A 55,017-nucleotide genomic window follows, 5' to 3' on the forward strand; every position below is an offset into this window, starting at 1 on the left:
GGAATCGACACCACAGGCCATCGGGGGACTTTCATGGAGTTTCGGGAGACGCCGCAGACCCCTGCGCTGCGCTTCCAAGTCCTCGGTCCGGTCCAGGCCTGGCTCGACGGCAAGCCCCTTTCCCTCGGATCTCCCCAGCAACAGGCAGTTCTGACCACCCTTCTGCTGCATTCCGGACGCCCGGTCACCACGCAGGACCTGGTCGACGCACTCTGGGGCGAGCGGCACCCGGCCCAGGCGGTGGCGGCACTGCGCACCTACGTCTCCCGCCTGCGCTCCGTCATCGAGCCCCGGCGGGAGGTGCGCCGGCCCTCCGAACTGCTGATCTCGGTCGCCGACGGCTACGCGCTGCGCATCCCCGGCGAGGCCCTCGACCTGACGGTCTTCGAACGGCTCTGCGCCGAGGCCGCGTCCGCCCGGGCCTCGGGCGACAAGCACGAGGCGCACCGGCTGCTGGCGCGGGCGCTGGACCTGTTCAGCGGCCGGCCGCTCACCGGCATCCCCGGCCCCTACGCCGACACCCAGCGGCTGCGGCTCGCCGAACGGCAGGTGGCCGCCGCCGAGGAGCTGTGCGCCGTCGCCCTCGACATCGGCCTGCACGCCGAGATCGTCGGCGAGCTGAACGGCCTGACGGCCGAACACCCGCTGCGCGAGCGCCTGAGCGAGCTGCTGATGCTGGCGCTGTACCGCTGCGGGCGCCAGGCCGAGGCGCTCGGCGTCTACACCGACACCCGCAAGCTGCTGATCGAGGAGCTCGGGGTCGAACCCGGAGCCGGCCTGTCCGCGATGCACGCCCGCATCCTGGCGGCGGACCCGACACTCGCCCTCCCGGCCGTACCCACCCCGGCGAGCCGTGAGGACGGTCCGGCCGCTCCCCCGGCGCCCGCCCAACTCCCGGCCGACGTATCGGACTTCAGCGGCCGAACCGACCTGGTGAGCGACCTCTCGACGGTCCTGATGAACGCCACCGGCCAGGCCGTGGTGGTGACTTCGCTGGCCGGTATCGGCGGGGTCGGGAAGACCACCCTCGCCGTCCACGTCGCCCACCGCGTCCGCGGCGAGTTCCCGGACGGGCAGTTGTACGTCGACCTGCGCGGCGCCGGCACCTCGCCGGCCGACCCGGTGGCCGTCCTGGGCGACTTCCTGCACGCGCTCGGCGTCACCGACAGCCCCGACTCGCTCGAACAGCGCGCCGCCCTCTACCGGTCGCTGCTCGCCAGCCGGCGGATGCTCATCCTGCTCGACAACGCGCGCGACGCCGAGCAGATCCGACCGCTGATCCCCGGCGTCTCCGGCTGCGCCGTGCTCGCCACCAGCCGCTCCCGGCTGGCCGGCATCCCGGGTGCACAGTTGTTCGACGTCGAGGAGCTGACCCCGAACGAAGCGCTGGCACTGTTCTCGGCCATCGTCGGCGAGCAGCGGGTCGCCGCCGAACCGGAGGCGGCCATGCAGGTGGTCACCGCCTGCGGGTTCCTGCCGCTCGCCGTCCGCATCGCCGCCGCCCGGCTGGCCAGCCGTCCGCGCTGGAGCGTCTCCGACCTGGCCAGACGGTTAGCCGACCAGCGGCGGCGACTGGACGAACTCCAGCTCGGCAACCTCGCCGTGGAGACCACCATCGGACTCGGCTACGGGCAGCTCTCGACGGACGAGGCCCGTGCCTTTCGGCTGCTCGCCCTGATCGACTCCCCGGACATCCCGCTGCCCGCCGCCGCGGCGCTGCTCGGCGCGAACGAGTACACCGCCGAGGACCTCGCCGAGGCGCTGGTCGAGGCGAACATGCTGGAGTGCTTCACCCCCGGCCGCTACCGCTACCACGACCTGCTCCGGCTCTACGCCCAGCGGCAGAACGAGCGGATCGGGGACACCACGGAGCAGGAGCGGGCGGTGCTGCGCCTGCTCGACCTGCTGATCCCGACCGTCCGCAACGCGGCCCAGGTGATCGAGCCCGACGACCAGCTCCCGGAACCGCTCAACCCCCTGGGCTCGTCAGGCCTGGATCTGCCGACGAGCCGGGACGCCCGGCAGTGGCTGCGGACGGAGATCACCTTCCTGCTCAGCGCCGTCGAGGCGGCCGTGCGAGGACCGGACTTCGTGCTGCGCCCGGCCGTCGACCTGCTGATCGTCCTGAACAGCCTGGTCAGGGATCCCACGCACGGCTCGCGGATGCGCCGGTTCCTGGTGACCGCCGAGCGCAACGCCGCCGCCTACGGAGACGCTGCCGCCCTGGCCCGGGTGCACTTCGCCTTCGGCACGCTGCAGTCGATCACCAATGACTTCCAGGGCGCCGAACAGTCGCTCCGCAAGAGCCTGACCCTCCAGCGCTCCGACGACATGACGATCCTGCGGTCGGCGGCGAGCAACGACCTGGGGATCATCCTCAGCCTGACGAACCGCCCCGCCGAAGCCATCCCGCTCTTCGAGCAGGCCCTCGGCATCAGCCGGGTGGTCCGCGTTCCGATCAACGAGGCCCGGCTGCTCGGCAACATGGCGCGGGCACAGCTCAAGCTGGGCGACACCGAGACCGCTGTCCGCTCGGTCATCGAGGCGGTGGCGACGGCCCGGACGTCGAGGAACGGTCCCTGCCTCGCCGACACCCTGTACCAGACCGGTGTGGTGCTCGCCGCCACCGACGAGCCGAGGGCGGCGGTGGGCTACCTGCGAGAGGCTCACCAGCTGTTCCAGGCCCAGCAGAATCCGCTCTGGGAGGGCTACACCCTCGCCCGCCTGGCCTCCGCCCTGCTCGCCGCCGGACAGCACACCGAGGCGGCCGAAGCGGCCGACGAGTCGCTCGTGATCGCCCAGGAACTGGACTCCGCCTACTGCCAGGGCCTCGCGAACGCCACCCTCGGCGAGTCGCTGCTCGCCCTGGCCCAGCCGGCCCGCGGACTCGCCTGCCTGCGCGAGGCGCACGCGATCTTCACGCGGCTCGGTGTGCCGGAGGCCTCCCCCGTGGCGGACCTCATCTCCCAACAGCACACCGAGCCTCCCCCATCTTCCCCAGCGCCGTAGGTCTCCGCCCCCCGGCAGAGCCCCTACCCCCGTTGTGCGCGTCGGCGCCCCCGCAGCCCCCCGGCTGCGGGAGCGCCCTCAACGCTTCCCCGGCGCTGGACTCCACTCTGCACCCCGGCGATTGACGTTCGATAAACGCCCGACGGCCGGCCCTCGCCCCGGCGAAACCGCAGGTCAGCCGTTCCACCACGGCGCGCCATGCGGCGCGCGGAGCCCGCGCGCACCACCCCCGCCCGCACCGTCGTGCTTCCGCAACCCCGTCCACACCGGCCCAAGCATGACGAGTTGGCTGGAAAGGGACCCCATGGCGCAGAGATCACGCATATTCTCAGATGCCAGTACACACACGAGTGTCTGCCGGCAACGTGTGGGCCGGCGAGGCAGGACGGGCGCCGGGGCGGACGGCATCCCGCTCCCGTGCGGCCGCGTGCAGCCGGCCGGAGGCCACGGGTGGAAGGGTGCCTCTCAATCGTGACGACCGGACAGATATCCGACTCGTTCCCCGTCGACGAGGACGCGGGAGACGACGGGCCCGACGTGCGGCGGCGCCGGGCGGCGCGTGCCCTGCAAGCCGTCGCCTTCGACACCATCGGCGCCGGGTACGGCGAGGCGTTCCCGGCCAAGGACGGGCAGCTGGCCTGCGGACGGCAGCTGCTGGCCGAGCTCGAACCCGGCGCGCGGGTGCTGGACGTGGGCTGCGGCACCGGGGACCCGACGGTCCGGCAGCTGGTCGCGGGCGGGCTGCGGGTGACCGGGATAGACCTCTCGGACGTGATGCTCTCGCTGGCCCGGCAGGCCCGGTTCCCGGGCGAACACCCGCCGGAGTTCCATCGGATCGACCTGTTCGATCTGGCCACCGAGCGCGCCGGGCAGGTCTGGAACGCCCCCGGGCTGGGGCCGCTGGGCAAGGACGGGTTCGCCGCCGTCACCGCGTTCTTCTCCCTGATCCTGCTGCCGCAGGACGAGATCCCGACCGTGCTCGCGCGGCTGCGCGAACTCCTCCGGCCGGGCGGACTGCTGGCGCTCGGTATGGTCGAGGCGGATCTGGATCACGTTCCGCTTCCGTTCCTTGGCAGAGAGCTGCGGATCAGTGGGTATCTGAGGGAGGATCTGGAGCGGGTTCTCGTCACGGCGGGCTTCGCCGTCGAGGAGTGCTCGGGGCATCCGTACGCGCCGGCCAGCACCACGCTGCCGCCGGAGGAACAGCTGTTCCTGTGCTGTCGACGCGTCGGCTGACCCACCGCACGGCAGCAGGGCCCGCCAGCAGGACACCGCAGACCACCACAGAGACCACACCGAATCCAGGACAGGCAGCCGTGCGCGACCAGCTCAAGACCGAGGCCGGACAGCCGGCTGCCGTCCCGGGCCAGCGCGGCCTGCCCCTGGCACCGGCACCGGCACCGGCACACCAACCGACCGCGCGCCCGGAGCGCGAGGACGTGGCGGGCCGGCTCGGCTACCTCGACCTGGCCACCCGGCGGATCAACAGCGCGCTCGACCTGTCCGCGACGCTGCGCAACATCGGCCGGGTACTCGTTCCCACGCTGGCCGACGCCGCCGTGGTCCACCTGCGCGATCCGCTGCCCAACGTCGAGCGCGAGCCCGGCTTCCCGGACGAGCTGCGGATCCACCACAGCACCGGCACCCGGATCGGGCGACGCGGCCGACCGAGCGGCGCGGACGACCGGCACCGCTCCCGGTACGGCTCCCGCTCCACCGCCGACACCGGCCCCGCCACCCCGGTGACCCGCGGCGGGGCGCTCGCGCACGCCCTGCTGAGCCGCCGCCCCGCCGAGTCCGCGGTGCTCGGCACGCCCGGCGCCGAACGCACCGAGGCGCTGCTGCGCGAGCTGTACGGCACCCGCGGGCTGGCCCGCCTGGCCGCGGGCACGTCGGTGCTGGCCCTGCCGCTGCGCGGCCGCAAGGCCGTGCTCGGCCTGCTGGTGCTGATCCGCCGCCCTCCTGAACGCACCGGCCGGCCCGCCTTCGACGCCGCCGACACCGCGACCGCCGCGCACCTCGCCACCCAGGCGGGGCTGGCGGTGGACACCGCCCTGCGGTACGCCCGCGAGTGGGAGATAGCCAACGAACTCCAGCGCAGCATGCTGCCGTTGCGCCTGCCGCAGCCGCACGGCGTCCGCCTCGCCCAGCGCTACCTGCCGGGCGAGCGCGGCGCGCAGGTCGGCGGCGACTGGTACGACGCCGTGCCGCTGCCCGGCAACCGGGTCGCCCTGATCGTCGGCGACGTGATGGGCCACTCGCTCACCTCGGCCGCCATCATGGGCCAACTGCGCACCAGCGCCCAGACCTTGGCCGCCCTCGACCTTCCGCCGCACGAGGTGCTCTACCACCTGGACGAGCAGGCCCAACGGCTCGGCCGCGAACAGCACCTGGCGACCTGCGTGTACGCGGTGTACGACCCGATCGCCAACCGGGTGGTGCTGGCCAACGCCGGGCACGTCCCGCCCGTCCTGGTCCGGCCGGACGGCACCGCCGAGTTGGTGGAGCTGGACTCCGGGGCCCCGATCGGGGTCGGCGGGGTGGACTTCAACTCGGTCGAACTTCCCGCCCCGCCCGGCTCGGCCCTGCTGCTGTTCACCGACGGCCTGGTGGAGACCCGCAGCCGCCCGATCAGCGACGGCCTGGAGGTCCTCCGCGCCCGGATCGCCGCCGCCCGCTGGCAGTCCCCCGAGCAGCTGTGCCAGGAGGCGCTGCGGATCCTGCCGCCCGGCGACCGCGGCGACGACATCGCCCTGCTGGGCGCGTGCTTCGACGGCATCCCGGCCGGGGACGTCGCGCACTGGTACCTCCAGCCGCGCAACGAGACGCCCGGCCGGGCCCGCCGGCTGGCCGCCCACACGCTGCGCCGCTGGGGGCTCGGCGAGCTCAGCGAGGCGACCGAGCTGATGATCAGCGAGCTGGTGACCAACGCCGTCCAGCACGCGACCCGCCCGGTCACCCTGAGCCTGGTGCGCACCACTCGGCTGCGCTGCGAGGTCGGCGACGACAGCCCGCTGCTGCCGCGGCCGCGCCGTACCGGGCTGGAGGACGAACGCGGTCGCGGCCTGCAGATAGTGGCCCGGTGCGCGGACCGCTGGGGCGCCACCCGGCTGGGCACCGGCAAGGTGGTCTGGTTCGAGCAGCGACTGCCCCAACCGCCCGTCGAGCAGCGGCTACCGTAACCACCCGTAACCACCCGCAGCCGCCCGTCGAGCAGCGGCTGCCGCGGCGCGCGGGCGCCCGACGGGAGCGGCCCGCCGAGCGCCCGGGAGCGGTTCAGACCCCGGCCGGCTCCTTCACCGGATGCTGCTCCAGCCGCGCGATCAGCTGCTCGCCCTCCATGTCGACCCGCGGCACGACCTTCTCCAGCCTCTTCGGGAACCACCAGGCGGCCTTGCCGAACAGCGCCATCGCGGCCGGCACCAGCGCCATCCGCACCACGAAGGCGTCCACCAGCACGCCCACCGCGAGGGCGAAGCCGATCGGCTGCACGATCGGGTCGTGGCCGAAGACGAACGAGCCGAACACCGACACCATGATCAGCGCCGCCGCCGTGACCACCCGGGCGCCGCTGCGCACCCCGGCCACCACGGCGTCCCGCGGCGCCTTCCCGTGGACGTACTGCTCCTTCATCCCGGAGACCAGGAACAGCTCGTAGTCCATCGCCAGCCCGAACAGCACGCCGATCAGCAGGATCGGCACGAAGCTCACCACCGGCCCGACCTTCGGCACGTCGATCAGGCCGTCCAGCCAGCCCCACTGGTAGACCGCGACCACCGCGCCGAGCGAGGCGGTGATGCTGAGCAGGAAGCCGGCCACCGCCTTGAGCGGGACGAGCACCGAGCGGAACGCCAGCGCCAGCAGCACCACCGCGATGCCGACGATCACCGCGAGGAACGGCGGCAGTGCCTGGCCGAGCTTGGTGGAGACGTCGATGTTGGCGGCGGTGGTACCGGTGACGGCGATGTCCGCGCCGGTCGAGGTCTTGAGCGGCGCGCGCTGGTCGCGGATCTCGTTGACCAGTGTCCTGGTGCCGGCGTCGTCCGGTCCGGTCTGCGGGATGACGGTGAGCAGGGCGGTGCGCCCGGCCTGGTCGACTGCCGGGGGCAGCAGTGTCCGCACGCCCGGCAGGGTCTGCAGCCTGGCCGCCACCCCCTGCACCGCCTGCTCCGGCTGCGGCACGCCCCCGGCGTCCACGACGACCACCAGTGGCGCGTTGAAGCCCGGCCCGAAGCTCTCGCCGACCAGGTCGTAGGCCTTGCGCGCATCGGTGCCGGCGGCCTGCGAGCCGCCGCCCGGCAGGCCGAGCCGGAGGCTCGCAGCGGGCACCGCGAGCAGGCCCAGTCCGGCCAGTCCGACGAGCAGCACGGCCAGCGGGCGGCGGACCACGAACCGGCCCCAGCGCTCGCCCAGGGTGGTGCGGCTGCCGGTGCGCAGCGCCCGCTTCCAGACCGGCAGCCGGTCGATGGCGCGGCCGGCGAAGCCGAGCAGTGCGGGCAGCAGCGTGATCGCGACCAGGACGGCCACCACGACGGCGCCGGAGGCGGCCAGGCCCATCACGGTCAGGAAGGGGACGCCGGCGACGGCGAGCCCGGCGAGCGCCACGACCACGGTGAGGCCGGCGAAGACGACGGCGCTGCCGGCGGTGGCGGTGGCGCGGGCGGCGGCCTCGTCCGGCTCCAGGCCCTCGTCCAGGTGGCGGCGGTGCCGGGAGAGGATGAACAGCGCGTAGTCGATGCCGACGGCGAGACCGACCATCAGGGCCAGCACCGGCGCGGTGGTGATGATCTCGAACGAGCCGGACAGCGCCATGATCGCGGCCATCGCCACACCGACCCCGACCAGCGCGGTCAGCAGCGGCAGCCCGGCGGCGACCAACGAGCCGAGGGTGATCACCAGGACCACCCCGGCGACGGCCAGACCGATCGCCTCGCCGCCGTCGACCTGCGCCATCCGGTTGTACGCGTCACCGCCGAAGGCGACGTCCAGCCCGGCCGCGCGGGCCGGTTCGGCGGCGGCCTTGACGGCCTCGCGCTGCTGGTCGGTGACGTCGGCGAGCTTGTGGTCGAAGGAGACCAGGGCGATCGCGACCCGGCCGTCCGGTGAGACGGCGTGGGTGGCGTACGGGTCGGGCACGGCGGCCACGCCGGGGACGGCGGTGATCCGGGCGACCGCCTCGCTGACCGCCCTGCCCGCCTCGGGCGTGGTGGCGCCGCCGGGCGCGGGGGCCGCGAAGACGACCTGGGCGGAGCCGTGGCCCTGCTCCGGGAAGGTGTCCTTGATCCGGTCCAGGGTGGTCTGCGCCTCGGTGCCCGGCACCTTGAACTCGTCGCTGGTCTTGCCGGCGAAGGCACCCGCGGCCCCGCCGATCGCGATCAGCACCGCGATCCAGACCGCCAGCACCGCCCGCCGTCTCCGGAAGCAGTAGCGGCCCAGTCGGTAGAGGTGCGTGGCCATGGGTGACCCCTCGGTCAGGTCGTCGGGCAGGCAGGTGCCTGAACAGGTCGCGGTCCACCGTACGCGCAATATTGTCAGGCGACAAAGTTGGTCGACAGAATCAAGTGACGGAATCATTCGACGCAGTTATCCGACCATGGCGATACCCTGGCTGGATGGCTCATGTCCCCGCCTCCGAACGCCGACCGCAACTGGTCCAGGCCGCCCTCGACCTGATGACCCGGGAGGGGGTCGCCGCCGGCAGCACCCGGGCGATCGCGGCCGAGCTGGGCGTGGCGCAGGCGACGGTGCACTACACCTTCGGCACCAAGAAGGACCTCTACCGGGCCGTCGTCGAGCAGCTGACCGCCGAGTTCATCGGCCACGTCCGCGCCGCCTACCCGGGCGACGGCTCCTTCGGCGAACAGGTCGCCACGCTGGTCCACGCGCTCTGGGAGAGCTCGACCGGCGCGGACGGGCGCTGCGCGCTGCTGGGCGAGTTCGCGGCGCTGGCGATGCGCGACCCGGACCTACAGGAGATCATGCGGGCGCTCCAGCACGGGATCGAACGCACCGCGGCGGAGATGCTCACGACCCTCGCCGAGGCGCACGGCCTCGAACTGGCCATGCCCGCCGAGGAGATCGCCGTCCACTTCCTCACCGGCTTCGACGGTCTCACCGACCGCTACCTGGCCCTGCGCGCGCCCGGCGAGCAGCCCGACCACGGCACCCTGCGGGCCCTGGACCTGCTGGTGGCCACCACGGTCGGGCTCTGCCTCGGCGCCCCGGCGAAGCCGTGAGGCCGTAGGACCGCAGGCCGCTAGGAGGCGATCCGGACCGGGAGTTCGGCCAGCACCTCGCGCAGCGCGGCCGCGAAGCGCTCGTACTCGGTGCTGCGGGCCGAGCCCGGGCGGGTGGCCAGCCCGATCCGGCGGCCGGGGGCCGGGGCGGCGAAGCGGACGGCGGCCAGCCGGTCGGTGCGGCCGGCCTCGACGTCCAGCGCGGTGGCGGGCAGCAGCGTCACCCCGAGGCCGCCGGCGACCAGTTGGACCAGGGTGGACAGGCCGGCCGCGCGGGTGGTGGAGCCCCCGGGATCGGCACCGACCTCACGGCAGATGTCGAGGGCCTGGTCGCGCAGGCAGTGGCCCTCCTCCAGCAGCAGCACGTCCAGGTCGAGCAGCACGTCGCGCGGGACGTCGATCCGCCCGGCGAGCGGGTGCTCGGGCGGGGTGACCAGGACGAAGTCCTCGTCGAACAGCGGGATGTCGCGGGTCGGCGAGGTACCGCCGGCCGGGAGCGCGAGCAGCAGGACGTCCAGCCGCCCGGCGGCCAGCCCCTCCAGCAGCGCGGGGGTGCGCTCCTCGTGGACGTGCAGCTCCAGCTCCGGGAAGCGGTCGCGGACCAGCCGCAGCACGGTGGGCAGCAGGTAGGGCGCGACGGTCGGGATGACGCCGAGGTGCAGCGGCCCGGTGAACGGGCGGCGGGCGGCCTCGACCTCCTCGGTGAGGGCTTGCAGCGAGGCGAGCACCCGGCGTGCGTGCTCGCGCACGCGCTCACCCAGGGGGGTGATAATCACCCTGCGCGTCGTACGCTCGACCAGCTGCGCGCCCAGCGACTCCTCCAGTGCCGCGACCGCCCCGGACAGGGCCGGCTGGCTGGTCCCGGTGGCGGCGGCGGCCTCCCGGAAGTGCCGGTGCTCGGCGACCGCGAGGAAGGCCTTGAGCTGGGCGACGGTCGGCGCCCGGGGGCTGCGGACTGTGGCGCTCGCCACAGCGGCCTCGGGTTTGGCGGCGGCGACCCTGCGGGGGCGGGGCCGCGACGTGGGCGGTTCGGTACTGATAGCCATCTCCGATCAGACACATCAAGTGTAGCTATTTCCCTGATCAGTCCACGATGTGGAAACGTAGGGCGTGTCCGGAATCCGGACAAAACTCCCCTCAGTCTCACTTCAGGAGAAGCGAACGTGCTCACGATCGGTGACAAGTTCCCCGAGTTCGAACTCAACGCCTGCGTCGACCTGGACGCCGCGAACGCCTTCGCCGAGATCAACCACAAGTCCTACGAGGGCAAGTGGAAGATCGTCTTCTTCTGGCCGATGGACTTCACCTTCGTCTGCCCGACCGAGATCGCCGCGTTCGGCAAGCTGAACGACGAGTTCGCGGACCGCGACGCCCAGATCCTCGGCGTCTCCGGCGACTCCGAGTTCGTGCACCACGCCTGGCGCAAGGACCACAAGGACCTGCGCGACCTGCCCTTCCCGATGCTGGCCGACGTCAAGCACGACCTGATGCGCGCCTGCGGCGTCGAGGGCGCCGACGGCACCGCCCAGCGCGCGGTGTTCATCGTCGACCCGAACAACGAGATCCAGTTCGTCATGGTGACCGCCGGCTCCGTCGGCCGTAACCCCAAGGAGGTCCTGCGGGTGCTGGACGCCCTGCAGACCGACGAGCTGTGCCCGTGCAACTGGACCAAGGGCGAGGACACCCTCGACGCCCAGGCCCTGCTGGCGGGCTGACCCATGGCCCTCGACGACCTGAAGGCCGCCCTCCCGGACTACGCCAAGGACCTCAAGCTCAACCTGGGCTCGGTCATCGGCAACTCCGACCTCCCCGCCCAGCAGCTCTGGGGCACCGTGCTGTCCTGCGCGATGGCCACCCGCAGCGCCGCCGTGCTGCGTGAGCTGGAGCCCGAGGCCAAGGCCAACCTCTCCCCGGAGGCGTACACCGCCGCCAAGGGCGCGGCCGCGATCATGGGGATGAACAACGTCTACTACCGGACGCTGCACCTGCTCTCCGACAAGGAGTACAGCACGATGCGGGCCGGTCTGCGGATGAACATCATCGGCACCCCGGGCGTCGAGAAGGTCGACTTCGAGCTCTGGTGCTTCGCCGTCTCGGCCATCAACGGCTGCGGCCAGTGCCTCGACTCGCACGAGGCCGTGCTGCGCAAGGCCGGCGTCGAGCGCGAGGTCGTCCAGGCCTCGATGAAGATCGCCGCCGTCCTCCAGGCCGTGGCGGGCGTCCTCGACTCCGAGGCCGCCCTCGCCGCCGCCGGCGCCTGACGGACCCCGCACCAACGCCGACGGGCCCTCCCGGACACCACGTCCGGGAGGGCCCGTCGGCGTTGCGCTTCGGCCTCAGCCGTCCCCGGCCGGGGCGGCGGAGGTCCGGCCCGCGGCCTCGCGGGCGGCCTCCATGGCGGTGAAGACGGCCTGGCCGGCCTCGTTGCGGCGGCGCAGGTGGGTGATCACGGTGTTGGTGACGGCGATCAGCGGGACGGCCACCACCGCACCGCCGATGCCGCCGATGATGCCGCCGGCCGCGACGCCGAGGACGACGCCCAGCGGGTGCACCCGGACGGCCCGGCCGAGGATCAGCGGCTGCAGGATGTGGCTCTCGATCTGCATCACCGCGACCAGCACGATCAGCACCATCAGCGCCGTCCACGGCCCCTCGGTGACCAGGGCGATCAGCATCGCGACCGTGCCGGTGACGAGTGCGCCGACCAGCGGGACGAAGGCGCCCAGGAAGATGATCACGGCCAACGGCATCGCCATCGGCACGCCCAACAGGTCGATGCCGATGCCGATGCAGACCGCGTCGATGAAGGCCACGCAGACGGTGCCGCGCACGTACGCGGTGAGCGTCGCCCAGGCCTTCGGGCCGGCTCCGGCCATGGCGAAGCGGGAGTGCCGGGGCAGTCCGCGCAACGCCCAGTTCCAGATCCGCGCGCCGTCGTAGAGGAAGAAGAAGGTGGTGAAGAAGGCCAGCGCCACGGCGGTCAGCACCTCGACGGCGATCTGCGCGCCGGTCAGGCTGGCCGAGGTGATCTGGTCGGTGTTGGTGGTGATCGCCTTGCCGATCTGGTCGGCGTAGTCGTTGATCTGCTGCTGGGTCAGGTGCAGCGGCCCGGTGCTCAGCCAGTCCCGCAGTTGGTCGACGCCGTCCTTCACCTTGCTGGTGACCGTCGACAGGTTGGTGGACACCTGCCAGACCACGAACCAGCCGACCAGCCCGATTCCGGCCAGACCGCTCAGGAACACCCCGCCCGCCGCCAGCGAGCGCGGCACCCCGTGCCGGCGCAGCCAGGAGACCGTCGGCTCCAGCAGCGCGGAGATCAGCAGCGAGGCCAGCACCGCGAAGGCGACCAGCCGCAGCATGTCGACGATGTAGAAGACGACGTAGAGCGCGCCGCCGAGCAGCAGCAGCCGCCAGGTCGACTCGGCGGCCACCCGCAGCCCCCAGGGCACGGCCTCGGCCGGGGTGGCCGGCCGGCCGGGGTGGTACTCCCGCGCCAGGCCGGGCGGTGCGGCCGGCGCGGGGGCCGCCGGGGCGGCGGCCGGTACAGCGGCGGGTTCGACCCGCGGGGCCGGCACCGGATCGGGCGCCTCGGCCAGTGCGGGGACGGCGAGCTCGTGCGGGTCGGCCGCCATCGCGGCACGCCGGCGCCGTTCGATCACGGCGGCCGCGCTCGCCACCACGGCCATGCCCTTGGCCACGGCCTTGAAGGCCTTTCCGCCCCGCGCCATCCTCGCTACCACCGCTCCCCTGCTGAGCCGCCGTGCCCGGCGGTACGCCGTGGGTCCCGCCACGGCCGTCAGGGATGACGCTACCCGGCGGCGGCCCGGCGAGTCCGGCCCCCGCCGGGTTCGGCTCGAACAACCTCGCCATCAAACCGGGGCAAACCGTCAGGTTTCAGATGGTTTCGGACCGGGATCGCTGGGGAGGAGTCGAAACGAGGCCCCCGGGGAGAGCGAGGTCTCGGACCACGGACCAACTGTCGGCGGACCGGCCGGTGCGGGAAGCGACCAGGACCCCTTCCCGCGCCCCGCGTCCGCACCGGGTCCGCACCGCCCGCAGGCGCACTGGTCAGCGCAGCCCGGGCGGCGCGGCCCGACCCGGCTCCCGGTGGGCGGGAACGCGACGGCCCCCGGTCGCTCGTCGGGCGGGACGAGCGGCCGGGGGCCGTACGGGAGAGTCCACCGCCGGGCGGTGGCGGCTCCTAGTACCAGTTGTGGGACTGCCAGAACGACCAGGCGCCACAGGGGCTGCCGTAGCGGCTGTTCATGTAGCCCAGACCCCACTTGATCTGGGTGGCCGGGTTGGTGCGCCAGTCGGCACCGGCCGAGGCCATCTTGGTGCCGGGCAGCGCCTGGACCAGGCCGTACGCGCCGGAACTCCGGTTGGTCGCGGTGTAGTCCCAGCCGCTCTCGCGCTTCACGATCTGACTGAAGCACTGGAACTGGGCGTCGTCACCGACGACCTGCCGGGCGATGTCCTGGACGGATCCGGGGCTGACCGAGACCGGCGGGGCGCTGTTGTCGGTGGCGGCCATCGCCGAACGCGCCTTGGAACGGTTGGCAGCGGCCTCGTCGGCCTTGCGCTTGTCCTCGGCGGCCTTGGCAGCCTTGTCCGCGTCGGCCTTGGCCTGGGCATCGGCCTTCGCCTGGGCGTCCGCGGCGGCCTTCTGGCGCGCGGCCTCCTCGGCGGCCTTCTGCTCGGCGGCGGCCTTGGCCGCGGCGTCGGCGGAGGCCTGCTGGGCGGATGCCTGCTGGCCGATGTTGTCACTGATGGTCTGCGCCTGGGCGCCAGAGGGGACTTCGGCAAGCAGGGTCGCGCCCGCGACGTCGACCGTCTGCGTCGTCTTGCCCTCGCTGCCCGAGGCCACACCCACGACGGCACCGACAGCGGTGACGGCGGTGGCGGAGGCCACAGCGACTCCCCGGACCGAGATCCGAGTCACATGGATTCCTTCCAGCATCGCCCACGCGTGACCGTGCGGGCGCAACATGCCCCTTGGCACTAACCTCCGCAGGTGCTCTGGTCACGGGAGGTGCTGGCCCGGCGTCCGGCCGAGGTGAGGCGACCGGGCGTTGGAATCGGGCGGCGTACGGCTCATCGGTCTTCAATTGTGCGTCCACCGACCGGAGTTGGTGGACCATCCGGGCCCGGACTCGTGGAGTCCGGAAGCCCTGCCACGCCGTACGCGGGGCCTGACAGAACCCTCACCATGCCGCACCGGACGCTGTCGACGCAATTCCCGTTCGCGTGGCGCACGTCACATTCACCGCACGGGAGTTCCCCGGGCGGAAAGCACTCGATGTGATGAAAGGGGTGAGGGCCCGCCCCGTCAGGAGCGGGCCCCACACCAAGAGTTGACCGTATTGTCCGACTATGTCCCGGTCAGGGGCGAATCACGGGTGGATGTCCTCCAGCATCTCCGTGACCAGCGCCGCGATCGGCGAACGCTCCGAGCGGGTGAGCGTGATGTGCGCGAAGAGCGGATGCCCCTTCAGCTTCTCCACCACCGCCACCACGCCGTCGTACCGGCCCACCCGGAGGTTGTCGCGCTGCGCCACGTCGTGGGTGAGCACCACCCGCGAACCCTGGCCGATCCGGGACAGCACCGTCAGCAGGACGTTCCGCTCCAGCGACTGGGCCTCGTCCACGATCACGAAGGCGTCGTGCAGCGAGCGGCCCCGGATGTGGGTCAGCGGCAGCACCTCCAGCATCCCCCGGGAGATCACCTCCTCGATCACGTCCGGGGTGGTGACGGCGGAGAGGGTGTCGAAGACCGCCTGCGCCCAGGGGCTCATCTTCTCCGTCTCGGAGCCCGGCAGGTAGCCGAGCTCCTGCCCGCCGACCGCGTACAGCGGCCGGAAGACCATCACCTTGCGGTGCTGCCCCCGCTCCAGCACCGCCTCCAGCCCCGCGCACAGCGCCAGCGCGGACTTGCCGGTGCCCGCCCGGCCGCCCATCGAGACGATGCCGACGTCCGGATCGAGCAGCAGGTCCAGCGCCACCCGCTGCTCGGCGCTGCGCCCGCGCAGTCCGAACGCCTCGCGCTCGCCGCGCACCAGCCGGACCCGGCCGTCGCCGGTCACCCGGCCGAGCGCCCGGCCGCGCTCCGAGGTGAGCACCAGCCCGGTGTGCACGGGCAGCTCGTCCGCCCCCTCGACGTCCACCGCGGCGTCGTGGCCGGCCGCGAACAGCGCGTCCACCTGCTCCGCCGGGACGTGCAGCTCGGACATCCCCGTCCAGCCGGAGGTGATGGCGAGCTCGGCCCGGTACTCCTCGGCGAGCAGGCCCACCGAGCTGGCCTTGATCCGCAGCGGCAGGTCCTTGGAGACGACCGTGACGTCGTACCCCTCGGCCTGGAGGTTGCGGGCGACCGCGAGGATCCGCGAGTCCGCCTCGCCGCCGCCGACCCGGTAGCCGGCCGGCAGTATCGACAGGTCGGAGTGGTTGAGCTCGACCCTGATGGTGCCGCCGAGCTCGCCGACCGGGATCGGCTCGTCGAGCCGGCCGTGGCGGATGCGGTAGTCGTCGAGCAGTCGCAGCGCCTGGCGGGCGAAGTAGCCCAGCTCCGGGTGGTGCCGCTTGGCCTCCAGCTCGGTGACGACCACCACCGGCAGGACGACCTCGTGCTCCTCGAAGCGGGTCATGGCGAGCGGGTCCGCCAGGAGCACGCTGGTGTCGAGAACGTACGTGCGCCGGTCTGGCGTCCGGCGGCTCTTGGAACTGACCACTAGGCCTCCAGAGCGGATGACCCTGCGTCATCCGCGGCAAGCCGGCCCCCGCTGCCCCGGTGGCCTCGGGACCGGACTGCCTGGAGTATTCCCAGGCGAGGGGCGGTGCATTCGCGCCCCCGGCGAACTGACGGATCATTGCCGGTGAACGTTTGGCCTCACGAGGGCTCCGGGTAGGCCAGCCCTACGGCGGTCACTTCACCCGTTCAGAGGCCCAGTCGCCGGTTGCGCTGCTCGAACGCCCGCAGCGCCCGCAGGAAGTCGACCTTGCGGAAGGCCGGCCAGTACGCCTCGCAGAAGTAGAACTCGCTGTGCGCGCTCTGCCAGAGCAGGAAACCGGACAGGCGCTGCTCGCCCGAGGTGCGGATGATCAGGTCCGGGTCGGGCTGGTTGCGGGTGTAGAGGTGCTCGGCGATGTGCTCGACGTCGAGGATCTCGGCCAGTTCCTCGATCGAGGTGCCGCGCCCGGCGTGCTCCTGGAGCAGCGAGCGGACGGCGTCGGCGATCTCGTGCCGGCCCCCGTAGCCGACCGCGACGTTGACCGTGATGCCGTCGATGTCGGCGGTCTCCTCGGCGGCCCGCTTGAGCACGTCGGCGGTGTGCTGCGGGAGCAGGTCCAGTGCGCCGACCGGGTGGACCTTCCAGCGGCGGGCGGCGGCCAGCCCGGTGACGGCGTCCTCGATGATGCCCAGCAGCGGGACGAGCTCGTCGGCGGGGCGGTCGAGGTTGTCGGTGGAGAGCATCCAGAGGGTGACGACCTTGACGTGGGTCTCGTCGCACCAGCCGAGGAACTCGCTGATCTTGTCGGCGCCGCGCTGGTGGCCGTACACGGTGGTGCCCCCGGCGGCCTTCGCCCAGCGGCGGTTGCCGTCCAGGATCACGCCGATGTGGTGCGGGGTGCGGGCGAGGTGGACCTCGACCCGGCGGCCGTAGAGCCCGTACATCCCGCCCAGCAGGGTACGCAGACCCGGCGTCCGTTCGGCGACATCGCGCAGACCCATGATTCCCGGCCCCTCCGTGCTCGTTCAGCTGGTGCGTCAACGCCCCGGCGCAGCCTACTCCGGCGGGCAGGCACACGGTAAAGCCGCAGGTAGCGGTCTGGTCACGGTCCTGTACGGAGTCCGCCCCGGCGGGCGTGTCGCGGGCCTTGCCCGACGGCTCCGACGGCGGACACGGAACGGTCTCCGAATCCTTAAGGAATCCGTAAGCCGACTGTCCAATGCTTGACGACCGGCAATGGTCTAGTCCAGCTTTTGATCCAAGGCGGAACGAACCCCACGGCCCCGCCCCACCCCCACGCACCACCGTGCACCACCATGCACCGCCGCGGTCGCCCACCCCCAGGTACGACGACCCCACGCACCACGACGGACCTCCCCTCCCCCACACGCGGCCGCCGCGCCCCCCACCGCGGCGGCCGCTCCCTCCCCAGGAGCGTCACCCCATGGCCCGTACGCTGAACCAGCCCGCGCACAAGCGCCGGCGCAGCCCCCTCCCGGCCGTCGCGGCCGGCGCCACCGCCCTCGCCCTGGCCGGCGGCGGCCTGGCCCTCTTCGCCGGCGGCGCCAGCGCGGCCGTCGGCAACCTGGTCACCAACGGCGGCTTCGACAGCGGGCTGGGCGGCTGGAACTGCGCCGGCGCGGCGACCACCGTCTCCTCCCCGGCCCACTCCGGCACCGGCGCGCTACAGGCCACCCCGGGCGCCGGCGACACCGCCGAGTGCACCCAGACCATCAGCGTGCTGCCCAACACCAGCTACACGCTGAGCGCCTGGGTCCAGGGCCCGTACGTCTACCTCGGCGCGCGCGGCACCGGCGGCACCGACCCGTCCAGCTGGTCGAACCAGAACAGCTGGAACCAGCTGTCCTCCACCTTCACCACCGGCGCGAACGCCACCAGCGTCACCGTCTACCTGCACGGCTGGTACGGCCAGAGCGCCTACCTCGCCGACGACGTGAGCCTGATCGGCCCCGGCGGCCCCTCCACCCCGAGCCCGACCGCCACCGCCACCCCGTCACCGACCGCCACGGCCACCGCGACCTCCTCCCCCACCGCGACCGGCACGCCGACGGCCACCGCGACCCCGACCGCCACCGCGACCGCGACCGCGACCGCGACGCCGACCCCCACGGCCACCGCGACCGCCACCACCCCGCCGGTCACCGGCCTGCCCGCGCACGCGGTCACCGGCTACTGGCAGAACTTCGACAACGGCTCGACCCCGCAGCGCCTCGGCGACGTGCAGAGCGCCTACGACATCATCGCGGTGTCCTTCGCCGACGCCGTGCCCACCCAGACCGGCGCGATCAGCTTCACCCTCGACCCCGGCCTGTCCAAGGCCCTCGGCGGCTACAGCGACGCACAGTTCCGCGCCGACATCAAGGCCAAGCAGGCGGCCGGCAAGAAGGTCGTCCTCTCCATCGGCGGCCAGAACGGCGCGATCACCGTCGGCGACGCCACCGCCGGCAACAACTTCGCCAACAGCGCCTACGCGATCATCAAGGACTACGGCTTCGACGGCATCGACGTCGACCTGGAGAACGGCGTCCAGGCCGGCCCGCTCGGCAACGCGCTGCACACCCTCCAGGCCAAGGTCGGCCCCGGCTTCATCCTGACCATGGCGCCCGAGACGATCGGGATGTACAGCACCGCCGGCGCCTACTTCCAGCTGGCGCTGAACACCAAGGACATCCTCACCGTCGTCAACACCCAGTTCTACAACTCGGGCGGCATGAACGGCTGCGACGGCAAGGTCTACAACCAGGGCACCATCGACTTCATCACCTCGCAGGTCTGCACCCACATCCAGGGCGGCCTGCGGCCCGACCAGGTCGGCATCGGCGTCCCCGCCTCCGCCAAGGCGGCCGGCGGCGGCTACGTCTCGCCGACCGTGGTGAACAACGCGCTGGACTGCCTGGCCACCGGCAACAACTGCGGCAGCTTCGTCCCGCCGGCCAAGTGGCCGACCATCCGCGGTGCGATGACCTGGTCCACCAACTGGGACGCCAACAACGGCAACGCGTTCTCCAACGCGGTCGGCCCGTTCGTCCACAAGATGCCGTAACCCCCCACCGCCAATCCCCCACCGGCGCGCCGCTCCTTGAGGGTGGGGCCTGCGCGCCGGCGGCGGGGCCCGCCGTACCCGACCCGGTACGGCGGGCCCTCCCGCGTCCGGGCCCGGTAGCGCCAGGTCCGGTCCGGCCCCCGGGCCCAGGCACCACCTGTGGCGTCGCGGTGGCACGGGAAGTCCGGCCTCCCGGGCCCGGGGGCTACCGGGCCAGCACCGCCAGCAGCGCGCCGAGCAGCAGGAACGGTCCGACCGGGACGTCGAGCCCGCGCACCGGGCGCCGGCGGGCCAGCGCGACGGCGGCCCGCAGGATCGCCCAGAGCCCGGCGAGCACCACCGCGGCGAACAACCCGGCGACCGCCACCGGCCAGCCGTACCAGCCGAGCAGCCCGCCCAGGGCGAACCCCAGCGGCGAGTCACCCGGGCCCAACGCGCCGATCCAGACCGCCAGTTCGAGCAGGGCCCCGACCGCGAGGGCCACCAGCAGGCAGCGCAGCAGCACCCCCGGGCGCCCCGCGGCCAGCGCCGCCACCGCCAGCAGGGGGGCCACCCCGCCGACCAGCGGCAGGGTCAGCCGGTACGGCAGCCGGCGCACCCGGGCGTCGACGAAGCCGAGCACCACGCCGAGCCCGGCCGCCCAGCCCAGCGCCGCGGCCGACGGCCCGTCCGCCGCGTACGCCAGCCCGGCGGCGACCACGGCCGCCACCAGCTCCACCGACCAGGCGCCCGCGCCCAACCGCTCCCGGCAGCCCGGACAGCGTCCGGTGGGCGGCAGCAGTCGCACCTCGCGCCCGCACAACGGGCAGGCACCGCACCAGGGTTCGCCCTCCGGCACGGCGAACCTGGCGACCAGCCCGCGCAACAGCGGAGCCACCAGAAATGCGGCCAGCACCGCGCCGACTGCGGCTAGCATCACCGGCGCACCCCCTTTTCGATCAACGCCTGCACGCCCGTGCGGCACCCGGGAACCGGGCGGGGCGCACCGACCACATCATCCAACGGGGGAACGACCATGACGAAGACCCAGTCCATCCGGAGAATCGCGGCCGGCCTGCCGGCGGCGGCGCTCGTCCTGGCGCTGTCGGCCTGCGGGCCGGACAACGCCGACCCGGCGGCCGTCCCGAGCGCCCCGGCCGCGCCGCCCACCGGCACCGCCGGGGCCTCCACGGCTCCCGGCACCCCGACCGGCACCCCGACCGGCTCCGCGGCCTCGACCGCCCCGGCCACCCCGACCGCCCCGACCGCCCCGGCCGGACCGCAGCCGTCCGTCACCGCCGGCGGCAACAACGTCACCCAGGTCAGCTACGACCGCCCGCTGCCGCTCGGCAGCGCCGGCCGCTACGTCGGCAAGAGCTCGGTGGTGGACGCCGCCGCGGTCTCGATCGTCAAGGGCACCGCCGCGGAGATCGCCCCGCTCAACCTCCCGTCGACGAGCACCGGCGGCAAGACGCCGTACTACGTCACCGTCTCCTTCACCAACCGCACCGGCGCCCCGCTGGCCGAGGACGCCTACATGATGCGGGTCTGGGTGAAGCCCAAGGACCACTCGGCGGGCGCGCTGCCGGCCGCGACCCTGCAGAAGGCGATCCCGCAGTGCGACACCCGGTCGCTGGTCACGCTCGCGGACGGGCAGTCCGTCAAGCTGTGTGCCGTCTATCTCGTCCCGAACGAGACCCCGCCCAGCTTCCTCACGTACGGGAACATCCTGGACACCGCGCCCCTGGTTTGGAAGGTCGGCTGACACCCCCGCCTGCCGATCCAAGGAGGCCGCTCCGGGCGGTTCGGTGCGCGTCCCGGGACGCGCACCGAAGTGCCCGGAGGTGCCCCTAAAGTAGGCAGGCATGCAGGTCATCCAGTCCAGCAAGCTCGCCAATGTCTGCTACGACATCCGCGGCCCGGTACTCGACGAGGCGATGCGACTGGAGGAACAGGGCCACCGCATCCTCAAGCTCAACACCGGCAACCCCGCCGTCTTCGGCTTCGAGGCGCCGCCGGAGATCCTCCAGGACATCCTGCGCAACCTCTCGACCGCGCACGGGTACGGCGACTCCAAGGGCCTGCTCGCCGCCCGCCGCGCGGTGGTCATGCACTACGAGGACCGCGGCCTGCACGGGCTGAGCGTCGAGGACGTCTTCCTCGGCAACGGCGTCTCCGAGCTGATCCAGCTGGCCATGACCGCGCTGCTGGACGACGGCGACGAGGTGCTCGTCCCGGCGCCCGACTACCCGCTGTGGACCGCCTCGGTCTCGCTGGCCGGCGGCACCGCGGTGCACTACCGCTGCGACGAGCAGGCCGAGTGGTACCCGGACCTCGCCGACATCGAGGCCAAGGTCACCGACCGGACCCGGGCCATCGTGGTGATCAACCCGAACAACCCCACCGGCGCGGTCTACCCGCGCGAGGTGCTGGAGGGCATCGTCGAGATCGCCCGCCGGCACCGGCTGGTGGTCTACGCGGACGAGATCTACGACAAGATCCTCTACGACGACGCCGAGCACGTCCCGCTGGCCACCCTGGCGCCCGACCTCTTCTGCGTCACCTTCAACGGCCTGTCCAAGGCGTACCGGGTCGCGGGTTTCCGCTCCGGCTGGATGGTGCTCTCCGGCGACCGGCAGCGGGCCCACAGCTATATCGAGGGCCTGGCCGTGCTGGCCTCGATGCGGCTGTGCGCCAACATGCCCGCCCAGCACGCGGTGGCCGCCGCGCTCGGCGGCCGGCAGTCGATCCGCGACCTGGTGCTGCCCGGCGGGCGGCTGCTCGCCTCGCGCGACGCGGCGTACCGGCTGCTCAACGAGATCCCGGGGGTCAGCTGCGTCAAGCCCAAGGGCGCGCTGTACGCGTTCCCGCGGCTGGATCCGAAGGTCTACAAGATCAAGGACGACGCCCAGATGGTGCTGGACCTGCTGCGCTCCCAGCGCATCCTGCTGGTCCAGGGCACCGGCTTCAACTGGCCCGAGCCGGACCACTTCCGGCTGGTCACGCTGCCCCGGGCGGAGGAGATCACCGACGCGGTGACCAGGATCGGCGACTTCCTGAGCGGCTACACCCAGCCGTAACCCGGAACGGCCGCACCCAGCCGTGGCCCCCGCGCCCGGCACCCGACACCCTGACACCCGGCACCCGGCACCCGGCACCCGGGGAAAGCACTACGGCCGGAGTCCCGGCCCGGGCGGTCTCCTTGGTCGGGGAAAGACCGCCCGGGGGAACTCCGGCCGTCCTGTCACGCGGCGGGCGCGCGGTTCGTGCCGCGCGACCGCCTCTCGCTCTGCTGAGGCTCAGGCTCAGCCGAGGCGCGCGACGAGGCTCCGGTACTCGTCCCACAGCTCCTTCGGGGTGTGGTCGCCGAACAGCTCCAGGTGGGCCGGCACCAGCGCGGCCTCCTGGCGCCAGATGTCGGCGTCCACGGTGAAGAGCAGGTCGAGGTCCTCCTGGGACAGCTTCAGGTCGCCGAGGTCGAAGCCGTCGACGGTCGGCAGCACGCCGATCGGGGTCTCGACGCCCTCGCCGGTGCCCTCCAGGCGCTCGACGATCCACTTGAGGACGCGGCTGTTCTCGCCGTAGCCCGGCCAGACGAACGCGCCCTCGGCGTTCTTGCGGAACCAGTTGACGTAGTAGATCTTCGGCAGCTTCGCGGCGTCCGCCTGGGCGCCGACCTTCAGCCAGTGGGCGAAGTAGTCGCCCATGTTGTAGCCGCAGAACGGCAGCATCGCGAACGGGTCGCGGCGCAGCTCGCCGACGGTGCCCTCGGCGGCGGCGGTCTTCTCGGACGCGATGTTGGCGCCGAGGAAGACGCCGTGCTGCCAGGTGAAGGACTCGGTCACCAGCGGGACGGCGGTGGCGCGGCGGCCGCCGAACAGGATCGCCGAGATCGGCACGCCCGACTGGTCCTCCCACTCGGGGGCGATGGTCGGGCACTGCGCGGCCGGGACGGCGAAGCGGGCGTTCGGGTGGGCGGCCGGGGTGCCGGACTCGGGGGTCCAGTCGTTGCCGCGCCAGTCGGTGAGGTGCGCCGGGGGCTCCTCGGTCAGGCCCTCCCACCACACGTCGCCGTCGTCGGTCAGCGCGACGTTGGTGAAGACCGTGTTGCCCCACAGGGTGTCGATGGCGTTGGCGTTGGTGTCCACGCCGGTGCCGGGGGCGACACCGAAGAAACCGGCCTCGGGGTTGATCGCGTAGAGCTGGCCGTCGGCGCCGAAGCGCATCCAGGCGATGTCGTCGCCGATCGTCTCGACCTTCCAGCCCGGGACGGTCGGCTGGAGCATGGCCAGGTTGGTCTTGCCGCAGGCCGACGGGAAGGCGGCGGCGACGTACTTGACCTCGCCGGACGGCGGGGTGAGCTTCAGGATCAGCATGTGCTCGGCCAGCCAGCCCTCGTCACGGGCCATGGTCGAGGCGATGCGCAGCGCGTAGCACTTCTTGCCGAGCAGGGCGTTGCCGCCGTAGCCGGAGCCGAAGGACCAGATCTCCCGGGTCTCCGGGAAGTGCGAGATGTACTTGGTGCTGTTGCACGGCCACGGCACGTCCGCCTGGCCCTCGGCCAGCGGGGCGCCGACGGTGTGCACGGCCTTGACGAAGTCGCCGTCCTCGCCGAGCTGGTCCAGCACCGCCTTGCCCATGCGGGTCATCACGCGCATCGACACGGCGACGTAGGCGGAGTCGGTGATCTCGACGCCGTACGCGGCCAGCGGGGAACCGACCGGGCCCATCGAGAAGGGCACGACGTACATCGTGCGGCCCTTCATCGCGCCGCGGAACAGTCCCTTCTCGCCCTGGAAGACCTCCCGCATCTCGGCCGGGGCCTTCCAGTTGTTGGTCGGACCGGCGTCCTTCTCCTGCTCGGAGCAGATGTAGGTGCGGTCCTCCACGCGCGCCACGTCCGTCGGGTCCGAGGCGGCGTAGTAGGAGTTGGGGCGCTTTTCCTCGTTGAGCTTCTTGAAGGTGCCCTGAGCCACCAGCAGGTCCGCGAGGCGCTGGTACTCCTCGTCGGAGCCGTCGCACCACTCGACGCGGTCCGGCTGGGTGAGCTCGGCGATCTCGTTCACCCACGCGAGCAGGCGCTGGTGGCGGGTGGGCGCGGAGGCGCTGAGAGCAGAGATCTCGTACGACACGATCGCTCCGTTTCACACCATCTCGGCGAGGAGGTGGCGTAGCGGGGGTCTGAGGGTGCTTGCAGCGTAGCTCCGGCTCCAACGCCAAACTGCGGCACAGCGTCGAAATTGACTTATCTTTTACTACAGTAAGTACGATTACCGGCCAGTAATAGGTCGTCCACATCCCGGCCCGGACACCCTCGCGGACACCTCGAATACTCCAAAACGTCCAAGAGTGATGATCACCACTTTCCTACGCGTCAGTAACCTACGGCCCCGTAGGTAGCGGGTAGCATGCTGCGCATGACTGCTGAGCTCGTCGAGAGCACGGAGAACGAGGGCGCGGAGAACGAGGCCTCGGGACGCAAGCCGAAGTGGCGCGGCTGGCTGCACGCCGGGATGTTCCCCGCCACCGTCGCCGCCGGGATCGTGCTGATCTGCCTGGCCGACTCCACCCCCGCCAAGATCGCCTGCGCGATCTACTCGATCAGCGCCTGGCTGCTGTTCGGGGTCAGCGCGGTCTACCACCGCTTCGACTGGGGCCCGCGCGGGGACGCCGTGCTGCGGCGGCTGGACCACGCGAACATCTTCCTGATCATCGCGGGCACCTACACGCCGTTCACGATCCTGCTGCTCAAGGGCGCCGACCAGCAGGTGCTGCTCTGGGTGGCCTGGGGCGGCGCGCTGGCCGGAATAGCGTTCCGGGTGTTCTGGGTCGGCGCGCCGCGCTGGCTGTACACACCGGTGTACATCGCGCTCGGCTGGGCCGCCGCCTTCTTCCTGCCGGACTTCCTGCACGCCGGCGGCGTCGCCGTCCTGGTGCTGATGATCGTCGGCGGGGTGCTCTACAGCATCGGCGGCGTGGTGTACGGGCTCAAGCGGCCCAATCCGTCACCGCGCTGGTTCGGCTTCCACGAGGTGTTCCACGCCTTCACCCTGGGCGCGTTCATCGTGCAGTACGTCGGGGTCTCACTGGTGGCGTACAGCGCGGCCGGCTGAACCCGGCGCGCCACGGCGGGCGGCCGCGCGGTCCACGGACCGGGCGACCGCCCGCTCCGCCGTCCAGGGGCGCTCGTGCGGCGCCCGGCCCTGCGGGCGGCGCGGGTACGGCGGGTGGTCCGCCACGTCGGCCTCCGGCCACGGCTCCACCGCAGGCCCGGCGGTGCGGCCGCGCGCCTGCCGGGCGTCCAGCGCCTCGCGGGCCCGGCGGCAGCGCTCGCAGTGCGCGGCGTCCGGGGTGACGGCCGACGGCCGGTGCCCCCGCGGGGCGGTCGGCCGGTGGAGCGCCCGCCAGCGGCGGCCCACGTAGACCATGAGCAGCAGCACCTCGACCCCGGCGACGACCAGGACCAGCATCGCCCCGTTGATCAGGTAGGCCGCGACCACGGCGAGCGCGGACGCCACCACCACCGCCGCACCCCACACCTGGGCGTTCGACTCCCTGCCGGCCATTCGACTCCCCTTTCCCGGCGCCGGGCTCGTGGTCGGCTCCGGCCGCCCCACCCCTTCTCCGCTCTCGGCACGCGTCAGTCAGCACTGACCGATTGCCACATGGTATCTACCGTCCGTCACCCGGAACTGCCCCCGGGCGGCGAACGACAGATCAACGTTGCGTCAATTCCTTGTGCGGAAGCATTACTTCCAGGACACATCACGCAGCGCGCCCGCTCGACTACGGGCTGGCGTGCCGGGGCCGCACGCAGCACGGCGGGGCCCGGCTGTGTCAGCCGGACCCCGCCGCATCCCACGTGTGGCGCGCACGTCGCGCCCGAGAGGCCCTACCCCCGTCGGACACCCGCCCTGCGCCGCACGGCCGCACCCGCGCCCACGAGCGCGGTGACGCCCAGGGCCGCGGCCGCCGTCACGGCCGGCAGCGCCGAACCGCCGCCCGCCGCCCGTTCCCGGTCGGCCGCCAGCTGGTAGCCGCCGCCCTTGCCCTCCCGGTCGTACGCCGAGCCGGGCAGCTTGTCCCCGTACCGCTGGTGCACCAGCTTCTGGTACGCGGCCAGCGACACCCCGCCCGCGCCCACCGAGCGCCGGGCCTCGTCGTCCAGCGGCAGCACCCGGCCGTCGCGCAGCACGTACCAGGCGTTCACCTGCGGCTCGCGGAACGCCGTACCGCCACCGCCACCGGCCGCCTTCGCCGCGTAGTCGCTCTCGTCACCGCCGGAGGCGATGTTGACCACCCGCCAGGAGTCACCCTGCCGGATCGTCCACACCGAGGCCGTCTGCCCGTCCGCCGCGACCACCTTGCTCGCGGTGAACTCGGCCGTCGCCACCGGCGCACCCGGGGCGCCGGCCACGAAACCCGCGTCCAGGGTGTACACCGGCACGGTGTCGCCGGCCAGCCGCGGCGCGGCCGCGCTCGCCGCCTGCGCCTCCTGCGCCGCACCGATGGTCAGCTGCTGGGTCGGCGGGACGCCCTTGCGGGCGAAGAAGTGGCCCACCTTGTCGAGGACGGCCTGGTCCTGGACCACGCCACGGGCCTTCGCCAGATCCGCGACGGGCACCGGCACCGGGGCGCCGGCCGGCCCGTCCGCGTGCGCGGCCGGGGCCAGCGCCAGCCCGAGGCCGGCGGCGAGCAGGGCGGTGACGGCGGCCCGACGGGCCTTTCCGAGGTCAGTCATGGTCGCCCTCACGCGCCGATCCGGTACAGGGAGTGGGTCCACGAGAACGTGTTGTTGTTCACGTAGTAGTTGTAGTCCGCCCAGTTGTAGCGGTAGTTGGACGGCCACGGGTCGCCCCAGTACACCCAGTTGCTGCTGGTGTCGTAGCCGTAGACGACGTGCATGTGCCCGCCACCGGAACTCCACTGGATCCGGGTCTCGATCGGCCGGTTCGCGTCCACCTCGGCCTGCACGGTGTTGTAGCGCAGGTAGCCGGTGACGTACGAACCCGGGTTGATGCCGACCCAGTCCAGCCCGTTCTGCACATCGGCCAGCGAGGCCTGGTTGTTGGGGCAGCTGGAGTTGACCGAACGGCCGAACGCGGCGTTGCAGAACTGGTTCTGGCTGTAGTTGTAGCCGAACCAGGTGGCGATGGTGTTCCCGCTCGCCGCCCAGCACCAGTTGGTCTGCTGTTGCTGCTGCATGGTGATGTTGAGCTTCTTGAACGTGCCGGCCAGATCGGCCGTGCTGCCGGGCGCGGCAGCCTGGCGAACCTGCGCCGGGGCACGGTCCTGGACGGGAGCGAGATCCTGGGCGGGGGCGGCGAGCGCCGGAGTGGCCGCCACCGCGGTCAACGCCGGGCCCAGCACGCCGAGGGCGAGCAGCGAGACCGCGCGGCGCAGCCGTATCCGTGGAACTGGCATGGGGGAAATGCCTCCTTGCACAAGCGGAGCGAGGTGCTGTGTGGGGGCGCGGTCCGGATCGCGCCATGAGCATCCCGCCGCCCCCGGAAGCCGGTCAACGGCCCCCAGGACCATCACAGTTCAGGTGTGAACGACCGGCCACGGGTGTGAACGCCACCCCGAAAACCCCCGCGTGGCACGCCAGGACCGGTGACAAACCGCCGCCCTGATGTGAATATTCACGGTCAAACACGGTCTGCCCGCGCCCGTCCCCCAGGAGGCCGTCATCCACCGCACCGACCAGGCCGACCTCACCGCCGCCCTCCGCACCGGCCCCTTCCACCTCGCCCTGCGCACCGCCATCGCCACCCGCGGCCTCGCCCTCCACCGCATCCGACGCCACCTCGCCCTGCGCGGCGTCCACGTCGGACTCACCAGCCTCAGCTACTGGCAACAAGGCCGCCGCCGCCCCGAACGCCCCGAATCCCTCCGCGCCGTCGCCGCCCTCGAAGACGTCCTCGACCTCCCCGAACACTCCCTCACCCGCCTGCTCGGCCCCCGCCGCGCCGCCGACACCACCCCCGCCGGCCCACCCGTACGCCCCTACCGCGACCTCATCTCCCCCGCCACCGCCGTCGACGACCTGCCCGCCACCATCGCCGGCCCCCGCGACACCGGCCTGCACACCATCACCCACATCGAACGCATCCGCCTCGGCCCCGACCGCCAACTCGCCCGTCGCGACTCCCAACACGCCCTCCGCGCCCACCGCGACGGCATCGACCGCTACCTCGCGCTCTACCAGGGCGACCCCGGCAGCGACATCACCCGCGTCGGCGTCCGCGCCGAAGAGAACTGCCGCCCCGGCCGCATCCGCCGCGACCAGACCCACCACCTGCTCGTCGCCGAACTCCTCCTCGACCGCCGCCTACGCGCCGGCGACACCCACCTCCTCGGCTACGGCTTCGACGACGCCCCCTCCCCCGACCCCAGCTGCGAATACGTCCGCGGCTTCAACTCCGGCGCCGGCCAGTACGTCCTCCAGATCACCTTCCACCCCGCCGCCCTCCCCGTCCGCTGCCACCGCTTCGCCCTCCACTCCCCGGGCGAAGCCCCCTACGAGACGGAGGAACTGACCCTGGACGGCCACCACTGCGTCCACCTGGTCGCGACGGCACTGCGGCCGTGCCTGCTGGGAATCAGGTGGGACTGGGAGTGACGGGCGCGGCGTCAGTGCGACCAGTACGGGTCGTCGACCACATCGACCTTGGCGTCGAGCGATGTTCGGACGAGCGGGGGCACGGGCTTGTACTCATGGGCGGGCTGGTACAGCACCCCAATGGCCTCTGCCCTGAACATCACCAGGTAGGTCGAGTCTTGCTGGGCCCTCGCGTAGAACGTTAGGAACGTCTCCCCACCCACGTCTCCCATACCGCGCAGGGCCTGAATCTCATCGGCGGGGTCCGATCGATCGACCACCCGGCTCCCAAGTGCCTTCCAGGCTTGGGTCACCTGATCCATCAAGGTCGGCAGTTTTGCCCGCGAGACCGCGGTCCGCACGGTGACGATCTCGGTGACGGCCGAACCCATACTCCGCTCGCCGTCCCAGAGATCGTCCTCCCTCCGCACCTCGAACTCGGCCCCCGCATAGGTGAATGAAGGCGAAACTCCATCCATGGTGGCGCGCAGGGCATGGTCGATCCGGCCCTTCCCCTCGCTTGTCCTCACCCGGCCCGATCGATCGGCCAACGCCAATGGCCCGTACCCGTTGGCGAACAGCACCGCACCGAGGGCCACCGTGACGACGAACGACAGCACGATCGAGCCGATCACCTTCCAGCGGGTCGTCATCGGCCCTCCGTCAGGTGAACGTCGTCTGCCTTGCCCGTCACGATCGAGGCAATGTTGCCCAACGAGGGGCCGCCGGTCTCCGGGGCCAGGTACTTGGTGTGCATCCCGAAGTCCTCCCAGCTCCACGACTTGCTCCAACCGTCGACGGTGAAGCGCTTGGCCCCGAAGGACTCGCTCGCTGGGTCTCTCCCGTACCAGAGGTCGTGCGGGTCGGCGCCGACCAAGCCGCCGAAGGGCCAGGGCACCGTCGCGGCGTTCGCCGAGGGGATTTGGGTGACCGGGTCGTTGCCGGCCGCGCCCGCCCACACATGCCCGGCGGGCATCCCCAGGTCCGAGGCGTGTGTCACGCCGACACCGGGACTGCCGATGATCACCACGTCGTCCGGCAGCGTGTAGTTCCCCTGGTGGGCGGCCATCTTCGTGGCCTGTCCGACGAGGAGCGAGCCGTAACTGTGCCCCATCGAGGTGATGTGCGGGCTCTGGCCGCTCATGTTGGTCGCCCGGAGCCCGGTGACGAACCTCGCATAATCGGGTGCGCCCTTGACCGCCCGCTCGGACGTGGCCGCTTTGATGTCGATGTCCGGCGGGTCGTATCCGAGCCAGATGATGGAGGCCGCCGATCCACCGGGCTTGATCTTCTTGTTGGCCTCTCGCCAGACGTTCAACGCGTTTTCCGCCTCGTTGGTGCCGGGCGTGGTACCTGGCTTCGCCGCGCCGAGCGAATCGGGGGTGGTCGTGATCCCCGGCACGTAGGAGGAGATGTCGGTGGCGGTGTCAGGGTTTCCGAAGGACAGGATCGCGCGGCCTTGGCCTTCGGTGCCGACGCCGATCAGGTAGGTGGGTGGCCGACCGTCCTTCGCCCGGGCATCCTGGGCGAGGCGCTCTTGGATGGGCCTGAGCTTCTGGTACTCCGCCTCTTCTTCCTTCGTCCGGTTCCTACCTTCGAGTTCCCTCATCCGCTTGTCCAGGTACGCCCGGTTGACCCGGTTTCGCACCTCCGCCGGAACCCCGTCCAGGTTTCCGATGTTCTCCGGGTGGTGGTCGATGTACCACTGCCGGCCCGCCGGGTCGAGGCCGTTCCACCAGTTGTTGACCTCCGTCGGGGGCGTCCCCACGGCGGGCATGTCCCTGAGGTAGGGGGAGCCCGGGCTGTTCGCCGCCTTCTGGTCGGCCTCGGCGACGGCGAGGGTCAGCCCCGACTTGCTGGTGGCGTGCTGGGTGAAGCCCTTGAGCAGCCCCGCCAGGGTCTGGTCGGCCGCACTCGCCTCCGTGATGGCGGCACTGATCCGCTTGGCGACGTCCTCGGCCGCCGTCTTCTGTTTCGTCTCCCAGGTGGCGTTCACGGGGCCGGTCGCCGGGGGCCAGCTCACCGTCCCGGTGTCGCTGACCGTCAGTCCCTTGGCGGTGGCGTCGATGAGGGCCTGACGGAGTTTCGACTGGGCCAGCCCGAAGAGGTCGGCGTGGTCTCGCAGGGTCTGGCCGATGGCGGCCAGTTCGGTTTCGGCGGCGTGCAGTTGGCTGGTGGTGCCGTCCAGTGAGTGGAAGGCGGCGTCGGCCGCCGGGCCGGTCCAGCCGGATCCGTGGACCCGGTCGGCGGTACCGCTCTTCCAGTCGGCGGTGTGCTGCGTGTACGCCTTGTGCAGCGCGTCGTAGGCGTCCGCCGCCGTGTGCAGGTCCTCCGGCTTGGCGTTCTTCAGGCTCGCGAGATCGAGGCGGTTCTCTCCCGCTTGCCGATCCGTGTCAACCATGAGTGCACCCCCCAGTACTCGCCGCTACCATAGCCCACGACCGACATCGGACGTCCGGGGGGACATCGTGCCGAGCGACCCAGGATTCACCGTCAAGCCGGGCGAGTTGACCGCAGCCGGGAACAGCGCGCTGACCGTCGCCGGGAAAGTGCCCGACGAGACCGCGAAGTTGGCCGAGCCGAGCGCCAAGGCGGCCGGGAGTCTGGCGGGTTGGCGGAGCGGGGCGGCGTTGCAGGGGTGCGGGGCGGCCTGGAAGGCGCTGCTGGACGGCCTGGCCGGTGACATGAAGTCGGCCGGCGGCAATCTGCTGACCTGCGCGCAGACGTACGTGAACGCGGACCACCTGCCGGCACCCGCCGCGACAGCGGCCGTCGACCCCTTCGACACGAAGGTGGTCGGCGGCCGCCCGGTCGACTACGCGTAATTTCCGCCCCGCGTCGTGAAGTCCAGGGTCAGGCAGTCCTCGACCGGCCGGTAGCCGATCTGCTGGTAGATGGAGTTGCTGGTCGGGTTGGCGAGGTCGGTGTAGAGCAGGACCTCGGCCGCCCCCTGGGCGAGGGCGTGGGCGGAGGCGGCGGCGGTGACGGCGCTGGCGTAGCCGCGTCCGCGCTGGTCGGTCGGGGTGTAGACGGGGCCGATGCGGGACATGCCGGCGATCACCGGGCTACTGCCGGCCAGGGCGACGGGGCGGCAGCCGTCCTCCCACAGGTGGAGGCCGCCGGTGGCGATCCGGTCGTCGACGGCCTGGGGGACGTTGGGCAGGTCGACCCCGGCTTCGACGAGGAACTCCTCGTATCAGCGGATCGCCAGTTCGCGGTCGGCCGGGGCGGCGGGCCGGTGGTGGCCGGCGGGCGGGCGGGGCGGGTCGGTCAACTCGCCGAGCCGGTAGAGCCGTTCGTTGAAGCGGACGGACTGGCCGGCACCGGTGGCGGCGGTCCAGGCCGCGGCGAAGGCCCGGACCGCGTCCGCGCCTCCGCCGACGCCGGACACCTCGGTGAACTCGCTCCCGGCGGAGGCCAGTTCGACCGCCAGCTCGGCTGCCGCCGCCGGTGTGCAGGAGAGCCGGGGGCCGAACGGCGGCGTCTGGAGGAAGGCTCCTTCGACCGGGCCTCCGTCCGCCGGGCGCCACCAACCGAAGACCGGTGGCCGCTGGCCGAACACGTCCAGGCCGCGTTCGGCCAGCCGGTGTACGACCGTGAGCAGGACGGTGCTCTCGGCCGGGCGGGCGGCGAGGAACTCTTCCGCGTGGCGCCGGAAGTCGTCGAACGAGCTGCTCAAGGTCCAGGTCATGGCCCATTCTGGCCCGGCCGCACCCCTCCCACCAGCGTTTTACTCGACGGCGACGCCAAGCCGCTCGCCGAGGACCGCCGGGTCGGTGGTCGGCGCTTCGCAGGCGAAGTGCCGGCAGACGTAGGCGGCGGGCGCTCCGCCGACCAGCGGCCGGCCCACCAGCAGCGGCACCTCCGCGCCGCCGTCCTCCACCGAACCGTCCGCCGAACCATCCGCCGGGCCCGCCGGCGCGCCCACCGCGACGACCGCCCCGGGCGCGGTCCCGAGCAGCGCGGCCCGGCGCAGTGCGGCGGTGGCCGGGTCCTCGGCCGGGCCGACGACGGCGACTTCGCGCGGCCCGTCGAGCAGCGCCTCGGCGACGGCGAGGCCCCAGCCGATGAACCGGGGGGCCCGGGACGCGAGCGCGCCGACGATGCTGAGGGCCCGTTCGGCGGCCGTCCGGTGCCGGTCGGAGCCGGTGTAGGCGGCGTAGGTGAGCAGGGCGCCGGCGGCGGCTGTCCAGCCGGACGGGGTGGCGTTGTCGGTGGGGTCCTGGGGGCGCCGGATGAGTTCCTCGGCGTCGTCGGCGGTGTCGTAGAGCGCGCCGGAGGTCTCGTCGGTGAAGTGCTTGAGCACGGTGTCGAGGAGTCCGCCGGCCAGTTGCAGCCAGGCGGCGTCGCCGGTGACGGCGTACAGGGACAGGAAGCCCTCGGCGGTGTCGGCGTAGTCCTCCAGGACGCCCGCGTTGGTGCCGGCCCGGCCGTCGCGGGAGGTGCGCAGCAGCCGGCCGTCGGGGGTGAGGTGGACGGCGAGCAGCAGGTCGGCGGCGCGTTCGGCGGCCTCGACGAGGTCGGGGCGCTCCAGGAGGGCGCCGGTCTCGGCGAGGGCGGCGATGGCGAGGCCGTTCCAGGCGGCGACGACCTTGTCGTCGCGGGCGGGGGCGGGCCGCCGGGCGCGGGCCTCGAACAACCGGGCGCGGATGGTCTCGTACTCGGTGAAGTCCTCGGGATCGGCGAGGAGTTGGAGAACGGAGGTGCCGTGTTCGAAGGTTCCGCCGGCGGTGACGGTGAACAGCCGGGCGGCGGTGGCCGCGTCGGCGGGGCCGAGCAGGTCGACCAACTGGCCGGGTTCCCATACGTAGTAGGCGCCTTCGGTGGACTGCCCGGTCTCCTCGTCGAGGCTGTCGGCGTCCAGCGCGGACGCGAACGCGCCTTCGGGAGTGCGCAGTTCGCGCAGCAGGAAGTCGGCGGTGGTCAGCGCGGTCCGACGGGCCAGCGGGGAGCCGGTGGCCCGCCACAGGTGCAGGTAGGCGCGCAGCAGCAGGGCGTTGTCGTACAGCATCTTCTCGAAGTGCGGCACGACCCAGCCGGCGTCGACCGCGTACCGGGCGAAGCCGCCGCCGAGTTGGTCATGGATGCCGCCGCGGGCCATCGCCTCGCCGGTGCGGACGGCCATCTCCAGGGCCGCCTCGGAGCCGGTGCGGGCGTGGTGGCGCAGCAGGAACTCGACGACCATGGCCGGCGGGAACTTGGGCGCGCCCCCGAAGCCGCCGTGCCGGTCGTCGAACTCCCGGCTGAGGGCGACCAGCGCCTGGTGCAGATCTGCGCCGGCGGGCGGATGGTGGGCACCGGCCGAGTAGACGGCGGCGCGCTCGGCGAGGTCGGCCCGGATCCGCCCGGCGACCTCCGCGACCTCCTGCCGCCGGCCCCGCCAGGCGGCGTCGACGCCTTCCAGTACCTGGCGGAAGGACGGCATGCCGTGCCGGGGCTCCGGCGGGAAGTAGGTGCCGAAGTAGAACGGCTCCTTGTCGGGCGTGAGGAACACCGTCATCGGCCAGCCGCCCTGCCCGGTGGCGGCCTGCACGGCCTCCATGTAGACGGCATCGACGTCGGGCCGCTCCTCCCGGTCCACCTTGACGGCGACGAACCGCTCGTTCAGGTAGCCGGCGACCTCAGCGTCCTCGAAGCTCTCGTGGGCCATCACGTGACACCAGTGGCACGCCGCGTACCCGACGCTGAGCAGCACCGGGACCCCCCGCCGCTCCGCCTCCGCGAAGGCCTCCGGCCCCCAGGGCCACCAGTCGACCGGGTTCTCGGCATGCTGCAGCAGGTACGGCGAGGTCGCGTCCGCGAGACGGTTCGGCATGCCCCCCATCCTCGCGCATCGGGGGCCGGGCGCCGGGACACCGGCTGCGGCGAGCCGGGCCCCGCGCGCGCCCGCGCGCTACTCCTTGGGGGCTTCCGGCTCCTCCGCGAAGTCGACCTTCTTGAACTGCCGGTTCATGGACTTGGCCAGGAACCAGGTGGCCACGCCGAGGGCGGCGAAGACGACGAAGCCGAGGAGTCCGGGGGTGACCTTGGCGTCGTCGACGGCGAGGTCGGCGGCGAGGTTGACGAGGTTCACGGGGGCGCTCATATCTCTATGGTGGCCCGGCTCACGGGGAGCCGGGCCATCGGGGGGTGGTTCAGTCGCGCGTGTCGGCGGCCTCGACGGCCAGGGTGGGGGTGCGCAGGCCGGCGAACAGGTCGTCCTCCGGCAGGTCCACGTCGATCAGGGTACGGGCGAGTTCGTAGTCCTCGGTGGGCCAGACCTCGCGCTGGACGTCCAGCGGGACGCGGAACCACGGCCCGTCGGGGTCGATCTGGGTGGCGTGGGCGATCAGCGCACGGTCGCGGGTCTCGAACCAGTCGCCGCAGCTCACCCGGGTGGTGATCTCGCGCTCCTGGCGGCCGCTCTTCTCCCAGCCCGCGATCCACTCCCCGTACGGCGAGTCGTGGCCGTGCTCGGTGAGGTACTGGTGCAGGGCGCGGATGCGGCCCATCGGGAAGCCGTGGTTGTAGTAGACCTTCAGCGGCTGCCAGGGCTCGCCGGCCTCCGGGTAGGCGTCCGGGTCTCCGGCGGCGTCGAAGGCCAGCATGGTGATCTTGTGGGTCATGATGTGGTCGGGGTGCGGGTAGCCGCCGTTCTCGTCGTAGGTCGTGATGACCTGCGGCTTGAACTCCCGGATCAGCCGGACCAGCGGTTCGGCCGCCTCCTTCACGTCCTCCAGGGCGAAGCAGCCCTCGGGCAGCGGGGGCAGCGGGTCGCCCTCGGGCAGGCCGGAGTCGACGAAGCCGAGCCAGGCCTGCTTGACGCCCAGGATCGCCCGGGCCTCGTCCATCTCCTTGCGGCGCACCTCGTGGATGTTCTCCTCGATGTACGGGTCCCCCTGGAGCTTGGGGTTGAGAACCGACCCGCGTTCGCCCCCGGTGCAGGTGGCCACGAGCACGTCCACTCCCTGCTCGACGTACATGGCCATGGTGGCCGCGCCCTTGCTGGACTCGTCGTCCGGGTGGGCGTGCACCGCCATCAGTCGCAACTGCTCAGTCAACGCCTTGCGTTCCTTCCACATATCGGGCGTTCCGCGAAGTCCGGTCCGCCCACCGTACGAGCCGCTCACGTCGGGGCCGCGTCGCCGCGGGACCGGCCGCGGACGAACCCCGGCCCGGTCGAGCCCCGCCCCCGCCGGACCGGCCGCGGGCGTGCCCCTCCTATAGTGACGGACTGGAGGAGCGTCGCATTCCCCCGCACCACCCGCGCGGCCCTCCCGTCAGGAGAGGACTGGGTCCGATGAACGCGAGCACCACCACCCCGCAGCTGCCCGAGGGGCGCTACGGCCGGCGCGGCGACCGCGATTCGGACCGCCGCCTGAAGGTGGTCGGCGCGGTCTGCGGCGTGCTGGGCCTGGGCCTGGTGGCCTGGCTGGGCGGCTCCTACCTGCTGCGCGAGACCACGATCAACGGCTCGGTCCCGACCTTCCAGGCGGTCTCGGACTCCGAGGTCGAGCTGCACCTGGCGGTGCGCAAGAGCGGCGGGACGGCCGGCAGCTGCACGGTCCGCTCGCAGGGTTCGGACGGCTCGGTGGTCGGGGTGGCCGACTTCCCGGTGCCGGCCGGCGGCTCCAGCTACGACGCCGTGGTCACGCTGCGGACCACCGCCCGTGGCACCACCGCCGAACTGCTGGGCTGCACGCCGGCGAAGAAGTAAGCCCCCGAAGGAGCGCGGAGGAGGAGGCCCGGCCGCCGAGTCGCACCGGCAGCGTGCCGCGCTCACCGGTACTCTGCCGGGCACCACCGGTACTCTGCCGGGCACCGGCGCATAACCGATCGGGAGAACGGGCATCCGTAGGAAGTCCCGCACCCGGCCCGGCACGCACCGCCCCCGTACACCGTGGCGCATTCGCTGTACACCGTGGCGCAACGCCGACGTCAATGGCGCGCCAACGACCCTTCTGCTTGTCGGCAGGACTTGTTAGGCTCGTGGTTTCGCCCCTTCCGCACCGGATGGTACGGGAGCGGGCGTTGCTTTGTAGTTACGACCGATATCACCACCAACCCTGCTGACGACTCACACCCTCAGCACAGCCCCAGCACCTACGAGGAGCACCCGTGACCCAGACCAGTGAGAACGTGACCTGGCTCACTCAGGCCGGCTACGACCAGCTGAAGGCCGAGCTGGATCACCTGACCGGGCCCTGGCGCATCGAGATCGCCCAGAAGATCGAGGCGGCGCGCGAGGAGGGCGACCTCAAGGAGAACGCCGGCTATCACGCGGCCAAGGAGGAGCAGGGCAAGTACGAGCTGCGCATCCGCCAGCTGACCCAGCTGCTGGAGCGTGCCAAGGTCGGCGAGGCCCCGGCCGACTCGGGTGTGGTGGCCCCGGGCATGGTCGTCACGGTCGCCTTCGACGGCGACGAGGACGACACCATGGAGTTCCTGCTCGCCTCGCGCGAGGTCGCCGGCGCCGACACCATGGACGTCTACTCGCCGCAGTCGCCGCTGGGCCGCGCGATCGACGGCAAGCAGATCGGCGACGAGGCGACCTACGATCTGCCGAACGGCAAGCCCGCCATGGTGAAGATCGTCAAGGTCGTGCCGCACGCCGGCTGACCAGGCCTGATCCGGCGTGATCCGGCGCGATCCGGCCTGACCAGGCCTGACCGACAGACGAGGGCGGCCGCGGAGTCCAGGACTCCGCGGCCGCCCTCGCGGCGTACCGGGCGCGGTTCAGCCCACGGCCGAGCGGTACTTGCGCACCGACAGCCAGGAGAACACCGCGGTGATCAGCACCGACCAGAGCACCGACACCAGTGCGGCGTGCTGCATCGGCCAGGTGGCGTCCACCGGGCCGACCTGGTTGCCGAACAGGTCCCGGCAGGCCTGCACGGTGGCGCTGAACGGGTTCCAGTACGCGACCGCCTGCAGCCAGCCCGGCATCGAGCTGACCGGCACGAAGGCGTTGGAGACGAAGGTCAGCGGGAACAGCCAGATCAGGCCGGCCGAGGTGGCCGCCTCGGGGCTGCGCACCGAGAGGCCGATCAGCGCGCCGATCCAGGAGAACGCGTAGCCGAGCAGGAGCAGCAGGCCGAAGGCGCCGAGTGCGTTGAGCACGCCGTCGTGGATCCGCCAGCCGACCAGCAGCGCGACCAGGGCCAGCACGACCACGGTGAACGCGGTCTGGCACAGGTCGGCCAGGGTGCGGCCGACCAGCACGGCCGAGCGGGCCATCGGCAGCGAGCGGAAGCGGTCCACCAGGCCCTTGGTCATGTCCTCCGCGATCCCGGCGGAGGCGCCGGCGACGGCGAAGGTGACGGTCTGGGCGAAGATGCCGGCCATCAGGAACTGGATGTACGAGTCGGAGCTGGAGCTCGCCCCGGGGATCTTGATCGCCCCGCCCATCACGTACGAGAACAGCAGCACGAACATGACCGGCTGCATCAGCCCGAAGACCACGATCTCGGGGATCCTGGTCATCCGGCGCAGGTTGCGCTTGGCGACCACCCAGGAGTCGTGCAGGGTGGCGGCGATGCCGCGGCGCTGCCTGGGCATCGCCTCGCCGATGGCGTGCTCGGTGGCGGTGCTCATCTCAGCGCTCCGTTCCGGCCGCGACGGCCCGCTTGTCCGGTCCCTGGCCGTCGGAGCCGTCCGGCCCCTCGGCGTCCGGCCCCTCGGCGGACGGCCCGCCCTTGCCCCGGCCGCCCCGGCCGCGGCCGCCGGAGCCGCTCTCCTCCTCCACCGCCTCGGCGACGTGGCCGGTGAGGGTGAGGAACACGTCGTCCAGGGTCGGGCGGCGCAGGCCGATGTCGTCGATCTCGATGCCGCGGGCGTCCAGTTCGCGGATGACGTCGGCGAGCACCCGGGCGCCGCCGCTGACCGGCACGGTGATCCGGCGGGTGTTCTTCTCCACCGCCGGCTCGCCCAGCGCGTACCCGGACAACGCCGCGACCGCGTCGGTGACCAGGCCCGGCTCGTGCACCACGACCTCTATCCGCTCGCCGCCGATCTGGGCCTTGAGCTGGTCGGCGGTGCCGCGGGCGATCACCCGGCCGTGGTCGACGACGGCGATGTCGTGCGCCAGCCGGTCGGCCTCCTCCAGGTACTGGGTGGTGAGCAGCAGCGTGGTGCCCTGCTCGACCAAGGTCTCGATGACCTCCCAGAGCGCGAGCCGGTTGCGCGGGTCGAGGCCGGTGGTCGGCTCGTCGAGGAACATCACCGGCGGCCGGACGACCAGCGCGGCGGCGAGGTCGAGGCGGCGGCGCATGCCGCCGGAGTAGGTCTTGGCGGTGCGGTCCTTGGCCTCGGCGAGGTTGAACCACTCCAGCAGCTCCAGCGCCCGGACCTTCGCCTGACGGGCGCTCATCTGGTAGAGCTCGCCGACCATCTGGAGGTTCTCGAAGCCGGTGAGGTACTCGTCGACCGCCGCGTACTGGCCGGACAGGCCGATCAGGCTGCGGACCTTGTTGGGGTGCTTGAGCACGTCGACGCCGGCGACCACCGCGCGGCCCGAGTCGGGGCGCAGCAGGGTGGTGAGGATCCGCACGGTGGTGGTCTTGCCGGCGCCGTTCGGGCCGAGCAGCCCGAGCACCGTGCCCTCGGGGACGTCGAGGCTCACGCCGTCCAGGGCTCGTACGTCGCCGAAGGTCTTGACCAGGTTCTCGGCTTGGATGGCTGGCGCCATGGCCTGCCTCATCTCCTCGGACGAATATGGGCGATCTGTCACACTCTGCCCCTTTTTCGGGCATGCGGGCGACTCGGTTTTCGCCTACCGGCGCACAGAACGCGATGTATCGCGAGTCTGGCAGCACGCGATATATCGCGTCAAGGCATAGGGCTCCGCCATAGTGACAGGGACCACTGACATCCACCGAGATCCGCTGAGGCCCGCCCCGCACCATCCGGCGCCCGAGACGCCAGGCCCCCCAAGCCCCCAAGCGCCTCAGGCTCCTTATGCTCCTCAGGCACCTTCGGGACTCAGCTGGAAACGACGTACCCCGCGTCCCGCAGCTCGCCGACCACGGCCGCGCAGTGCTCCGGCCCCTTGGTCTCCAGGTGCAGGTCCACCTCGACCTCGGTCAGCCCCAGCCGCGGGTCGATCCGCACGTGCGCGACGTCCAGCACGTTGGCGTCCAGCCTGGTCAGCACCCCCAGCAGGTCGGCCAGCGAGCCCGGCTTGTCCGCCAGCCGCACCCGCAGCGACAGGTACCGGCCGGCCGCCGCCAGCCCGTGCCGCAGCACCCGCTGCATCAGCTGCGGGTCGATGTTGCCGCCGGACAGCACGGCCACCACCGGCCCCTCGAAGGAGTCCGGCTGCTCCAGCAGCGCCGCGATCGGGGCCGCCCCGGCCGGTTCGACCACCAGTTTCAACCGCTCCAGGCCCAGCAGCAGGGCCCGCGACAGCGCGTCCTCGGAGACCGTCCGGACGCCGTCCGCCAGCGAGTTGACCACCTCGAACGGGATGTCCCCGGGCCGGCCGACCATGATCCCGTCGGCCATCGTGGCGTAGTGCTCCAGCGACACCGGCCGCCCGGCCGCCAGCGAGGGCGGGTACGCGGCCGCGCCCGCCGCCTGCACCCCCACCACCCGGACGTCCGGCCGCAACGGCTTGACCGCCGCCGCGATCCCGGCCAGCAGGCCGCCGCCGCCCACCCCGGCCAGGATGGTCCGCACCTCGGGACACTGCTCCAGGATCTCCAGCCCGACGGTCGCCTGGCCGGTGACCACGTCCCAGTGGTCGAAGGGGTGGATGAACACGGCGCCGGTCGCCTCCGAGTACCGCTGCGCGGCCTGCAACGCCTCGTCCACCGTGGCACCGTGCAGCCGCACCTGCGCGCCGTACTCCCGGGTCGCCGCGACCTTGGGCAGCGGTGCCGCGACCGGCATGAACACGGTCGAGTGCACCCCCAGCAGCGAGGCCGCCAGCGCCACCCCCTGCGCGTGGTTGCCCGCGCTCGCCGCCACCACCCCGCCGGCCCGCTGCACCGGCGAGAGCCCGGCGATCCGCACGTACGCGCCGCGCAGCTTGAACGAACCGGTGCGCTGGAGGTTCTCGCACTTCAGGTGGACCGGCGCGCCGATCAGCCCGGACAGGTACCGGCTGCCCTCCATCGGCGTCACCCGGGCGATTCCGGCGAGCATCTTCTGGGCGCCGCGGACGTCGTCGAGGGTGACCGGCCAGTTGTGCATAACGCCAGCCTACGGTGGTCGACACCGGCAATCCGGGATGCCGGGGCTGTTCCCGGGCCCGCCCCGCCCGCGTACGCTGCTGCTTCTGAGCCTCCCTCACCGCACGACGATCGTGAGCCGCGATGACGACGACCTCGCCCCAGGCCACCGACCGCACCGACCCCGTGCACGCCCGACTCCAGTACCAGCTGGCGGTGTTCGCCCGCCGGATGGACCAGGTCCGGACCACCGGCGGCGGTCTCGGCGCGCTGGACCGGGCCGCCTACCTGCTGCTCGACCGCCTGGAGCGGCACGGGCCCGCCAACGTCAAGGCGCTGGCCGAGTCGCTCGGCGTCGACTCCTCCACGGTGACCCGGCAGGTCGCCCCGCTGGTCGCGGGCGGGTTGGTCGGCCGGGTCCAGGACCCGGCCGACCGCCGCGCCGTACGCCTCGCGCTGACCCCGGTCGGCTCCGGCCGACTGGCCGAAGTCCGCGACGGTCGGGCCGAGTTGACCCGCCGCCTGACGGCCGACTGGCCGCCCGAGGAACAGCAGGCGTTCTGCGCCCTGCTGGCCCGCTTCAACCACGCGATGGAGTCGTACACCGCGGACCAGCAGGGCCAGTGACCGCCGACGGCCGGAGGCCGTCCCTCGCGCTCGGACCGATCACCCGTCGACACACAGCCGAACGGGTGCATTAACACGATTTTCAGATGACAACACCAACGAGTCACGATGCTCGGCCCTCCAGCCCGGAACACTCCGAGGGCCCCATTGTGTCCACATGGTGAGAGGACTGAGGTGAAGCCCAGTCAGAACCCGGTGACCACCGTCACCTGGAGACGCCGACTCGGCAGGACGGTGGGTTCCGTCCTGGCCCTGACGCTCGTGCCCTTCGGCATGTCACTCGTCGCACCGCCGGCCGCGTACGCGGCCGGTCTTCCGGGCGGCCTCGGGCCGTGCCTGGGTGCGGACTGTCCCGCGACGTTCCCCCCGGTCAACAACGGTCCCTTCGCAGGCCGCGACGACGGCGTGAACATCTTCGTCGGCGGCGACTTCAACGTCGGCGGTTCCGCCGCGGAGGCCGAGGGGCACGTGGTGACCCTCGGCAACTTCGACCTGAACAAAGCCCCGGGAGGCAGCTCCGTCTACAACATCGGCATCGTCGGCGTCGGCTCACGGGTCCCCCCGCCGAACGGCGCCGACTTCCTCACCGCCGGAGGCAACGTCACGGTGGCCCCGGGGCAGAGGCTCCTGGCGGAGGGCGGCGTCGTCCGCTACGCGGGCACGGCCACGGGCACCATCGTCGGCACGAAGGTCCAGGAAGCACAGGCCGTGGCCGCCTACACGCCGCTGCGCGGTCAGCTGCAGACGGCGAGCGAGTGCTACGCCGGGGTCGGCACACCCCGCCCCGCCACCGGAACCGCGGTCAACCAGGGATTCCAGACCCTGTTCACCGGTGACGGCACCTCCGCACTCCAGGTCTTCAACGTCGACTTCGACATCGCCGGGAACGGAGGCTCCACTCAGGGCATCGCGTTCGCCGGCATCCCCGCGAACGCGACGGTACTCGTCAACCTCGTGGGCGGCGCCCGCACCATCAACACCTACAGCGGGAGCCTCCAGGACACCGATCCCTGGAACCGGCTGCGCGAGCGCCTCCTGTGGAACTTCCCCGCCGCGACGTCCGTCACGCTCAAGGGATCGGGGCAGTTCCAGGGCAGTGTGCTGGTCGGCAACCCGGCCAGCACCGCCACCATGAGCCTGCCCGGTCTGAACGGACGGTTCTTCACCACCGGTTCGCTGCTCCAGAACTCCGGCTCGGGGATGACCGGGACCGAGTTCCACGCCTATCCCTTCAACGGCGACCTTCCGGCGTGCGGAAGTCCCGCTCCCACCGCCTCGACCAGCGTGACCAAGGTCGATTCCGTCACGGGGCAGCCCCTGGCGGGGGCCACCTTCCAGCTGTGGCGTGAGACCAACGGCGTCCCCGGCCTCCAGACCTCGGGGGGCACCCCGGACACCGAGGTGGGCGCCCCCTGCACGACCGGGGCGAACGGCGTCTGCTCCACGACAGGTCTCCCGTTGGGCACCTACTACTGGCAGGAGACCGCCGCTCCCCCCGGCTACGACCTGCCGCAGCCCGCGGTGACGACCGTGGTCCTGGACACGAACGGGCAGAACGTCCCGGTGACCGTCCAGGACACCAAGTCCCCGATCGTCGAGACCGGCTCCACCACGGTCACCAAGGTCGACTCCGCCACCGGGCAACCGCTGGCCGGCGCGACCTTCCAGCTGTGGCACGAGACCAACGGCGTCCCCGGCCTCCAAACCACCGGAACCAACCCCGACACCCCCGTCGGCTCCCCCTGCACCACCGGAGCGAACGGCACCTGCTCCACGACAGGTCTCCCGTTGGGCACCTACTACTGGCAGGAGACCGCCGCTCCCCCCGGCTACGAGCTGCCGGAACTCAACGTCACCACTGTCGTCCTCGACACCAACGGACAGAACGTCCCGATCACCGTCCAGGACACCAAAGCCACCGCCCCGACCGGGTCCACGAGCGTGACCAAGGTCGACTCCGCCACCGGGCAACCACTGGCCGGCGCCACCTTCCAACTCTGGCACGAGACCAACGGCGTCCCCGGCCTCCAAACCACCGGAACCAACCCCGACACCCCCGTCGGCTCCCCCTGCACCACCGGAGCAAACGGCACCTGCTCCGCAAGCGGCCTCCCCCTCGGCACCTACTACTGGCAAGAAGTATCGGCACCCAACGGCTACGACCTGCCGGAACTCAACGTCACCACCGTCGTCCTCGACACCAACGGACAGAACGTCCCGATCACCGTCCAGGACACCAAGACCATCGCCCCGACCGGCTCCACCACGGTCACCAAGGTCGACTCCGCCACCGGACAACCACTGGCCGGCGCCACCTTCCAACTCTGGCACGAGACCAACGGCGTCCCCGGCCTCCAAACCACCGGAACCAACCCCGACACCCCCGTCGGCTCCCCCTGCACCACCGGAGCGAACGGCGTCTGCTCCACGGACAACCTTCCGTTCGGCACCTACTACTGGCAGGAAACCGCCGCTCCCCCCGGCTACGAACTGCCCCAGACCGCGGTGACCACGGTCGAACTGACCGTGGACTGCCCGTGTGTGACGATCACGGTCGAGGACGAGAAGTGCCCGCCGAAGCCGTGTCCGCGCCCCCCTCACCCGCCGCACTCATGGGCCTCAGCGGACTCATGGACCCTGTGGGGCGGATGGAACCTCTGGGACCTGGTACGCGGTGAGTCCGGTCCGAACGAGGACTGCGCTTCCGCGTCGCCCACTTCCTGGAAGCGCTCCTGAAGGACCGCTCCGGCGCGAGCGCGTGAGGGCATGACGCGATGGACCGGCCGGAGGAGCCCGCAGGGGCTCCTCCGGCCGAGTGCGCCGACAGCGCGTCAGGTGACCACCGCGGTCCCCAGCCGGCTCATCGAGGCCGAAGATCCACAACAGAATCCGGGCCTCTGAACGCGTCCTAGCCCAGTGCCTGCTTGAGGTCGGCGAGCAGGTCGTCGATCGACTCGATGCCGACCGAGACGCGCACCAGGTCGGCGGGCACCTCCAGCGCCGAACCGGCCACCGAGGCGTGGGTCATCCGGCCCGGGTGCTCGATCAGCGACTCCACGCCGCCGAGCGACTCTCCGAGGGTGAACAGCTGCGCGCGGTTGCAGACCTCGACCGCCGCCTCCTCGCCACCCTGGACCCGGAACGAGACCATGCCGCCGAAGGCCTTCATCTGCTTGGCGGCGATCTCGTGACCGGGGTGCTCGGGCAGGCCCGGGTACAGCACCTGGCTGACCTTCGGGTGGCTCGCCAGCAGCTCGGCGACCTTCTCCGCGTTGGCGCTGTGCCGGTCCATCCGGACACCCAGCGTCTTGATGCCGCGCAGCACCAGCCAGGCGTCGAACGGCCCGGAGACGGCGCCCATCGCGTTCTGGTGGTACGCCACCTCCTCGCCCAGGCTCGCGTCGGCCAGCACCAGCGCACCGCCGACCACGTCCGAGTGGCCGCCCATGTACTTGGTGGTGGAGTGCACGACCGCGTCCGCGCCGAGCGCGATCGGCTGCTGCAGGTACGGGCTGGCGAAGGTGTTGTCGACCACCAGCAGCGCGCCGGCGCCGTGCGCGACCTCGGCGAGCGCGGCCAGGTCGGTGATGCCCAGCAGCGGGTTGGACGGGGTCTCCACCCAGACCGCGCGGGTGTTGGGGCGCAGCGCGGCCCGGACGGTGGCCAGGTCCTGGGTGTTGGCGACGGAGAACTCGACGCCCCAGCGGGTCAGCACCTTGGCGAACAGCCGGAAGGTGCCGCCGTAGGCGTCGTTGGGGATCACGATGTGGTCGCCCGGCTTGAGGATGGTGCGCAGCAGGGTGTCCTCGGCGGCCAGGCCGGAGGCGAAGGCGAGGCCTCGGGCGCCGCCCTCCAGCGCCGCGAGGCACTCCTCCAGCGCGGTGCGGGTCGGGTTGGCGCTGCGGCTGTACTCGTAGCCGCCCCGCAGGCCGCCCACCCCGTCCTGCTTGTAGGTGGACACCTGGTAGATCGGCGTGACGACGGCCCCGGTCTGGGGGTCTGCTTCCTGACCCGCGTGGATGGCGAGGGTCTCGAAGCCCTGGGGAAGCTGGTGCTCGGTCATGGGTCGAGCCTAGTGGCCGTGCGGCCCGGCGCCCTCCGGAACGTCCCAGCCCGCCGTGAACCGGGCCGGCTGCGAACCGGGGCTGCGGCGGAATCCGGGCGGCGCCGGAATCCGGGGGCGGCCCGCCGCGTTGAATCCTGCGCAACCCTCCCTACCCCGCAGGAGCAGGCCGTGCTGTTCAACCGCCACAAGACCTCGCTCGTTCCCGCCGACCAGGCGCTGCCCGGCCGGGGGTCGCCGGGCTTCGCACTGCGCGAGCCGCACACCGTGCTCGGCCACCCGCTCACCGGGCCGTACCCGGACGGCCTGGAGGTGGCCGACTTCGGGCTGGGCTGCTTCTGGGGCGCCGAGCGGACGTTCTGGCGCCTGCCCGGTGTCTGGACGACGCTGGTCGGCTACCAGGGCGGCTACACCCCCCACCCGACGTACGAGGAGGTGTGCAGCGGGCTGACCGGGCACACCGAGGCGGTCCGGGTGGTGTTCGACCCCTCGGTGATCTCCTACGAGCGGCTGCTGAAGACCTTCTGGGAGGCGCACGACCCGACCCAGGGCAACCGCCAGGGCAACGACGTCGGCACCCAGTACCGCTCCGCCGTCTACACCCACTCCCCCGCCCAGGCCGCCGCCGCGGCCGCCGGCCGGGACGCCTTCCAGCCGGCCCTGACGGCGCTCGGCTACGGCCCGATCACCACCGAGATCGCCCCGGCGGGCCCGTTCTACCCGGCCGAGCCGTACCACCAGCAGTACCTGTCCGACGCCAAGAATCCGAACGGCTACTGCGGCCTCGGCGGCACCGGCGCCTCCTGCCCGATCGGCGTGGCCCGCACGCAGGGCTGACCGTCCGTGACCGTTCCGGCGGGCCGGCCACCCGAGGTGACCGCCCGCCGGTCGGGGCGCAGACTGGAAGGGCCAGCAGACGGGCCTGCCTCCTCTCCGCGCGGGCGGCCGGGCCGTCCGCGCGGAGAGGAGTGCGCCATGTCCGGTCTCGTCCGCATGAACTTCGACGCCCCCGAGGAGGTCCGCCCCTTCGAGGAGGGCACGGGGGAGCTGCGCCTGGTCAACCTGGACGCCGGCCCGGTGGGCCGGGCCGTGTTCCACCCGGGTTGGCAGTGGTCCAAGCACGTGAAGCCGATCGCCAGGACCGACAGCTGCCGGGCCGCCCACACGGGGTACGTGGTCTCGGGCCGGATGAGGATCGTCATGGACGACGGTCAGGAGACCGAGTTCGGCCCCGGCGACCTGATGATCTGCCCGCCCGGGCACGACGCCTGGATCGTCGGCGACGAGCCGTGCGTCATCGTCGACTGGCAGGGCTTCGCCGACTACGCCAAGCGCTGACCGGCGGGCTCCCGGCGGCTCCCGGCGTCAGACCGCGCTGCCGGCCTTCCAGGCGGCCCAGCCGAGGTTCCAGCCGTTCAGGCCGTTGTCCGGTGCGACGGTCTTGTCACCGGAGTTCACGACCTCGACCACGTCGCCGACCATGGAGCTCTTGTAGAACTTGTAGCCGTCCGTGCTGCCGTCCTGCGCGCCCTTGGCGTCCTGGAGGCCGATGCAGCCGTGGCTGGTGTTCTGGCCGCCGAAGATCGACGACGAGGACCAGTAGTTGCCGTGGATGAAGGTGCCCGAGGTGGTGAGCCGCTGGGCGTGCGGCACGTCCGCGATGTCGTACTCGCTGCCGAGGTTGACGGTCTGCGAGTTCATCCGGGTCTGCTGGAACTGCTCGGAGATCACCATCTTGCCGCCCCAGGTGCGGTGCTCGGGCGACCCGCCGGAGATCTTGTAGACGGCGCTGACCTGGCCGTCGGTGGTGACGGTGAGCTTCTTGGCGCCGAGGTCGGCGACGCTGGTCTGGGCGCGGCCGATGGTGAAGCGGACGTCCTTGGACTGGGTGCCGTAGACGCCCTTGGCGCCCTCGACGTCCTTGAGCCGGAGCTTGAGGGTGACCTTGGTGCCCTTGGCCCAGTACTCCTGCGGCCGGAAGTCGAGGCGGGTGCTGGAGAACCAGTACCCGACGATCTCGACGCCCGGCTCGGCTATCACGGTGATCGCCTGCTGGACGGCCTTGCGGTCGGTGATCGGCTTGCTGAAGGTGATCGAGACGGGCATGCCGACGCCGACGACCGAGCCGTCCTCGGGCGTGAAGTAGCCGACGAAGGTGTTGGCCGGGGTGGCCGTGGTGAAGGTGGCGTTGGCGTCCGCCTCCAGCTTGTCCTTGTCGAGGGCGGTGGCGGCCACGGTGTACTTGGTGCCGCTGGCGGGGGCGGCGGCCGAGGTCCAGCTGGCGCCGTCGGAGGCGAGCTGGCCGGCCAGTTCCTTGCCCGTGGAGTCGGTGACCTTGACGGTGCCCAGGGTGCCGTTGCTGACGGTGACCTTGACCGGCTCGCTGAAGCTGGCGGAGGCGGCACCGTCCGCAGGAGTGACGGTGATGACGGCGGTCGAGGTCTTCGGCGCGCTGCTGGTCCCGCCGGAGCCGCTGCCGGTGCCCGGGGTTCCACCGGAACCGCCCGAGCCGCCCGAGCCGCCCGAGCCGTTGGCGTCGGCGCTCTTGGTGTCGTTGCAGGCCGCGAGCAGCAGGACCGACGCCCCGATCAGGCCCGCGAGCACTCCGCGCCGGCTCCAGTTGCCTCCGCCTGCCCGCCCCTGACCGTCCCGTGCCGTCACGTCGCGTCTCCCTGCTGATCATCCCGGGCATTTACGGATACAGAAACGCAATCCGCCCGTGCACGGTTCCACCTCCGAAGGGTAAGCGATCGTATGAGATGACCCAACTTCCCGGTGAACAGGGAAAAAACGCCCGGCCTGCGGGGCAGACCGGGCGTTCACGAGCGGTGACGAGCCAGCGGGGCGAGGCCGCTACTCGGCGGACTCGTCCACCACGTACTCGTCCCACCCCTCGTTCTCGGGGTCGAACTCGGTCTGCGCCGACTCCCAGGTCGCCGAGGCCAGCTCGACACCCGGCACGTCGCCGAGCAGCGCCACCGGGTCGATGAAGTGGGCGAGCGAACCCGACGGGTCCACCTCGATGGCGTCGACGGACTGGGCGCGCTCGTCGTCGTCGAGGTACTCGTCCTCGGTCACCTGCTTCAGGGCGGCCGCCTTGAGCGCGCCCTCGTCGGTGATCTCCGCGATGAGCTCGATCTTGAGCCGGACGTAGCGCGGCTCGTCCTGGGTGGTTTCAGTGCTGGTCATGCGTGTGAGCGTACGGGAAGGGCCGGTCCCTCGGAGAAGGACCGGCCCTGCCGTTCTCCGCCTCGGTTCCCCCACCCGGGAACCGCGGAGACGCGCCGTGCGGCGCGCGGTGCCGCGGGAGCCGCCGCACCCTGTCGACCGGCCGCAGCCGGGCAGGGGCGGGACGACGGCGCCTCCCGCGGAGGCCCCTCTCCCCCGTTGCCGGGCTGGAGGGCGGACACGGCGGGTCGGGTCAGGACCGCCCGACGTGTCCGGAGCCGACCGCGTCCGCCGGGGAGCCGCTCCCGGACGGTTGCCGTCGTCTCGCTCGGCGTCTTGCCGTTGACCACCACGATGCCGGACCGTTGTTAACCGCGTGCTGCGGGCAGGTGACGCCGGTGTACCACTTCGCCCGTGGGCGAACCGCGGGCAAAGCGTGGGCGAACCCTCGTCTGCCCCGCCGACCGGGGCCGGCGGCGGGATCGGGGCCGGCGGCGGGGCCGGTCAGGGCCGGGGCCGACGGGTCAGTGCGCGGCGCGGCCGGCGAGGAAGCCCAGCAGGTCCTGGCGGGTGACGATGCCCTGCGGCTTGCCCTCCACCAGCACCACCGCGGCGTCGGCCTTCTCCAGCACGGTCATCAGGTTGGTGACCGTCTCGCCCGCACCGACGACCGGCAGCGGCTTGGACATCACCCGGTCCAACGTGTCGGTCAGCTCGATCTCCTTCGCGAAGACGCCCTCCAGCAGCAGCTTCTCCGCCACCGAGCCGATCACCTCGCCGGCCATGATGTCCGGGTGGCCGGCACCCGGGGAGACCACCGGCATCTGCGAGACGCCGTACTCGCGCAGCACCCGGACCGCCTCGGCGACCGTCTCGTTCGGGTGCATGTGGACGAACTGCGGGATGCCCTCGTGCTCGATGGCGTCCTTGCGGGCCAGCACCTCGCCGATGTGCGCCTCGTCGGTGGCCGAGGGCAGGAAGCCGTAGTCGGCCATCCAGTCGTCGTTGAAGATCTTGGACAGGTAGCCGCGGCCGCCGTCCGGCAGCAGCACCACCACGACGTCGTCCGGGCCCAGGTCCTTGGCCACCTCCAGCGCGGCCACCACGGCCATGCCGCAGGAGCCGCCGACCAGCAGGCCCTCCTCCTTGGCCAGGCGGCGGGTCATCTGGAAGGAGTCCTTGTCGGAGACGGCGACGATGCCGTCGGCGACGTCACGGTCGTAGGCGGTCGGCCAGAAGTCCTCACCCACGCCCTCGACCAGGTACGGCCGGCCGGTGCCGCCCGAGTAGACCGAGCCCTCCGGGTCGGCGCCGATCACCTTGACCTTGCCGCCCGAGACCTCCTTCAGGTAGTTACCGGTGCCGGAGATGGTGCCGCCGGTGCCGACGCCCGCCACGAAGTGGGTGATCCGGCCCTCGGTCTGCTCCCACAGCTCCGGACCGGTGGAGTGGTAGTGCGAGGCCGGGTTGTCCGGGTTGGAGTACTGGTCCGGCTTCCAGGCGTTCGGGGTCTCCCGGACGAGCCGGTCGGAGACGTTGTAGTACGAGTCCGGGTGCTCGGGGGCCACGGCGGTGGGACAGACGACCACCTCGGCGCCGTACGCGCGCAGGGTGTTGATCTTGTCGGTGGACACCTTGTCCGGACAGACGAAGATGCACTTGTAGCCCTTCTGCTGGGCCACGATCGCCAGGCCGACACCGGTGTTGCCGGAGGTCGGCTCGACGATGGTGCCGCCCGGCTTCAGGGCGCCCGAGGCCTCGGCGGCCTCGATCATGCGCATCGCGATGCGGTCCTTCACCGAACCGCCGGGGTTGAAGTACTCGACCTTCGCCAGCACTGTCGCGCTGATGCCCTCGGCGACCTTGTTCAGCTTGACCAGCGGCGTGTTGCCGACGAGGTCGATGATCGAGTTGTGGTACCGCACGGGGGTCCTCCCGGTTGTGGGCATGCGAGTGCTTTCGGTACTGCAAAGCCTAGGCCGTGCCGCCCGCCCCAGCCCGCCCTTCCGCCCCACCCGTCCCTCGCCCCGCCCCGGCCCCTCGCGGCGGCCCCCCACCCGCCCTCCTCCCCCAATGGCCCAGCCCCGCAGGTAGCCCCGGCCCACGCGCGGGTAGGAGGGGGGTGCAGGCATCGCCATGGCCCCGGAGGGGGCGGCACGAGGACGCGAAGGGGGCATCGGATGCCAGGGGCACAGGACTCGCGGGCCCGGGTGGCCCGCCGGATCGCCACCGCGGCGGCGTACGGCGGCGGCGGGCTCGGCCTGCTGGGCGTGGGCCTGGTGGGCGTGCTGCTCACCGAGAGCAAGCTGGCGATCCAGGCCATCGGCGTGCTGGAGGGCGATCCGCCCAAGGCCGACGGCGTCTACGGCGAGGCCTTCGCCGACAGCTCCGCCGCCACGCAGCCGCCGCTGGTGCTGGCCGTCCTCGGTGACTCCACCGGCGCCGGCCTCGGTGTGCTGCGGGCCCGGGAGACCCCGGGCGCGCTGCTGGCCGCGGGCCTGGCCTCGGTGGCCGAACGCCCGGTCCGGCTGGTCAACGTGGCCCGCACCGGCGGCCGTTCCGCCCACCTCTCGGGCCAGCTGGAGCAGGCGCTGCCGCACCACCCGGACGTCGCCGTGCTCATGATCGGCGCCAACGACGTGACCCGGCACAGCCCGGCCCAGCTGGCCGTCCGCCAGCTCGGCGAGGCGGTCGCGGCGCTGCGGGCGAACGGCTGCGAGGTGGTGGTCGGCACCTGCCCGGACCTCGGGACGATCAAGCCGGTGCACCCGCCGCTGCGCTGGGTGGCCCGTCGGCTGAGCCGGCAGCTGGCGGCCGCGCAGACCATCGCGGTCGTGGAGGCCGGCGGCCGGACGGTCTCGCTGGGCTCGCTGCTGGGCCCTGAGTTCGCGGCGCGCCCGGAGATGTTCGCCGCCGACCGCTACCACCCGTCCGCCCAGGGCTACGCGACGGCCGCGATGGCCGTGCTGCCCTCGGTGTGCGCCGCGCTCGGCCTCTGGCCGGAGGAGGAGCGCCCGGCCGCACCCGTGCCGGGCGGGACGGTGCTGCCGGTGGCGATGGCCGCCGCCGCCGCGGCCGGGCGTTCGGGCACCGAGGTCGCGGCCGTCGAGGCGGAGGGCGCCGGCCGCCGCTGGGCGTTGCTTCGCCACCGGCTGCGGGTCGGGCTGCCCGGCTCGTGGGCGCCCGAGGAGGCCGGGGAAGGAGCCGTTCCAGAGGCCGGCGACACGTCGGCCAGCTCACACGCCGGGACGGGTGACGCCTGATCTACCAGGCGGTAACTTTCCTCCCGGACGCCTGTCCGCCGTCACCCAGCGAGGAGCCCGCCATGCCCGAAGCCGTCATCGTCAGCGCCACCCGTTCGCCGATCGGCCGGGCCTTCAAGGGCTCGCTCAAGGACGTCCGCCCCGACGACCTGACCGCCCACGTCATCCAGGCCGCCCTGGCCAAGGTCCCGCAGCTCGACCCGCGCGAGATCGACGACCTGATGCTCGGCTGCGGCCTGCCCGGCGGCGAGCAGGGCCACAACCTGGCCCGCATCGTGGCCGTCCAGATGGGCATGGACTACCTGCCCGGTGCCACCATCACCCGCTACTGCTCGTCCTCGCTGCAGACCACGCGGATGGCACTGCACGCGATCAGGGCCGGCGAGGGCGACGTCTTCCTCTCGGCCGGCGTGGAGACCGTCTCGCGCAGCGTGAACGGGACCTCGGACGGCATGCCGGGCACCACGAACCCGGTCTTCGACGAGGCCCAGGCCCGTACCGCCAAGCGCGCCGAGGAGGGCGGCGGGGAGTGGCACGACCCGCGCGAGGACGGCCTGCTGCCGGACGCCTACATCGCGATGGGCCAGACCGCCGAGAACCTGGCCGCGCTCAAGGGGATCACCCGCGCCGAGCAGGACGAGTTCGGCGTCCGCTCGCAGAACCTCGCCGAGGCCGCCATCAAGGCCGGCTTCTGGGAGCGCGAGATCACCCCGGTGACGCTCCCGGACGGCACCGTGGTGAGCAAGGACGACGGCCCGCGCGCCGGCGTCACACTGGAGGGCGTCTCCGGCCTGAAGCCGGTGTTCCGGCCGGACGGCACCGTGACCGCCGGTAACTGCTGCCCGCTGAACGACGGCGCCGCCGCGCTGGTCATCATGTCCGACACCAAGGCCCGGGAGCTGGGCATCACCCCGCTCGCCCGGGTGGTCTCCACCGGCGTCAGCGCGCTCTCCCCCGAGATCATGGGCTACGGCCCGGTCGAGGCCTCCCGGCAGGCGCTGCGGCGGGCCGGCCTGACCATCGACGACATCGACCTGGTCGAGATCAACGAGGCCTTCGCCGCCCAGGTGATCCCGTCCTACCGGGATCTCGGCATCGACCTGGACAAGCTGAACGTCAACGGCGGCGCGATCGCCGTCGGCCACCCGTTCGGCATGACCGGCGCCCGGATCACCACCACCCTGATCAACTCCCTGCAGTGGCACGACAAGCAGTTCGGCCTGGAGACCATGTGCGTCGGCGGCGGCCAGGGCATGGCGATGGTGATCGAGCGGCTCAGCTGACCCGCCGGGCCGCCCCGAAAGGGTCTGGACCACCCATTTGGAGTGACCGTGAGTAATTGAGGGCCGGATCACATCGCGAGGTCGATCCGGCCCTCTTTTCGCTCGTTTTCAGCTCGGAAATCGACACTGCGGAGCGGATCAACTCCACTGCGTAGAACGGTGTTACCTAACAATTTGGGGACAAGAGCGAAAGTCCCCCACAAATTAGACATTCGCCACTGCGGCAACAGCCCCGGATGCGGCAGTGTGGACACGTAACCCCGTTCCGCTCCTCGCTAGGAGTACGTTCCGTGAGCGCCGTCTACACCATCCTGCTGCTGATCCTGATCACCGTGTCGACCGCCGTGCTGCTCCACCTCCGGGGACTCTCCCGCCGGCTGGACGCGCGGGCCGCGGCCCAGGCCGCACCCGCCCCGGTGGACCAGGCCGCGATACGCCAGGCCGTCACCGAGGCACTCGCCGCCGACCGCGAGCGGGAGATCACCGAGGCCCGGGCGTTCTGGGCCGAGCAGGAGGCCCGCGCGGCCGAGGACGCGCCACTGTTCGACTCCCCGTACACCGGCCCGTTCGCCAGCACCGACGAGTGGCCGCTGTTCTTCCCCCGCCCCACCGGCCCGCAGGACGCCGTCGACAACGCCGGCACCATGGACCCGGAGTTCGGCGAGGCGCTGCGCTCCGCGCTGGAGGACCTGATCAACGAGGGTCCCGCCGAGCCCGGACCCGAGGGCGGCTCGTCGCTGTTCCCCGGCCAGGGCGCCGGCACCTTCTCCACCGGCACCTCCTCCGCCGGCTCCGCCGAACCCACCGGGGACGCCCGCGCCCGCCGCGAGGCCGACCTGCTGGCCACCGGCCTGGAGGCCGGGCTGCTGGACGCCGACCAGGCCGTCGAGGACGCCCCGGTCGCCGCGCCCGACCCGCGCCGCCACCCCTCCCACCCCGACTTCGTGCCCAGCCAGGCGCCGTCCCGCGAGTGGACCGACACCCGGCTGGCCACCCTCGCCGACGAGGCCGTCGCCCTGATCGACGTCCGCCCGGGCCCGCTGGGCACCCTGGACGTGTACGCCTTCGCCGACGGCACCACGCTCTGCGTGGCCCCGGGCGACCGGGAGGCCGCCTACCGGCTGATCGACGCGGTCCGTGCCGGTGAGCACGTCCGGCTGCTCGGCGGCTCGCGCTTCTCCGGCTCGTACTCGCTGACCTTCTCCACCGACGAGGAGGCCGTCTACGTCCTCGCCGACCGGGTGGTCGCCAGCATCTGACGCCGCCCCAGCAGCGCGGCACACCACAGCACGCCGAAGGCCGGCCGGGTCAAGGGGTTACCGACCCGGCCGGCCTTCGGTGTGTCCGGACGTCTATCCGCAGAGCGCCGCCGTCTCCCGCACCGCGGCCAGCGCCCCGGCCAGCACCTCCGCGGCCGCCACCGGCCCGCCCGGCAGGGCGAGCGCGTCGCCCTCCGGCAGCGCCGCCAGCGCGGCCGCCAGGTCGTGCCCGGCGACGGCCAGTTGGTCCCCCGCCGCGAAGGCCCCGGCGTCCGGGAACTCCCGCTCCGGCCCGCTCTCCGCCGCCAGCGCCAGGGCCGCCAGCCGCCGGGCCAACGCCAGCGCGGCCGCCGCCCGGGACTCGTACCCGGGCACGGCGCCCAGCAGTTTGCTCTGCGGCAGCGAGCGGAAACGATCCGCCAAGGAGTCGACGGCTTCGACCAGGAGCTGTACGTCATGCATGACAGGGAGCCTAAACGCCGCCGGGCCCCCCGAGCGTTTGGGGAGGGGGGCCGGGGGGGGGGGGTAGGGCGGGTCCCCACTAATAGGGGCCGCCCCCGCTGGCGCAGCAGCGGGAGCACAGCACGG

The 55,017-nt window shown here is 72.3% G+C and carries 47 protein-coding genes; 21 read left to right on the plus strand and 26 right to left on the minus strand.

Annotated features, from left to right (window positions below):
* Positions 1 to 33: 33 nt before the first annotated feature.
* The 3 genes from AB0O82_RS20740 (at position 34) to AB0O82_RS20750 (ending at position 6,191) form a co-directional block, all read left to right on the plus strand.
* Complete coding sequence (locus AB0O82_RS20740; protein ID WP_363585448.1) at positions 34 to 3,009, plus strand: BTAD domain-containing putative transcriptional regulator; 2,976 nt, start codon at positions 34 to 36, stop codon at positions 3,007 to 3,009.
* 471 nt (positions 3,010 to 3,480) lie between these two features.
* On the plus strand, positions 3,481 to 4,245 hold the full coding sequence (locus tag AB0O82_RS20745; RefSeq protein ID WP_363585449.1) for a class I SAM-dependent methyltransferase: 765 nt from the start codon (positions 3,481 to 3,483) through the stop codon (positions 4,243 to 4,245).
* Between the two features lie 80 nt (positions 4,246 to 4,325).
* Positions 4,326 to 6,191: an ATP-binding SpoIIE family protein phosphatase gene (locus AB0O82_RS20750; RefSeq protein ID WP_363585450.1), complete on the plus strand. Its 1,866-nt coding sequence runs from the start codon at positions 4,326 to 4,328 to the stop codon at positions 6,189 to 6,191.
* A 94-nt stretch (positions 6,192 to 6,285) separates the two neighbouring features.
* On the opposite strand, the gene AB0O82_RS20755 is transcribed toward AB0O82_RS20750, so the two are convergent.
* Positions 6,286 to 8,466: an MMPL family transporter gene (locus tag AB0O82_RS20755; protein ID WP_363585451.1), complete on the minus strand. Its 2,181-nt coding sequence runs from the start codon at positions 8,464 to 8,466 to the stop codon at positions 6,286 to 6,288.
* A 155-nt stretch (positions 8,467 to 8,621) separates the two neighbouring features.
* Here AB0O82_RS20755 and AB0O82_RS20760 point away from each other — a divergent pair, with 155 nt between their 5' ends.
* On the plus strand, positions 8,622 to 9,245 hold the full coding sequence (locus tag AB0O82_RS20760) for a TetR/AcrR family transcriptional regulator (RefSeq protein ID WP_363585452.1): 624 nt from the start codon (positions 8,622 to 8,624) through the stop codon (positions 9,243 to 9,245).
* 20 nt (positions 9,246 to 9,265) lie between these two features.
* Here the strand turns inward: AB0O82_RS20760 and AB0O82_RS20765 are convergent, their stop codons facing one another.
* On the minus strand, positions 9,266 to 10,291 hold the full coding sequence (locus AB0O82_RS20765) for a LysR substrate-binding domain-containing protein (protein WP_363585453.1): 1,026 nt from the start codon (positions 10,289 to 10,291) through the stop codon (positions 9,266 to 9,268).
* 117 nt (positions 10,292 to 10,408) lie between these two features.
* Between AB0O82_RS20765 and AB0O82_RS20770 the strand changes: the two genes are divergently transcribed.
* Entirely contained in the window at positions 10,409 to 10,960 is a 552-nt protein-coding gene (locus tag AB0O82_RS20770; RefSeq protein WP_063347991.1) for a peroxiredoxin, read from the plus strand.
* 3 nt (positions 10,961 to 10,963) lie between these two features.
* On the plus strand, positions 10,964 to 11,506 hold the full coding sequence (locus tag AB0O82_RS20775; RefSeq protein ID WP_063347992.1) for an alkyl hydroperoxide reductase: 543 nt from the start codon (positions 10,964 to 10,966) through the stop codon (positions 11,504 to 11,506).
* Positions 11,507 to 11,581: 75 nt separating this feature from the next.
* On the opposite strand, the gene AB0O82_RS20780 is transcribed toward AB0O82_RS20775, so the two are convergent.
* From AB0O82_RS20780 to AB0O82_RS20795, 4 genes are all read right to left on the minus strand, one after another.
* The gene (locus AB0O82_RS20780) at positions 11,582 to 12,973 is read right to left on the minus strand and encodes an AI-2E family transporter (protein ID WP_363585454.1); all 1,392 of its coding nucleotides are present in this window, start codon (positions 12,971 to 12,973) and stop codon (positions 11,582 to 11,584) included.
* Between the two features lie 473 nt (positions 12,974 to 13,446).
* Positions 13,447 to 14,205, minus strand: a complete 759-nt coding sequence (locus tag AB0O82_RS20785; protein ID WP_350879965.1) for a transglycosylase SLT domain-containing protein — start codon at positions 14,203 to 14,205, stop codon at positions 13,447 to 13,449.
* Positions 14,206 to 14,638: 433 nt separating this feature from the next.
* The gene (locus AB0O82_RS20790) at positions 14,639 to 15,973 is read right to left on the minus strand and encodes a PhoH family protein (protein WP_063347994.1); all 1,335 of its coding nucleotides are present in this window, start codon (positions 15,971 to 15,973) and stop codon (positions 14,639 to 14,641) included.
* 206 nt (positions 15,974 to 16,179) lie between these two features.
* The gene (locus AB0O82_RS20795; RefSeq protein WP_208869076.1) at positions 16,180 to 16,974 is read right to left on the minus strand and encodes an isoprenyl transferase; all 795 of its coding nucleotides are present in this window, start codon (positions 16,972 to 16,974) and stop codon (positions 16,180 to 16,182) included.
* A gap of 443 nt (positions 16,975 to 17,417) precedes the next feature.
* On the opposite strand from AB0O82_RS20795, the gene AB0O82_RS20800 reads away from it, so the two are divergent.
* Positions 17,418 to 19,037 (plus strand): glycosyl hydrolase family 18 protein, encoded by a 1,620-nt coding sequence (locus tag AB0O82_RS20800; protein ID WP_363585455.1) that lies wholly within the window; start codon positions 17,418 to 17,420, stop codon positions 19,035 to 19,037.
* 205 nt (positions 19,038 to 19,242) lie between these two features.
* Here AB0O82_RS20800 and AB0O82_RS20805 read toward each other — a convergent pair whose 3' ends face one another.
* Positions 19,243 to 19,953: a prepilin peptidase gene (locus tag AB0O82_RS20805; RefSeq protein ID WP_363585480.1), complete on the minus strand. Its 711-nt coding sequence runs from the start codon at positions 19,951 to 19,953 to the stop codon at positions 19,243 to 19,245.
* A 99-nt stretch (positions 19,954 to 20,052) separates the two neighbouring features.
* Between AB0O82_RS20805 and AB0O82_RS20810 the strand changes: the two genes are divergently transcribed.
* Both AB0O82_RS20810 and AB0O82_RS20815 read left to right on the plus strand, forming a co-directional pair.
* A complete protein-coding gene (locus AB0O82_RS20810; protein WP_363585456.1) occupies positions 20,053 to 20,781 on the plus strand; it encodes a hypothetical protein in 729 nt (242 codons plus the stop codon).
* A gap of 100 nt (positions 20,782 to 20,881) precedes the next feature.
* The gene (locus AB0O82_RS20815; protein ID WP_350879977.1) at positions 20,882 to 22,096 is read left to right on the plus strand and encodes a pyridoxal phosphate-dependent aminotransferase; all 1,215 of its coding nucleotides are present in this window, start codon (positions 20,882 to 20,884) and stop codon (positions 22,094 to 22,096) included.
* 225 nt (positions 22,097 to 22,321) lie between these two features.
* Here the strand turns inward: AB0O82_RS20815 and AB0O82_RS20820 are convergent, their stop codons facing one another.
* Positions 22,322 to 24,148 carry a phosphoenolpyruvate carboxykinase (GTP) gene (locus AB0O82_RS20820; RefSeq protein ID WP_363585457.1) on the minus strand — a complete coding sequence of 609 codons (1,827 nt, stop codon included), beginning with the start codon at positions 24,146 to 24,148 and terminating at the stop codon, positions 22,322 to 22,324.
* A 285-nt stretch (positions 24,149 to 24,433) separates the two neighbouring features.
* Here AB0O82_RS20820 and AB0O82_RS20825 point away from each other — a divergent pair, with 285 nt between their 5' ends.
* Complete coding sequence (locus AB0O82_RS20825) at positions 24,434 to 25,129, plus strand: hemolysin III family protein (RefSeq protein ID WP_063351175.1); 696 nt, start codon at positions 24,434 to 24,436, stop codon at positions 25,127 to 25,129.
* Here the strand turns inward: AB0O82_RS20825 and AB0O82_RS20830 are convergent.
* The 3 genes from AB0O82_RS20830 to AB0O82_RS20840 all read right to left on the minus strand — a co-directional run bounded on the left by AB0O82_RS20830 (position 25,100) and on the right by AB0O82_RS20840 (position 27,440).
* Positions 25,100 to 25,582, minus strand: coding sequence for a hypothetical protein (locus tag AB0O82_RS20830; RefSeq protein ID WP_363585458.1), 483 nt, complete (start codon positions 25,580 to 25,582; stop codon positions 25,100 to 25,102). The genes AB0O82_RS20825 and AB0O82_RS20830 overlap by 30 nt on opposite strands.
* Positions 25,583 to 25,908: 326 nt before the next feature.
* On the minus strand, positions 25,909 to 26,757 hold the full coding sequence (locus AB0O82_RS20835; protein ID WP_363585459.1) for a hypothetical protein: 849 nt from the start codon (positions 26,755 to 26,757) through the stop codon (positions 25,909 to 25,911).
* Positions 26,758 to 26,765: 8 nt separating this feature from the next.
* Positions 26,766 to 27,440: a papain-like cysteine protease family protein gene (locus AB0O82_RS20840; RefSeq protein WP_363585460.1), complete on the minus strand. Its 675-nt coding sequence runs from the start codon at positions 27,438 to 27,440 to the stop codon at positions 26,766 to 26,768.
* Positions 27,441 to 27,705: 265 nt separating this feature from the next.
* Here AB0O82_RS20840 and AB0O82_RS20845 point away from each other — a divergent pair, with 265 nt between their 5' ends.
* A complete protein-coding gene (locus tag AB0O82_RS20845) occupies positions 27,706 to 28,638 on the plus strand; it encodes a hypothetical protein (RefSeq protein ID WP_363585481.1) in 933 nt (310 codons plus the stop codon).
* 11 nt (positions 28,639 to 28,649) lie between these two features.
* Here the strand turns inward: AB0O82_RS20845 and AB0O82_RS20850 are convergent, their stop codons facing one another.
* Both AB0O82_RS20850 and AB0O82_RS20855 read right to left on the minus strand, forming a co-directional pair.
* Positions 28,650 to 29,270, minus strand: a complete 621-nt coding sequence (locus tag AB0O82_RS20850) for a hypothetical protein (RefSeq protein ID WP_363585461.1) — start codon at positions 29,268 to 29,270, stop codon at positions 28,650 to 28,652.
* On the minus strand, positions 29,267 to 31,018 hold the full coding sequence (locus AB0O82_RS20855) for an alpha/beta hydrolase (RefSeq protein WP_363585462.1): 1,752 nt from the start codon (positions 31,016 to 31,018) through the stop codon (positions 29,267 to 29,269). Before AB0O82_RS20855 ends, AB0O82_RS20850 begins: the two co-directional genes overlap by 4 nt.
* A gap of 67 nt (positions 31,019 to 31,085) precedes the next feature.
* Here AB0O82_RS20855 and AB0O82_RS20860 point away from each other — a divergent pair, with 67 nt between their 5' ends.
* The gene (locus AB0O82_RS20860; RefSeq protein WP_363585463.1) at positions 31,086 to 31,442 is read left to right on the plus strand and encodes a hypothetical protein; all 357 of its coding nucleotides are present in this window, start codon (positions 31,086 to 31,088) and stop codon (positions 31,440 to 31,442) included.
* On the opposite strand, the gene AB0O82_RS20865 is transcribed toward AB0O82_RS20860, so the two are convergent.
* From AB0O82_RS20865 to mca, 5 genes are all read right to left on the minus strand, one after another.
* Positions 31,433 to 31,780: a GNAT family N-acetyltransferase gene (locus AB0O82_RS20865; protein ID WP_363585482.1), complete on the minus strand. Its 348-nt coding sequence runs from the start codon at positions 31,778 to 31,780 to the stop codon at positions 31,433 to 31,435. The two genes, AB0O82_RS20860 and AB0O82_RS20865, sit on opposite strands and share 10 nt — an antisense overlap.
* Positions 31,781 to 31,813: 33 nt before the next feature.
* The gene (locus AB0O82_RS20870) at positions 31,814 to 32,308 is read right to left on the minus strand and encodes a hypothetical protein (protein WP_363585464.1); all 495 of its coding nucleotides are present in this window, start codon (positions 32,306 to 32,308) and stop codon (positions 31,814 to 31,816) included.
* A gap of 39 nt (positions 32,309 to 32,347) precedes the next feature.
* On the minus strand, positions 32,348 to 34,432 hold the full coding sequence (locus AB0O82_RS20875) for a thioredoxin domain-containing protein (protein ID WP_363585465.1): 2,085 nt from the start codon (positions 34,430 to 34,432) through the stop codon (positions 32,348 to 32,350).
* A 78-nt stretch (positions 34,433 to 34,510) separates the two neighbouring features.
* On the minus strand, positions 34,511 to 34,702 hold the full coding sequence (locus AB0O82_RS20880) for a hypothetical protein (RefSeq protein ID WP_063348010.1): 192 nt from the start codon (positions 34,700 to 34,702) through the stop codon (positions 34,511 to 34,513).
* 49 nt (positions 34,703 to 34,751) lie between these two features.
* A complete protein-coding gene (gene mca, locus AB0O82_RS20885; protein WP_063351176.1) occupies positions 34,752 to 35,657 on the minus strand; it encodes a mycothiol conjugate amidase Mca in 906 nt (301 codons plus the stop codon).
* Between the two features lie 239 nt (positions 35,658 to 35,896).
* Here mca and AB0O82_RS20890 point away from each other — a divergent pair, with 239 nt between their 5' ends.
* On the plus strand, positions 35,897 to 36,313 hold the full coding sequence (locus AB0O82_RS20890) for a DUF4307 domain-containing protein (protein ID WP_363585466.1): 417 nt from the start codon (positions 35,897 to 35,899) through the stop codon (positions 36,311 to 36,313).
* Between the two features lie 401 nt (positions 36,314 to 36,714).
* The gene (gene greA, locus AB0O82_RS20895) at positions 36,715 to 37,215 is read left to right on the plus strand and encodes a transcription elongation factor GreA (protein WP_363585467.1); all 501 of its coding nucleotides are present in this window, start codon (positions 36,715 to 36,717) and stop codon (positions 37,213 to 37,215) included.
* 117 nt (positions 37,216 to 37,332) lie between these two features.
* Here greA and AB0O82_RS20900 read toward each other — a convergent pair whose 3' ends face one another.
* From AB0O82_RS20900 to ilvA, 3 genes are all read right to left on the minus strand, one after another.
* The gene (locus AB0O82_RS20900; RefSeq protein WP_363585468.1) at positions 37,333 to 38,190 is read right to left on the minus strand and encodes an ABC transporter permease; all 858 of its coding nucleotides are present in this window, start codon (positions 38,188 to 38,190) and stop codon (positions 37,333 to 37,335) included.
* Position 38,191: 1 nt separating this feature from the next.
* A complete protein-coding gene (locus tag AB0O82_RS20905) occupies positions 38,192 to 39,283 on the minus strand; it encodes an ATP-binding cassette domain-containing protein (RefSeq protein WP_363585469.1) in 1,092 nt (363 codons plus the stop codon).
* A gap of 293 nt (positions 39,284 to 39,576) precedes the next feature.
* Positions 39,577 to 40,788 (minus strand): threonine ammonia-lyase, encoded by a 1,212-nt coding sequence (gene ilvA / locus AB0O82_RS20910; protein ID WP_363585470.1) that lies wholly within the window; start codon positions 40,786 to 40,788, stop codon positions 39,577 to 39,579.
* Between the two features lie 122 nt (positions 40,789 to 40,910).
* Between ilvA and AB0O82_RS20915 the strand changes: the two genes are divergently transcribed.
* Positions 40,911 to 41,393: a MarR family transcriptional regulator gene (locus AB0O82_RS20915; RefSeq protein WP_063348015.1), complete on the plus strand. Its 483-nt coding sequence runs from the start codon at positions 40,911 to 40,913 to the stop codon at positions 41,391 to 41,393.
* A gap of 174 nt (positions 41,394 to 41,567) precedes the next feature.
* On the plus strand, positions 41,568 to 44,129 hold the full coding sequence (locus AB0O82_RS20920; RefSeq protein ID WP_363585471.1) for a SpaA isopeptide-forming pilin-related protein: 2,562 nt from the start codon (positions 41,568 to 41,570) through the stop codon (positions 44,127 to 44,129).
* Between the two features lie 172 nt (positions 44,130 to 44,301).
* On the opposite strand, the gene AB0O82_RS20925 is transcribed toward AB0O82_RS20920, so the two are convergent.
* Positions 44,302 to 45,456: a cystathionine gamma-synthase gene (locus tag AB0O82_RS20925; RefSeq protein WP_063348017.1), complete on the minus strand. Its 1,155-nt coding sequence runs from the start codon at positions 45,454 to 45,456 to the stop codon at positions 44,302 to 44,304.
* Positions 45,457 to 45,627: 171 nt separating this feature from the next.
* Between AB0O82_RS20925 and msrA the strand changes: the two genes are divergently transcribed.
* Complete coding sequence (msrA, locus tag AB0O82_RS20930) at positions 45,628 to 46,293, plus strand: peptide-methionine (S)-S-oxide reductase MsrA (RefSeq protein WP_363585472.1); 666 nt, start codon at positions 45,628 to 45,630, stop codon at positions 46,291 to 46,293.
* A 138-nt stretch (positions 46,294 to 46,431) separates the two neighbouring features.
* The gene (locus AB0O82_RS20935; protein WP_350880013.1) at positions 46,432 to 46,794 is read left to right on the plus strand and encodes a cupin domain-containing protein; all 363 of its coding nucleotides are present in this window, start codon (positions 46,432 to 46,434) and stop codon (positions 46,792 to 46,794) included.
* A gap of 27 nt (positions 46,795 to 46,821) precedes the next feature.
* Here the strand turns inward: AB0O82_RS20935 and AB0O82_RS20940 are convergent, their stop codons facing one another.
* The 3 genes from AB0O82_RS20940 to AB0O82_RS20950 form a co-directional block, all read right to left on the minus strand.
* Positions 46,822 to 48,117, minus strand: a complete 1,296-nt coding sequence (locus AB0O82_RS20940; protein WP_363585473.1) for an Ig-like domain-containing protein — start codon at positions 48,115 to 48,117, stop codon at positions 46,822 to 46,824.
* A 192-nt stretch (positions 48,118 to 48,309) separates the two neighbouring features.
* On the minus strand, positions 48,310 to 48,645 hold the full coding sequence (locus tag AB0O82_RS20945; RefSeq protein ID WP_063348021.1) for a hypothetical protein: 336 nt from the start codon (positions 48,643 to 48,645) through the stop codon (positions 48,310 to 48,312).
* A 503-nt stretch (positions 48,646 to 49,148) separates the two neighbouring features.
* Positions 49,149 to 50,549 (minus strand): cystathionine beta-synthase, encoded by a 1,401-nt coding sequence (locus AB0O82_RS20950; RefSeq protein WP_363585474.1) that lies wholly within the window; start codon positions 50,547 to 50,549, stop codon positions 49,149 to 49,151.
* Between the two features lie 255 nt (positions 50,550 to 50,804).
* On the opposite strand from AB0O82_RS20950, the gene AB0O82_RS20955 reads away from it, so the two are divergent.
* The 3 genes from AB0O82_RS20955 (at position 50,805) to AB0O82_RS20965 (ending at position 54,429) form a co-directional block, all read left to right on the plus strand.
* Entirely contained in the window at positions 50,805 to 51,887 is a 1,083-nt protein-coding gene (locus tag AB0O82_RS20955) for an SGNH/GDSL hydrolase family protein (protein WP_363585475.1), read from the plus strand.
* Between the two features lie 62 nt (positions 51,888 to 51,949).
* Positions 51,950 to 53,170: an acetyl-CoA C-acetyltransferase gene (locus AB0O82_RS20960; protein WP_063348024.1), complete on the plus strand. Its 1,221-nt coding sequence runs from the start codon at positions 51,950 to 51,952 to the stop codon at positions 53,168 to 53,170.
* Between the two features lie 290 nt (positions 53,171 to 53,460).
* Positions 53,461 to 54,429: a hypothetical protein gene (locus AB0O82_RS20965; protein WP_363585476.1), complete on the plus strand. Its 969-nt coding sequence runs from the start codon at positions 53,461 to 53,463 to the stop codon at positions 54,427 to 54,429.
* A 93-nt stretch (positions 54,430 to 54,522) separates the two neighbouring features.
* Here AB0O82_RS20965 and AB0O82_RS20970 read toward each other — a convergent pair whose 3' ends face one another.
* The gene (locus tag AB0O82_RS20970) at positions 54,523 to 54,891 is read right to left on the minus strand and encodes a hypothetical protein (RefSeq protein WP_363585477.1); all 369 of its coding nucleotides are present in this window, start codon (positions 54,889 to 54,891) and stop codon (positions 54,523 to 54,525) included.
* Positions 54,892 to 55,017 lie beyond the last annotated feature (126 nt).

It is taken from the genome of Kitasatospora sp. NPDC088264 (assembly GCF_040685715.1).
Taxonomy (GTDB): Bacteria; Actinomycetota; Actinomycetes; order Streptomycetales; family Streptomycetaceae; genus Kitasatospora.

Bases quoted from the DNA above. Each gene is read 5' to 3' on its own strand.
- AB0O82_RS20740 (WP_363585448.1), top strand. From the start codon at position 34: ATGGAGTTTCGGGAGACGCCGCAGACCCCTGCGCTGCGCTTCCAAGTC.
- AB0O82_RS20755 (WP_363585451.1), bottom strand. From the start codon at position 8,466: ATGGCCACGCACCTCTACCGACTGGGCCGCTACTGCTTCCGGAGACGG.
- AB0O82_RS20760 (WP_363585452.1), top strand. From the start codon at position 8,622: ATGGCTCATGTCCCCGCCTCCGAACGCCGACCGCAACTGGTCCAGGCC.
- AB0O82_RS20765 (WP_363585453.1), bottom strand. From the start codon at position 10,291: ATGGCTATCAGTACCGAACCGCCCACGTCGCGGCCCCGCCCCCGCAGG.
- AB0O82_RS20775 (WP_063347992.1), top strand. From the start codon at position 10,964: ATGGCCCTCGACGACCTGAAGGCCGCCCTCCCGGACTACGCCAAGGAC.
- AB0O82_RS20780 (WP_363585454.1), bottom strand. From the start codon at position 12,973: ATGGCGCGGGGCGGAAAGGCCTTCAAGGCCGTGGCCAAGGGCATGGCC.
- AB0O82_RS20785 (WP_350879965.1), bottom strand. From the start codon at position 14,205: ATGCTGGAAGGAATCCATGTGACTCGGATCTCGGTCCGGGGAGTCGCT.
- AB0O82_RS20795 (WP_208869076.1), bottom strand. From the start codon at position 16,974: ATGGGTCTGCGCGATGTCGCCGAACGGACGCCGGGTCTGCGTACCCTG.
- AB0O82_RS20800 (WP_363585455.1), top strand. From the start codon at position 17,418: ATGGCCCGTACGCTGAACCAGCCCGCGCACAAGCGCCGGCGCAGCCCC.
- AB0O82_RS20805 (WP_363585480.1), bottom strand. From the start codon at position 19,953: ATGCTAGCCGCAGTCGGCGCGGTGCTGGCCGCATTTCTGGTGGCTCCG.
- AB0O82_RS20810 (WP_363585456.1), top strand. From the start codon at position 20,053: ATGACGAAGACCCAGTCCATCCGGAGAATCGCGGCCGGCCTGCCGGCG.
- AB0O82_RS20815 (WP_350879977.1), top strand. From the start codon at position 20,882: ATGCAGGTCATCCAGTCCAGCAAGCTCGCCAATGTCTGCTACGACATC.
- AB0O82_RS20825 (WP_063351175.1), top strand. From the start codon at position 24,434: ATGACTGCTGAGCTCGTCGAGAGCACGGAGAACGAGGGCGCGGAGAAC.
- AB0O82_RS20830 (WP_363585458.1), bottom strand. From the start codon at position 25,582: ATGGCCGGCAGGGAGTCGAACGCCCAGGTGTGGGGTGCGGCGGTGGTG.
- AB0O82_RS20835 (WP_363585459.1), bottom strand. From the start codon at position 26,757: ATGACTGACCTCGGAAAGGCCCGTCGGGCCGCCGTCACCGCCCTGCTC.
- AB0O82_RS20840 (WP_363585460.1), bottom strand. From the start codon at position 27,440: ATGCCAGTTCCACGGATACGGCTGCGCCGCGCGGTCTCGCTGCTCGCC.
- AB0O82_RS20850 (WP_363585461.1), bottom strand. From the start codon at position 29,270: ATGACGACCCGCTGGAAGGTGATCGGCTCGATCGTGCTGTCGTTCGTC.
- AB0O82_RS20855 (WP_363585462.1), bottom strand. From the start codon at position 31,018: ATGGTTGACACGGATCGGCAAGCGGGAGAGAACCGCCTCGATCTCGCG.
- AB0O82_RS20870 (WP_363585464.1), bottom strand. From the start codon at position 32,308: ATGACCTGGACCTTGAGCAGCTCGTTCGACGACTTCCGGCGCCACGCG.
- AB0O82_RS20875 (WP_363585465.1), bottom strand. From the start codon at position 34,432: ATGCCGAACCGTCTCGCGGACGCGACCTCGCCGTACCTGCTGCAGCAT.
- AB0O82_RS20880 (WP_063348010.1), bottom strand. From the start codon at position 34,702: ATGAGCGCCCCCGTGAACCTCGTCAACCTCGCCGCCGACCTCGCCGTC.
- AB0O82_RS20890 (WP_363585466.1), top strand. From the start codon at position 35,897: ATGAACGCGAGCACCACCACCCCGCAGCTGCCCGAGGGGCGCTACGGC.
- AB0O82_RS20900 (WP_363585468.1), bottom strand. From the start codon at position 38,190: ATGAGCACCGCCACCGAGCACGCCATCGGCGAGGCGATGCCCAGGCAG.
- AB0O82_RS20905 (WP_363585469.1), bottom strand. From the start codon at position 39,283: ATGGCGCCAGCCATCCAAGCCGAGAACCTGGTCAAGACCTTCGGCGAC.
- ilvA (WP_363585470.1), bottom strand. From the start codon at position 40,788: ATGCACAACTGGCCGGTCACCCTCGACGACGTCCGCGGCGCCCAGAAG.
- AB0O82_RS20915 (WP_063348015.1), top strand. From the start codon at position 40,911: ATGACGACGACCTCGCCCCAGGCCACCGACCGCACCGACCCCGTGCAC.
- AB0O82_RS20925 (WP_063348017.1), bottom strand. From the start codon at position 45,456: ATGACCGAGCACCAGCTTCCCCAGGGCTTCGAGACCCTCGCCATCCAC.
- AB0O82_RS20935 (WP_350880013.1), top strand. From the start codon at position 46,432: ATGTCCGGTCTCGTCCGCATGAACTTCGACGCCCCCGAGGAGGTCCGC.
- AB0O82_RS20945 (WP_063348021.1), bottom strand. From the start codon at position 48,645: ATGACCAGCACTGAAACCACCCAGGACGAGCCGCGCTACGTCCGGCTC.
- AB0O82_RS20955 (WP_363585475.1), top strand. From the start codon at position 50,805: ATGCCAGGGGCACAGGACTCGCGGGCCCGGGTGGCCCGCCGGATCGCC.
- AB0O82_RS20960 (WP_063348024.1), top strand. From the start codon at position 51,950: ATGCCCGAAGCCGTCATCGTCAGCGCCACCCGTTCGCCGATCGGCCGG.
- AB0O82_RS20970 (WP_363585477.1), bottom strand. From the start codon at position 54,891: ATGCATGACGTACAGCTCCTGGTCGAAGCCGTCGACTCCTTGGCGGAT.